This is a genomic window from Variovorax ginsengisoli (assembly GCF_030486595.1).
In the GTDB taxonomy this organism is placed as follows: Bacteria; Pseudomonadota; Gammaproteobacteria; order Burkholderiales; family Burkholderiaceae_C; genus Variovorax; species Variovorax ginsengisoli_B.
In genome coordinates, this window is record NZ_JAUJZH010000002.1 from 1 (window position 1) to 55,374 (window position 55,374).

The 55,374-nt window shown below is 69.5% G+C and carries 53 protein-coding genes (1 of these 53 only partly in view); 22 read left to right on the forward strand and 31 right to left on the reverse strand.

All coding sequences use genetic code 11. The features are described 5' to 3' along the window. Nucleotides 1-108 precede the first annotated feature (108 nt). The 4 genes from QZH52_RS02585 to QZH52_RS02600 are packed head-to-tail and all read right to left on the reverse strand — an operon-like array spanning nt 109 to nt 3,145. On the reverse strand, nt 109-867 hold the full coding sequence (locus QZH52_RS02585; protein WP_301803370.1) for a uracil-DNA glycosylase family protein: 759 nt from the start codon (nt 865-867) through the stop codon (nt 109-111). Beyond that, nucleotides 864-1,445, reverse strand: coding sequence for a ribosomal protein S18-alanine N-acetyltransferase (gene rimI, locus QZH52_RS02590; RefSeq protein ID WP_301803372.1), 582 nt, complete (start codon nt 1,443-1,445; stop codon nt 864-866). Before rimI ends, QZH52_RS02585 begins: the two co-directional genes overlap by 4 nt. Nucleotides 1,446-1,458: 13 nt before the next feature. Next, entirely contained in the window at nt 1,459-2,136 is a 678-nt protein-coding gene (gene tsaB / locus QZH52_RS02595) for a tRNA (adenosine(37)-N6)-threonylcarbamoyltransferase complex dimerization subunit type 1 TsaB (RefSeq protein ID WP_301803374.1), read from the reverse strand. Further along, complete coding sequence (locus tag QZH52_RS02600; protein WP_301803375.1) at nt 2,129-3,145, reverse strand: DMT family transporter; 1,017 nt, start codon at nt 3,143-3,145, stop codon at nt 2,129-2,131. Before QZH52_RS02600 ends, tsaB begins: the two co-directional genes overlap by 8 nt. A 78-nt stretch (nt 3,146-3,223) precedes the next feature. Here QZH52_RS02600 and dacB point away from each other — a divergent pair, with 78 nt between their 5' ends. Continuing rightward, nucleotides 3,224-4,663, forward strand: a complete 1,440-nt coding sequence (dacB, locus tag QZH52_RS02605) for a D-alanyl-D-alanine carboxypeptidase/D-alanyl-D-alanine endopeptidase (RefSeq protein ID WP_301803379.1) — start codon at nt 3,224-3,226, stop codon at nt 4,661-4,663. Nucleotides 4,664-4,758: 95 nt separating this feature from the next. Then, nucleotides 4,759-6,306 carry an alpha/beta hydrolase family protein gene (locus QZH52_RS02610; protein ID WP_301803382.1) on the forward strand — a complete coding sequence of 516 codons (1,548 nt, stop codon included), beginning with the start codon at nt 4,759-4,761 and terminating at the stop codon, nt 6,304-6,306. A gap of 57 nt (nt 6,307-6,363) precedes the next feature. Here the strand turns inward: QZH52_RS02610 and QZH52_RS02615 are convergent, their stop codons facing one another. From QZH52_RS02615 to purE, 3 genes are read right to left on the reverse strand one after another with little or no spacing between them, the layout of a single operon-like run. Then, a complete protein-coding gene (locus tag QZH52_RS02615; protein WP_301804582.1) occupies nt 6,364-7,365 on the reverse strand; it encodes an L-threonylcarbamoyladenylate synthase in 1,002 nt (333 codons plus the stop codon). A 14-nt stretch (nt 7,366-7,379) separates the two neighbouring features. Further along, nucleotides 7,380-8,546 (reverse strand): 5-(carboxyamino)imidazole ribonucleotide synthase, encoded by a 1,167-nt coding sequence (locus QZH52_RS02620; protein WP_301803384.1) that lies wholly within the window; start codon nt 8,544-8,546, stop codon nt 7,380-7,382. Between the two features lie 55 nt (nt 8,547-8,601). After that, nucleotides 8,602-9,144 (reverse strand): 5-(carboxyamino)imidazole ribonucleotide mutase, encoded by a 543-nt coding sequence (gene purE / locus QZH52_RS02625; protein ID WP_301803386.1) that lies wholly within the window; start codon nt 9,142-9,144, stop codon nt 8,602-8,604. Between the two features lie 36 nt (nt 9,145-9,180). Here purE and QZH52_RS02630 point away from each other — a divergent pair, with 36 nt between their 5' ends. Continuing rightward, complete coding sequence (locus QZH52_RS02630) at nt 9,181-10,104, forward strand: tetratricopeptide repeat protein (RefSeq protein WP_301803388.1); 924 nt, start codon at nt 9,181-9,183, stop codon at nt 10,102-10,104. Nucleotides 10,105-10,253: 149 nt separating this feature from the next. Further along, complete coding sequence (locus QZH52_RS02635; RefSeq protein ID WP_301803391.1) at nt 10,254-10,703, forward strand: META domain-containing protein; 450 nt, start codon at nt 10,254-10,256, stop codon at nt 10,701-10,703. A 12-nt stretch (nt 10,704-10,715) separates the two neighbouring features. Here the strand turns inward: QZH52_RS02635 and QZH52_RS02640 are convergent, their stop codons facing one another. The 7 genes from QZH52_RS02640 to QZH52_RS02670 form a co-directional block, all read right to left on the reverse strand. Then, on the reverse strand, nt 10,716-11,363 hold the full coding sequence (locus QZH52_RS02640) for a Crp/Fnr family transcriptional regulator (RefSeq protein ID WP_286533481.1): 648 nt from the start codon (nt 11,361-11,363) through the stop codon (nt 10,716-10,718). A 40-nt stretch (nt 11,364-11,403) separates the two neighbouring features. Next, nucleotides 11,404-12,072, reverse strand: coding sequence for a helix-turn-helix transcriptional regulator (locus QZH52_RS02645; protein ID WP_301803399.1), 669 nt, complete (start codon nt 12,070-12,072; stop codon nt 11,404-11,406). A 119-nt stretch (nt 12,073-12,191) separates the two neighbouring features. Further along, on the reverse strand, nt 12,192-13,097 hold the full coding sequence (locus tag QZH52_RS02650; RefSeq protein WP_301803402.1) for a phosphoribosylaminoimidazolesuccinocarboxamide synthase: 906 nt from the start codon (nt 13,095-13,097) through the stop codon (nt 12,192-12,194). 106 nt (nt 13,098-13,203) lie between these two features. Beyond that, the gene (gene fba / locus QZH52_RS02655; RefSeq protein ID WP_286371721.1) at nt 13,204-14,268 is read right to left on the reverse strand and encodes a class II fructose-bisphosphate aldolase; all 1,065 of its coding nucleotides are present in this window, start codon (nt 14,266-14,268) and stop codon (nt 13,204-13,206) included. A 106-nt stretch (nt 14,269-14,374) separates the two neighbouring features. Next, the gene (gene pyk, locus QZH52_RS02660; RefSeq protein WP_301803411.1) at nt 14,375-15,823 is read right to left on the reverse strand and encodes a pyruvate kinase; all 1,449 of its coding nucleotides are present in this window, start codon (nt 15,821-15,823) and stop codon (nt 14,375-14,377) included. Nucleotides 15,824-15,941: 118 nt separating this feature from the next. Next, nucleotides 15,942-17,138, reverse strand: a complete 1,197-nt coding sequence (locus QZH52_RS02665) for a phosphoglycerate kinase (RefSeq protein ID WP_301803414.1) — start codon at nt 17,136-17,138, stop codon at nt 15,942-15,944. 58 nt (nt 17,139-17,196) lie between these two features. Then, nucleotides 17,197-18,108 carry a LysR family transcriptional regulator gene (locus QZH52_RS02670; protein WP_301803417.1) on the reverse strand — a complete coding sequence of 304 codons (912 nt, stop codon included), beginning with the start codon at nt 18,106-18,108 and terminating at the stop codon, nt 17,197-17,199. A 159-nt stretch (nt 18,109-18,267) separates the two neighbouring features. Here QZH52_RS02670 and QZH52_RS02675 point away from each other — a divergent pair, with 159 nt between their 5' ends. The 6 genes from QZH52_RS02675 to QZH52_RS02700 all read left to right on the forward strand — a co-directional run bounded on the left by QZH52_RS02675 (nt 18,268) and on the right by QZH52_RS02700 (nt 23,837). Continuing rightward, entirely contained in the window at nt 18,268-18,822 is a 555-nt protein-coding gene (locus QZH52_RS02675; RefSeq protein WP_301803419.1) for a VOC family protein, read from the forward strand. After that, on the forward strand, nt 18,815-19,936 hold the full coding sequence (locus QZH52_RS02680; protein WP_301803421.1) for an alpha/beta hydrolase family protein: 1,122 nt from the start codon (nt 18,815-18,817) through the stop codon (nt 19,934-19,936). The genes QZH52_RS02675 and QZH52_RS02680 overlap by 8 nt, the downstream gene beginning before the upstream one ends. Before the next feature lie 70 nt (nt 19,937-20,006). Next, nucleotides 20,007-21,647, forward strand: coding sequence for an FAD-dependent oxidoreductase (locus tag QZH52_RS02685; protein WP_301804585.1), 1,641 nt, complete (start codon nt 20,007-20,009; stop codon nt 21,645-21,647). Nucleotides 21,648-21,659: 12 nt separating this feature from the next. Further along, nucleotides 21,660-21,878 carry a DUF2783 domain-containing protein gene (locus QZH52_RS02690; RefSeq protein WP_301803423.1) on the forward strand — a complete coding sequence of 73 codons (219 nt, stop codon included), beginning with the start codon at nt 21,660-21,662 and terminating at the stop codon, nt 21,876-21,878. Continuing rightward, complete coding sequence (locus QZH52_RS02695) at nt 21,875-22,834, forward strand: MBL fold metallo-hydrolase (protein WP_301803425.1); 960 nt, start codon at nt 21,875-21,877, stop codon at nt 22,832-22,834. The genes QZH52_RS02690 and QZH52_RS02695 overlap by 4 nt, the downstream gene beginning before the upstream one ends. Nucleotides 22,835-22,865: 31 nt before the next feature. Beyond that, nucleotides 22,866-23,837, forward strand: coding sequence for a Bug family tripartite tricarboxylate transporter substrate binding protein (locus QZH52_RS02700; protein ID WP_301803428.1), 972 nt, complete (start codon nt 22,866-22,868; stop codon nt 23,835-23,837). Between the two features lie 12 nt (nt 23,838-23,849). On the opposite strand, the gene QZH52_RS02705 is transcribed toward QZH52_RS02700, so the two are convergent. Genes QZH52_RS02705 through def form a run of 5 tightly spaced genes read right to left on the reverse strand, consistent with a single transcriptional unit; the run spans nt 23,850 to nt 26,914 of the window. Then, nucleotides 23,850-24,197: an AzlD domain-containing protein gene (locus QZH52_RS02705; protein ID WP_301803430.1), complete on the reverse strand. Its 348-nt coding sequence runs from the start codon at nt 24,195-24,197 to the stop codon at nt 23,850-23,852. Next, entirely contained in the window at nt 24,194-24,934 is a 741-nt protein-coding gene (locus QZH52_RS02710) for an AzlC family ABC transporter permease (protein ID WP_301803432.1), read from the reverse strand. The genes QZH52_RS02705 and QZH52_RS02710 overlap by 4 nt, the downstream gene beginning before the upstream one ends. Next, nucleotides 24,934-25,893, reverse strand: coding sequence for a methionyl-tRNA formyltransferase (gene fmt / locus QZH52_RS02715; RefSeq protein WP_301803435.1), 960 nt, complete (start codon nt 25,891-25,893; stop codon nt 24,934-24,936). The genes QZH52_RS02710 and fmt overlap by 1 nt, the downstream gene beginning before the upstream one ends. Next, a complete protein-coding gene (locus QZH52_RS02720; protein WP_301803438.1) occupies nt 25,890-26,378 on the reverse strand; it encodes a hypothetical protein in 489 nt (162 codons plus the stop codon). The genes fmt and QZH52_RS02720 overlap by 4 nt, the downstream gene beginning before the upstream one ends. A 2-nt stretch (nt 26,379-26,380) precedes the next feature. Beyond that, on the reverse strand, nt 26,381-26,914 hold the full coding sequence (def, locus tag QZH52_RS02725; RefSeq protein ID WP_301803441.1) for a peptide deformylase: 534 nt from the start codon (nt 26,912-26,914) through the stop codon (nt 26,381-26,383). A gap of 160 nt (nt 26,915-27,074) precedes the next feature. Here def and QZH52_RS02730 point away from each other — a divergent pair, with 160 nt between their 5' ends. From QZH52_RS02730 to QZH52_RS02740, 3 genes are all read left to right on the forward strand, one after another. Continuing rightward, nucleotides 27,075-28,295, forward strand: coding sequence for a LysM peptidoglycan-binding domain-containing protein (locus QZH52_RS02730; RefSeq protein ID WP_301803443.1), 1,221 nt, complete (start codon nt 27,075-27,077; stop codon nt 28,293-28,295). Between the two features lie 18 nt (nt 28,296-28,313). Continuing rightward, nucleotides 28,314-29,441 carry a DNA-processing protein DprA gene (dprA, locus tag QZH52_RS02735; protein WP_301803445.1) on the forward strand — a complete coding sequence of 376 codons (1,128 nt, stop codon included), beginning with the start codon at nt 28,314-28,316 and terminating at the stop codon, nt 29,439-29,441. Nucleotides 29,442-29,508: 67 nt separating this feature from the next. Then, nucleotides 29,509-30,024 (forward strand): Smg family protein, encoded by a 516-nt coding sequence (locus QZH52_RS02740; RefSeq protein WP_301803448.1) that lies wholly within the window; start codon nt 29,509-29,511, stop codon nt 30,022-30,024. 225 nt (nt 30,025-30,249) lie between these two features. Here QZH52_RS02740 and QZH52_RS02745 read toward each other — a convergent pair whose 3' ends face one another. The 5 genes from QZH52_RS02745 to QZH52_RS02765 form a co-directional block, all read right to left on the reverse strand. Beyond that, the gene (locus QZH52_RS02745; protein ID WP_301803451.1) at nt 30,250-32,634 is read right to left on the reverse strand and encodes a DUF1631 family protein; all 2,385 of its coding nucleotides are present in this window, start codon (nt 32,632-32,634) and stop codon (nt 30,250-30,252) included. A gap of 100 nt (nt 32,635-32,734) precedes the next feature. Then, nucleotides 32,735-33,688, reverse strand: coding sequence for a protein translocase subunit SecF (secF, locus tag QZH52_RS02750; RefSeq protein ID WP_286519811.1), 954 nt, complete (start codon nt 33,686-33,688; stop codon nt 32,735-32,737). Nucleotides 33,689-33,700: 12 nt separating this feature from the next. Next, nucleotides 33,701-35,578, reverse strand: coding sequence for a protein translocase subunit SecD (gene secD, locus QZH52_RS02755; protein ID WP_301803456.1), 1,878 nt, complete (start codon nt 35,576-35,578; stop codon nt 33,701-33,703). Between the two features lie 52 nt (nt 35,579-35,630). Further along, on the reverse strand, nt 35,631-35,960 hold the full coding sequence (gene yajC / locus QZH52_RS02760; RefSeq protein ID WP_286509705.1) for a preprotein translocase subunit YajC: 330 nt from the start codon (nt 35,958-35,960) through the stop codon (nt 35,631-35,633). A gap of 201 nt (nt 35,961-36,161) precedes the next feature. Then, nucleotides 36,162-39,770: an indolepyruvate ferredoxin oxidoreductase family protein gene (locus tag QZH52_RS02765; protein ID WP_301803460.1), complete on the reverse strand. Its 3,609-nt coding sequence runs from the start codon at nt 39,768-39,770 to the stop codon at nt 36,162-36,164. A 171-nt stretch (nt 39,771-39,941) separates the two neighbouring features. Between QZH52_RS02765 and QZH52_RS02770 the strand changes: the two genes are divergently transcribed. After that, nucleotides 39,942-40,460 carry an Lrp/AsnC family transcriptional regulator gene (locus QZH52_RS02770; protein WP_286533454.1) on the forward strand — a complete coding sequence of 173 codons (519 nt, stop codon included), beginning with the start codon at nt 39,942-39,944 and terminating at the stop codon, nt 40,458-40,460. 6 nt (nt 40,461-40,466) lie between these two features. Continuing rightward, complete coding sequence (locus QZH52_RS02775) at nt 40,467-42,092, forward strand: MFS transporter (RefSeq protein ID WP_301803464.1); 1,626 nt, start codon at nt 40,467-40,469, stop codon at nt 42,090-42,092. Nucleotides 42,093-42,113: 21 nt separating this feature from the next. Here the strand turns inward: QZH52_RS02775 and QZH52_RS02780 are convergent, their stop codons facing one another. From QZH52_RS02780 to QZH52_RS02810, 7 genes are all read right to left on the reverse strand, one after another. Continuing rightward, nucleotides 42,114-42,431: a cytochrome C oxidase subunit IV family protein gene (locus QZH52_RS02780; protein WP_286533452.1), complete on the reverse strand. Its 318-nt coding sequence runs from the start codon at nt 42,429-42,431 to the stop codon at nt 42,114-42,116. Between the two features lie 8 nt (nt 42,432-42,439). Further along, nucleotides 42,440-43,138 (reverse strand): heme-copper oxidase subunit III family protein, encoded by a 699-nt coding sequence (locus QZH52_RS02785; protein WP_301803467.1) that lies wholly within the window; start codon nt 43,136-43,138, stop codon nt 42,440-42,442. A gap of 13 nt (nt 43,139-43,151) precedes the next feature. After that, a complete protein-coding gene (locus QZH52_RS02790; RefSeq protein WP_301803470.1) occupies nt 43,152-43,778 on the reverse strand; it encodes a cytochrome c oxidase subunit 3 family protein in 627 nt (208 codons plus the stop codon). Between the two features lie 56 nt (nt 43,779-43,834). Further along, on the reverse strand, nt 43,835-45,586 hold the full coding sequence (gene ctaD, locus QZH52_RS02795) for a cytochrome c oxidase subunit I (protein ID WP_301803473.1): 1,752 nt from the start codon (nt 45,584-45,586) through the stop codon (nt 43,835-43,837). After that, complete coding sequence (locus QZH52_RS02800) at nt 45,583-46,731, reverse strand: cytochrome c oxidase subunit II (protein ID WP_301803474.1); 1,149 nt, start codon at nt 46,729-46,731, stop codon at nt 45,583-45,585. The genes ctaD and QZH52_RS02800 overlap by 4 nt, the downstream gene beginning before the upstream one ends. A gap of 48 nt (nt 46,732-46,779) precedes the next feature. Next, on the reverse strand, nt 46,780-47,295 hold the full coding sequence (locus QZH52_RS02805; protein WP_301803475.1) for a DUF1269 domain-containing protein: 516 nt from the start codon (nt 47,293-47,295) through the stop codon (nt 46,780-46,782). 70 nt (nt 47,296-47,365) lie between these two features. After that, complete coding sequence (locus tag QZH52_RS02810; protein WP_301803478.1) at nt 47,366-48,604, reverse strand: NAD(P)/FAD-dependent oxidoreductase; 1,239 nt, start codon at nt 48,602-48,604, stop codon at nt 47,366-47,368. Nucleotides 48,605-48,791: 187 nt separating this feature from the next. On the opposite strand from QZH52_RS02810, the gene QZH52_RS02815 reads away from it, so the two are divergent. The 7 genes in view from QZH52_RS02815 to QZH52_RS02845 are tightly spaced (at most 37 nt apart) and all read left to right on the forward strand, a layout consistent with a single transcriptional unit that may run on beyond the window. Beyond that, nucleotides 48,792-49,613 carry a creatininase family protein gene (locus QZH52_RS02815; protein WP_301803480.1) on the forward strand — a complete coding sequence of 274 codons (822 nt, stop codon included), beginning with the start codon at nt 48,792-48,794 and terminating at the stop codon, nt 49,611-49,613. Nucleotides 49,614-49,615: 2 nt separating this feature from the next. Then, nucleotides 49,616-50,410 carry an ABC transporter ATP-binding protein gene (locus tag QZH52_RS02820; RefSeq protein WP_301803483.1) on the forward strand — a complete coding sequence of 265 codons (795 nt, stop codon included), beginning with the start codon at nt 49,616-49,618 and terminating at the stop codon, nt 50,408-50,410. Continuing rightward, nucleotides 50,388-51,269, forward strand: a complete 882-nt coding sequence (locus tag QZH52_RS02825; RefSeq protein WP_301803486.1) for an ABC transporter permease — start codon at nt 50,388-50,390, stop codon at nt 51,267-51,269. The genes QZH52_RS02820 and QZH52_RS02825 overlap by 23 nt, the downstream gene beginning before the upstream one ends. Further along, nucleotides 51,266-52,657, forward strand: coding sequence for an FAD-binding oxidoreductase (locus QZH52_RS02830; protein WP_301803489.1), 1,392 nt, complete (start codon nt 51,266-51,268; stop codon nt 52,655-52,657). Before QZH52_RS02825 ends, QZH52_RS02830 begins: the two co-directional genes overlap by 4 nt. Nucleotides 52,658-52,694: 37 nt before the next feature. Further along, nucleotides 52,695-53,714, forward strand: a complete 1,020-nt coding sequence (locus QZH52_RS02835; protein WP_286519792.1) for an ABC transporter substrate-binding protein — start codon at nt 52,695-52,697, stop codon at nt 53,712-53,714. 10 nt (nt 53,715-53,724) lie between these two features. Beyond that, the gene (locus tag QZH52_RS02840; protein ID WP_301803494.1) at nt 53,725-54,693 is read left to right on the forward strand and encodes a PDR/VanB family oxidoreductase; all 969 of its coding nucleotides are present in this window, start codon (nt 53,725-53,727) and stop codon (nt 54,691-54,693) included. Nucleotides 54,694-54,721: 28 nt separating this feature from the next. After that, nucleotides 54,722-55,374, forward strand: the 5' portion of a protein-coding gene (locus QZH52_RS02845) for a TetR family transcriptional regulator C-terminal domain-containing protein (protein ID WP_286519790.1). The gene runs 13 nt beyond the window's last position; 653 of the gene's 666 nt are visible here — the first part of the coding sequence; the start codon lies at nt 54,722-54,724; the stop codon falls past the right edge of the window.

Sequence of the window (55,374 nt, forward strand, 5' to 3'; positions counted from 1 at the left end):
ACACGCTGTCCGCCCTTCGGGGTGCAGCGTTGTGGCTCGGCGCACCCACGGTGCGCAACCCACGGTAGTCCCGGAGACGGGCCGCCTCAACGGCTCAAGCCATTCTGTCTACACCTGTTCCGCAGCCAGGCACAGGTCGGCCCAGGCGCGGGCCTTGTCGGCCGGGTTGCGCAGCAGGTAGGCGGGGTGGTAGCTCGCGACCACCGGCAGCGCCGGCAGGCCCGGCAGGTCCATTGGCACCACGCGGCCGCGCAGCTTGCCGAGCGGCTCGCTGGTCTGCATCAGGCTCTGGGCCGCCAGCGGCCCCATGGCGAGCACCACGCTCGGCGCCAGCGCCGCGGCGCCCTCCGCCAGCGCTTCGTCGATCGGCCGCGGGCTGCCGGGCTGGCCCGAGGCGACGCCGCGGTGGGTGCGCATCAGGTGCACCGGCAGCGCGCCGCCATGCAGTTGCAGCGCGTTCAGCATGTTGTGGAGCAGCCGGCCGGCATCGCCGTCGAACGGATCGCCATGACGGCCATCCAGCGCCGGCGGCATGTCGGCCACGATCAGCCAGCCTCCCTGGGCCGCGGCCGGATCGCCGGCGAGGCGACGTGGCGCCTCGGCCAGCACGGCGGCTCCGTGCCCCGCCGCCGCGGGTGCGCGCTGGACGACGGGCGCCGGTGCGGCGACGGCCGGTGCCGCTCGCGCGGGCGCCGCGGCGGGGAGCGCCGGTGCCTCGGCCTCGATCGCGGGCGCCGTCCGGGCCGCGGGGGCTTCCGGCACCGGCGCTTCGACCGCTTCCGGCTGGCGCCACCAGAAGAGCTTGATGCCCATTTCGTCGAGCATGGCGCGCTGGCGCGCATCGAGTGTCAAAGCTTCGGAAGTCATTTCAGTCCGCCCCAGGCGCTCGTTGATTCGTGCAGGCGCAGGCTCATCACGACCGCATCCTCGCGGGCGCTGCCTTGCGCCGGGTAGTAGCCCTTGCGCATGCCCACGCGCCGGAAGCCGTTGCGCTCGTAGACCGCCAGCGCGCGCAGGTTGCTGGCCCGCACCTCGAGCCACAGCCACTGCGCGTTCTGGCCGCGCGACCAGCCGGCCAGGGCCTCCAGCATCAGCGGCGCCCAGCCCTGGCCCTGGAAGGCCGGCGCGACGGTGATGTTGAGCAGATGCACTTCGTCGACGCCCTTCATGGCGACGAAATAGCCGATCAGCGTCTCGCCGGGCTCGCGCGCCACCACCCGGTGCCAGAGGGCGCGAGCGCCCCGCGGGGCCTCGGCGGGATCGCTCTCGGCCGGCGGCGCCACCAGGCACTGGCAGTGGTAGCCGGCGGCCAGCGAATCGGTGAAGTTGGCCGGTGTCCAGGGATGGGTGAAGGCGCTGCGTTCGATCGCGCAGACGGCCGGCACCCGTTCGAGCGTGATCGGCTCGAGGCGCGCCTCGCGCGGCGACGACAAGACGGCGCTCATCCGGCAACCTCGCTCATGCAGCCCCCTTCAGCGCCGCGCGCTCTTCGGTCGTCTGCGCCACCTTGTCGCGCACGTACAGCGGCCAGGCCTCGGCCGGCGCCACCGTCCGGCCGGCGGCCAGCAGCGCCGGCGCCAGCCGCAGCATCGCGGCCGCGGTGGGCAGCACCTCGTGGCGCGCCACCGCGCGCGGCAGGCGCTCACCATAGGCGGCGAAGGCATTGCCGGCGAGCGCCCAGCCCTCCGGCACCACGACGCCTTCGGGTGCCATCAGTTCGGCCTCGCTGGCGACCCACTCGACCCCGAAGTCGTAGCTGGCCGCATAGACCTGGTCCATGCGCGCATCGAGCACCGCGACCACGCGGGTGGCGCCGAAGCGGTCGTGGGCCTCCTCGGCCACGGCGTGCAGGGTGTCGATCGGCAGCAGCCGGACGCCGGCGCCGTAGCCGAGCCCCTGCGCCACCGAGCAGGCCGTGCGCAGGCCGGTGAACGAGCCCGGCCCGCGGCCGAAGGCGATGGCGTCGAGTTCGCGCAAGCTCAGCCCGGCGGCCCCGAGCAGCTGCTGGATCAGGGGAATCAGGCTGGCCGACGACTGCGCACCGCCGGTCCCGCTGTGCTCCAGCAGCAGGTCGCCGTGGCGCACCGCGATCGACAGCGCCTCGGTGCTGGTGTCGAAGGCGAGCAGCCTAGCCATCGGCACGCCCTCCGGCCGCGGCCGCCACGGCCCCCGCGGGAATCGGCCGCACACCCGGCGCCCGGCTGCGCTGGACGCCGAACAGGATGCCGGCGGTCACCAGCATGAGGCCCGCGAACAGGCTCCAGCTCAGCGGTTCGCCGAGGAAGATCACGGCGCCGAACGCGGACAGCCCCGGCACCAGCGCCGTGATCATGGTGGAGCGCACCGGCCCGAAGTACTGGATCATCCGCGTGAAGGCGATGCCCGAGATCACCACCGAACCGAGGCCCTGGAAAGCCATCTGGAACAGGATCTCGCCGACCGGCGCGCTGGCCAGGTGGCTGCGGACGAGGCCGGCCGCGGTCAGCAGCGCATAGGCCGGCACGAAGGCCGCGAAGGCGAACACGGTGATGGCGATGGTGGCGCGCACCGCCTCGAGCCCGTGGCGCCGGACGACGATGCTGTAGCAGGCCCAGCTGAAGGCCGCGCTCATGAAGAGCAGGTCGCCCTTCCAGATCTGGCCGCCTTCGAGCGCGTGCAGCAGGCTGGCGCCGCCGACGAACAGGTCGCCGAGGACGATCAGCGCCAGCCCGAGCGCGCGCAGCGGCGTGATGCGGTCGCGCAGGATCAGGGCCGCCAGCAGCGTGGTCCACAGAGGAAGGCTGCCGGGCATCAGCACCGAGGCGTGGCTGGCCGGCGCGAAGAAGAACCCGGTATAGGCCAGGAGCGCGTAGGCCAGGCCGCCGCAGACGCCGGCCAGCGCGGTCAGTCGCAGCGGCAGCGGCGAGAGGCCGAAGAAGGAGTCGCGGGCCGAGCCTTCGGCGCGGGCGCGCATGACCAGCCAGGCGCCCCAGGGCAGCAGCACCAGGCTGGCGCCGCAGATGCGGGCGAAGGCGAGGTCGAAGGGCGTCAGCGAGCGCCCGGCGGAAGCGCGCGCGATGACGATGAACGCGGTCCAGACCCCCACCGTGACGACGGCCGCGCCGATGCCGATGGTGCGGGCTGAGAAACGGGGGGCTGCGGGCATCGGGGGATTATCCAGGGTGGGCGGCCGGCCTGCAGCCGCCGGCCGCGAGAGCCGGCGCCGGCCCGGGATAATCCCGGCATGACCGTCGCCCCGCCGTCCGAGCACCGCCGCTCGCGCCTTGCCCGCCCCCTGGCTTTCGTCCTTGCACTCGCCGCCGCCGCGGCGCCGGTCCTGGCCCAGGGTCTGCCGAACGAGGTCGAGGCGGCGCTGGCCCGCGCCAAGGTGCCGCGCGACGCGGTCACGATGCTGGTGGTGGATGCCGAGGGCGTACAGCCGCCGCGGCTCGCCTGGCGCTCCCAGGTGCCGGTCAACCCGGCGTCGATCATGAAGCTGGTCACCACCTATGCGGCGCTCGACCTGCTGGGCCCGGCCTTCACCTGGCAGACGCCGGTGTACGTCGACGGCCCGGTGCGCAATGGCGTGCTCGAGGGCAATCTCTACATCCAGGGCCAGGGCGACCCGAAGCTGGTGATCGAACGGCTGTGGCTGCTGCTGCGCCGGGTGAAGGGGCTCGGCATCCAGGCCGTGCAGGGCGACATCGTGCTCGATCGCAGCGCCTTCGAGGTGGCCGACAGCGATCCGAATGCCTTCGACGGCGAGGGCCAGCGCCCCTACAACGCCGCCCCGGACGCCCTGCTGGTCAACTTCAAGTCGGTGGTCATGACCTTCGTGCCCGACCGCGGCGCGCAGACCGCGCGGGTGAGCTACGAACCCCCGCTGGCCGGCGTCGCGATGCAGGCCGCGGTGCCGCTGGCGACCGGCGAATGCGGCGACTGGCGCAGCGCCCTGGGCAGCGACTTCGCCGATCCGGCGCGGCTCGGATTCGCCGGCAGCTTTCCGGCCGCCTGCGGCGAAAAGACCTGGGCCGTGGCCTATGCCGATCCGCGCAGCTACGCCGAGCGCGCGGTCGGCGGCCTCTGGGCCGAGATCGGCGGCCGGCTCCAGGGCCAGGTGCGCGACGGCCGGGTCCCCGCCGGGTTGCGGCCGGCGTTCGAGGCGGCATCGCCGCCGCTGGCCGAAGTGATCCGGGACATCAACAAGTACAGCAACAACGTGATGGCGCAGCAGCTCTTCCTGACGCTCGGGCTGCAGCAGAAGAAGCGCGGCACGCTCGACGCCTCGCGCGCCACGCTGCGCCAGTGGTGGAACGAGCGCATCGGCACCGGCGAGGGCCAGCCGGTGATCGACAACGGCTCGGGTCTGTCGCGCGACGAGCGCATCAGCGCCGCCGCGCTGGGCAGGATGCTGCAGGTGGCCTGGCGCTCGCCGCTGATGCCGGAGCTGGCGTCCTCGCTGCCGGCCTCCGGCGTCGACGGCACCCTGCGCAAGCGGGCGCTGCGTTCGGGCGGCGCCGCGCACCTGAAGACCGGCACCTTGCGCGATGCCGCCGGCGTGGCCGGCTACGTGCATGGGACCAGCGGCCGGCGCTGGGTGGTGGTCGCGATCGCCAACCACGCCAATGCGGTCGCGGCGCGTCCGGCCTTCGACGCCCTGGTCGACTGGGCCGCCCAGGACTGACCCCGCGCTCGCCGTGTAGGCGGCGGCCGCTTGCGCATGGGGCGGGCGGTGACCAGAATCGGTTGCCGGTCGAAACCCCGCAGGAGACGCATCCCATGAACAGACTCCCAGCCCTCGCCCTCTCGGGCGTCGCCCTGATGATCCTCGCTGGCTGTGGAGGCGGCGGCAACGACGGCTTCGCCGTCAACGTGCCGGCGGACACCGGGCGCGGCTCGGTCGTGACCCAGCCGCCGGAGCGGGTGCAGCGGCTCACGACCGACCAGTTCACGGCGTTGCTGCAGGTCACTGCGCAGGGCCGTTCGCTGCAGACCATCGCCGGCACGCCGAAGTGCGGCGTCGATTTGCGCTACCTCGAATACCGCACCATCGGCGGCCAGGGCGAGGCCACCAATGCGACCGCCGCGATCATGGTGCCGGCCGGAACCGACCCGGCCTGCAACGGTCCCCGCCCGGTGGTGCTGTACGCGCACGGCACCGCCGTGGAACGCAGCTACAACATCGCCCGCTGGACCGACACCAGCCAGCCAGCGGCGGCCGAAGGGGTGATCGTGGCGGCGATGTTCGCGGCCCAGGGCTTCATCGTGGTGGCGCCGAACTACGCCGGCTACGACAAGTCGACCCTCACCTACCACCCCTACCTCAACGGCAACCAGCAGGGCAAGGACATGGTCGATGCGCTGACCGCGGCGCGCAAGACCTTTCCCTTCATCGACGCCAGCGACGCCGGCGCGCTGTTCGTGACGGGCTATTCGCAGGGCGGCTACGTCGCCCTGGCGGCGCACCGCGAGCTGCAGGCCATCGGCGCGAAGGTGGCGGCGTCGGCGCCGCTGTCTGCGCCGTCCGCCATCAGCCTGCTGACCGACTACACCTTCAGCGGCTGGCCGGCGCTGGGCAGCACGCTGTTCACGCCGCTGCTGTCGACCAGCTGGCAGAAGCAGTTCGGCTACGTCTACAACAACACCGCCGACATCTACGAAGCCCAGTACGCCGCCGGCATCGACACCCTGCTGCCGAGCCTCGTGCCGAGCAACACGCTCTACACCACCGGCAAGCTGCCGCCGCTGGCGCTTTTTGCGCCGAACGCGGTGCCGGGCCCGGTCGATCCCTCGCTGGCCGTGTTCTATGCGCCCAACAACCTGGTTCGCCAGACTTACCTGACGCAGGCCGCCACCGACATCCAAGTCAACCCCTGCCCGGGCAATGCGCTGCCGGCGACGCCGGCCTCGCTCAACAATGCGGCGCCGCTGGGCTGCCGGCCACTGCTCGGCTTCCGCAGGGCGGCGCTGGCGAACGACCTGCGCAACTGGCTGCCGACGCGCCCGGTGCTGATGTGCGGCGGCGCCAACGACCCGACCGTGAACTTCCTGAGCACGCGGGCCACGGCCGGCTACTTCCGCGCCAGCGGCATGCCGGCAACGGCGCTGACCGTAGTCGACCTCGAGGACATCAACGCCACCGACGCCTTCTCGGCGGCGCGGGCCGGCTTCGCGCAGGCCAAGATCGGCACCGCGACCAGCGCCGGCGGCACGACTGCGGACCAGCAGCAGGCGGTGGTGCAGGCTTATCACGGGACGCTGGTGCCGCCGTTCTGCGTGGCGGCGGCGCGGGGGTTCTTTGTGGGGGTGCTGGCAGCGGGACTCTGATCAGTTGAGGACAGAACAAGAACCGCTGCGCGGTTTCTTGGTCTGTCCCGCAAGGTCTCAGGAAGCCGCTGCCCGCGTCAACCTGTCCCGCACGCCTTCCCACTCGGGGCCGGGCGGCGGGGTCTCGACCCAGATCAGCTTGACGCCCTCGGCGTCGAAGGCGCGCAGCACCGCGAAAAGCTGCTGCGCGGCGGCGCTTGCGTCGTCGGGCATGCGCCGCTGCAGCAGGCGCTGCGAGCGGCTGTTCAACACGGTCCGCGACCAGACCGCCATGTTGGCGGCGTTCGCCCCCAGAACGTCGAGACCGGCCTGCAACGCCTTGGCGTCCATCAAGCGCACCTTGGCGCTCGGCGCGTAGTGCGCTTCGAGGGTTCCGGAGGCACGCGGGTCGGGCGCCCCGAGCGAGTCCTTGTCGCGCAGCGGCTCGCCGCCGGCGGCCTCGATCTGCGTGCGCGTGATCGCGCCGGGACGCAGCAGCACCGGCGCGCCGCGGCTGCAGTCGACGATGGTCGATTCGATGCCGACCTCGCACGGTCCGCCGTCGACCACCAGCAGCGTGTCGCCGAACTCCTGCTGCACGTGCAGCGCGGTGGTCGGACTGACGCGGCCGAAACGATTGGCGCTCGGCCCGGCGACGCCCAGCACGCCCTGTTCGGCACAGGCGGCCAGCAGGGCCTGCGCCACCGGATGCGCCGGGCAACGCAGGCCGATGGTGTCCTGGCCGCCGGCTGCCGCGGCGCCGACGCCAGGCTGGCGTTCGACGATCAGCGTCAGCGGGCCGGGCCAGAAGGCGCGCACCAGCTTCTGGGCGAAGGCCGGCAGGGGCCGGGCGAAATGCGCCAGCGCCTCGGTGCCCCGGGCGCCCGCCGCCACGTGGACGATCAGCGGGTGGTCGCTGGGCCGGCCCTTGGCCGCGAAAATGCCCGCGACCGCGGCATCGCTGCCGGCGTCGGCGCCCAGTCCGTAGACGGTTTCGGTCGGAAAGGCGACCAGGCCGCCGGCGCGCAGGACCTGCGCCGCCTCGGCAATCGCCTCGGGCAGGCGGCCATCGCGGATCATCCCGGCGCCCCCGCTCATTCGGACAACGGGATCGCCAGCCCCAGCAAGGCCGCCGCGAAGTCGGCGGTGCTGCGGACCGTCTCGATTCCGTCGCCGGTGATGTTGAGGTGGCCCATCTTGCGGCCGCGGCGCGCCTCGGTCTTGCCGTAGAGGTGCAGGTGGGTGCCGGGCAGGGCCAGCACGTCGGCCCAGCGCGGCTCCTGCGGCGTCTCGCCGTCGACGAACCACAGGTCACCCAGCAGGTTCAGCATGATCGCCACGCTGTGCTGGCGCGGCGGATTGAGCGGCAGGCCGGCCAGCGTGCGCACCTGCAGTTCGAACTGCGAGACATCGCTGGCGTCCACCGTCCAGTGGCCGCTGTTGTGGGGGCGCGGCGCCATCTCGTTGACCACCAGCCGGCCGTCGCCGAGCACGAAGAACTCGACGCACAGCACCCCGACGTACGCCAGCCCGTCGGCGATCGAGCGGGCCGCGGCCACGGCGCGGCGGGCGGTCGACTCGGGCATGTTGTGGGGATGGACCTCGGTGACGGCCAGGATGCCGTCGCGGTGCAGGTTGCGCTGCACCGGGAAATTCACCATCTGCCCGTCCTCGCCTCGAGCGACGATCACCGAGCATTCGAAGTCGAGGGGCAGCAGCTGCTCGAGCACGCAAGGCACGTCGCCGGCGTCGTGCCAGGCGGCCTGCAGCTCGGCCCGGGTCGCCACCCGGCGCTGGCCCTTGCCGTCGTAGCCGAGCCGCGCGGTCTTGAGGATGCCGGGCAGCAGTTCGTCCGCCACGGCCGCCAGCTGCTCGTCGGTCTCGATCACGGCGTAAGGCGCGCATTCGACGCCGCAGCGCACGAAGTGGCTTTTTTCGCGGATCCGGTCCTGGGCGATCGCCACCGCGTCGGCGCCCGGCGACACCGGCCGGGCCGTCGCCAGGTGCGCGAGCGAGGGCGCCGGCACGTTCTCGAACTCGGTCGTCACGGCGTCGGCCAGGCCGGCCAGCCGCGCCAGGCCGTCGACGTCGGTGTAGTCGGTGTGGATGTGGTGGTGGCTCACCCGCCCGGCCGGGCTGTCGGCGTCGGGGTCGAGCACCGCGGTGAAATAGCCCATGGTCTGGGCCGCGTGCACGAACATCCGCCCCAGCTGGCCGCCCCCGAGCACCCCGAGCGTGGCGCCCGGCAACACGACGCTCATTTCGACACCTCCGCGCTGCGCGCTGCGGTGTTCGCCTTGGGAGCGGCCCGGCGGCTCACAATGCCCCCCCGCCCTGCGGCGAGAACGGCGACACCGGCTCGGCATCGCCCGGCGGCAAGGTCATGGCCTGCGCGGCCTCGGTCTGCCGCAGCCGGAAGGCGTCGAGTTGCGCCCGCAGCGCCGGATCCCCGACCGCCAGCATGGCGACCGCGAACAGCGCCGCGTTGGCCGCCCCGGCATTGCCGATCGCGAAGGTCGCCACCGGCACGCCCTTGGGCATCTGGACGATGCTGTAGAGCGAATCGACGCCCTGCAGGTGCCGGCTGGCGACCGGCACGCCGAGCACCGGCACCGTGGTCTTGGCCGCCAGCATGCCCGGCAGGTGGGCGGCCCCTCCGGCGCCGGCGATGATCGCCGCCAGCCCGCGCGGCGCGGCGCTTTCGGCGTAGGCGAACAATTCGTCGGGCATCCGGTGGGCCGAGACCACCCGGGCTTCGTGGGCGATGCCGAATTGCTGGAGAATCTCGACCGCGTTGCGCATCGTCTCCCAGTCGGAGTTCGAGCCCATCACCACGCCGACCTGAATTGCTTGCTTCATGGTTCCAATTTTACGTTTCACCCCCACCTTCCCGCGATGATCGACATCACCCTCGAAAATTTCCAGTCCGAGCTGATCGACGGCTCGATGACCACGCCGGTCCTGCTCGACATCTGGGCCGAATGGTGCGGGCCCTGCAAACAGCTCGGGCCGGTGCTCGAAAAGCTCGAAGTCGAGTACGCCGGCCGTTTCACGCTGGCCAAGCTCGATGCCGACAAGGTGCCGCAGATCTCCGAGCAGCTGAGCCAGATGTTCGGCGTGCGCAGCATCCCGTTCTGCGTCATGTTCAAGGACGGCCAGCCGGTCGACGGCTTCGTCGGCGCGATCCCGGCCGACCAGATCCGCACCTTCCTCGACAAACACGTGCCGCCGGGCGACGAGGACGCGCCGCCGCTCGACGAAGAAGTCTCGGCCCAGCAGGCGCTGGCCGAGGGCGACACCCAGGGCGCGCTCGAGAAGCTGCAGCACGCGGTCGCCACCGACCCGGCCAACGACGACGTCCGCTTCGACTACGTCAAGCTGCTGCTGCAGGAAGGCCGCACCGACGACGCCAAGGTCGCGTTCGCCCCGGTGATCGCCAAGACCTCGCTGGTGCGCCGCTTCGATTCGCTGCAGCGCTGGATGGACGCGATCGACTTCGCGGCCCCGGCCACGGGGGCAGCACCCGCGCTGGCCGACCTGGACGGCCGCATCACCGCCAACAAGCGCGACTTCGACGCCCGTTTCGACCGCGCCCGCCTGCTGATGGCCGCTCGGCGCTGGACCGACGCCATGGACGAGCTGCTCGACATCCTGATGCGCGACAAGAGCTGGAACGAGGACCTGGCGCGCAAGACCTACATCGCGGTGCTCGACATCATCGAACCGCCGAAGGTCAAGGTCGCCGACGGCCAGATTCCGCCGGACGACCCGACCGTGGCCAGCTACCGGCGTCGACTGAGCAGCGTGGTGCTCAGCTGAGACCTCGCGGGACAGATCAAGAAACTGCGCAGCAGTTTTTGCTCTGTCCTCGACTGATTGGATGGAGCGCCCCCGAACGCGCTGCGATTGAGTGCGCAGGCCGTGTCGAATACCATGCAGCGAATATGTTGCACAAGGACACACAGCCCATGCGCTCCCGCCCTGCCGCCATCCCCCTTTTCACGGCCGCCCTGCTGGCAGCGATGCTGACGGCCGGCTGCGGCAGCGCCATCCCGCTCGACGAACCGATCGAAGGCCCGGTCTGGCGCCTCGACCAGCTCGGCGGCGAGCCGGTGGCCGCCGGCAGCGATCCGCGGCGCGATCCGCAGGTGGTGTTCAACCGCAGCAACGGACGCGTGAGCGGCTCGGGCGGCTGCAACCAGCTGTCGGGCACCTTCGAGCGCAGCGGCAGCGCGCTCAAGCTGAGCCAGCTGGCCTCGACCCGGATGGCCTGCGCCGACCCGGCGCTCGGCACCAAGGAGCAACAATTCTTTGCCGCCCTGCAGGCCACCGCCAGCTACCGGCTGCAGAGCCCGACCCGGCTGGCCTTGCTCGATGCGAGCGGGCGCACCGTGGCGACGCTGAGCGCGGCGCGCTGAGATCCCCCCCGGCTACCAGCGCGCCGGCAACTCCCGCAGCAGCGTCAGCTGGCGCTGCGCGACCGCCACGTAGCCCCCCTGCTCGAGGTCCTTGAGCAGCCGGCTCACCATTTCCCGCGAACAGCCGATCTCGCTGGCGATCGCCTGGTGCGTCAGCCGCTCGGCGATCGGCCGGCTGCCGTCCGCCGCCGGCGCCGACGCGCGTTCCTCAAGCAGGCGCTTCAGGCGCGCGTAGACGTCGAGCAACGCCATGCTGCGCGCGCTCTCGGTGGCCAGCCGGGCGCGGCGGATCAGCCGCACGATCAGCGCCAGCGCGAAATCGGGATGGTCGGCAATGTGCTGCAACATGGTTTCACGGGTGACGACCGCGCAGACGGTCGGCTCGACCGCTTCCACGCTGGCGGAACGCGGGCCGCCGTCGAGCGACATCTCGCCGACATATTCGCCCGCCCCGTGCAGGCCCAGCGTGATCTCGCGGCCGCGCGCGTCCGAAAGAAAGGCCCGCAGCCGCCCCGACAGCACGATGTAGATCGAGCCGCCCTGCTCGCCCTCCTCGATCAGCCGCGCCCGCGTTCGGTAGCGGCGCTGGATGCCGCGTTGGGCGAGTTGCAGCAGGGCGGGCGGGAGTGGGACGTTTTCGACACCGGAGGCAGCGGGCATCCGTCGAATATAAGGTCAGCGGGGCCGCCCCCGCCGGCCGTCACTCGCCGAATCTCAGCGCCGACACGATCTGCGGCATCCGCGAGACGCGGTGCACCACCTCGCGGATGCTGCTGCTGCCGGTCTTCTGCCGGACATTCTTGATGTGGGTGCGCACCGTGGACATCCGGATGCCTTCGAGGCAGGCGATTTCCTCGGCGCCATGTCCGGCGCAGAGCCGGGCCAGCACGTTCTGCTCGGCCCGGGTCAGGTGCCGGGCGCGGGCGAACATCTGCATCGTCAGCGTCTCGCAGCCGGGACGGCGGCTGCACATCACGAGCACCGTGTCGACGGTGCCGCTGCCGTGCACCGCGGCCAGCGGAATGAAGGCCACCGACAGCGAATCCTCGCCGTCTTCGAGCTCGACGATGCTGCGGCAGTCGCGCTCGGCATCCTTGAGGGCCTGGCGGATCTTCGCCTGGGAAGCGACGTTGCCGGCGCAGAGCATGCCCTCTCCGTTGCGCAGCGCGCGCGCCGCGGCCAGTTCGCGCCGGGCCGGGAAATTGGCATGCAGGATGCGGCCGGTCAGGTCCAGAAGCAGCAGGCCATGGTCGATTTCGTCGAGGACCCGGGCCAGCATGCCGGGCTGCAGCGCGTCCGGCGGCGCGGCGGTGACGTCGCGGCCAAAGCGCTCCAGGTAGTTGATCTCGAAATCTGCTGCGGTTTCCATGGTGCTCTCCTCATCTGGGGGGATGAAAAGAGTTTGGAAGACTGCGAGGCTGGCGTGCGGTGAGTATTGCCGCGGATTTTGTGATCTATTTACATTTCGCGGCCCCGATCAGGCAGCAGTCAGCCGGTGAGCCGCTGCAGGGCTTCGCAGTACTTCGCCGCCGTCTTCTCGATCACCTCGGCCGGCAGCCGCGGCGCCGGCGGCGTCTTGTCCCAGGGCTTGCCGTTGATCTTCGTGGCCTCGAGCCAGTCGCGCACGAACTGCTTGTCGTAGCTCGGCGGGTTGGTGCCAGCGGCCAGCGCGGCCTCGTAGCCTTCGACTGGCCAGTAGCGCGAGCTGTCGGGCGTCAGCACCTCGTCCATCAGCACCAGCGTGCCGGCCTCGTCGAGGCCGAACTCGAACTTGGTGTCGGCGATGATCATGCCCTTGGTCAGCGCGATCGCGGCCGCGGCCTCGTAGATCGCGATGCTGGTCTCGCGGATCTGCTGGGCCAGCTTCGGGCCGACCACCTCGACCACCTTGTCGTAGCTGATGTTCTCGTCGTGCGCGCCGGCCGCCGCCTTGGCGGCCGGCGTGAAGATCGGCCGCGGCAGCTTGCTGGCGTTGGTCAGCCCCTCGGGCAGCGGGACGCCGCAGACGGCGCGGTTCTCCTGGTATTCCTTCCAGCCGCTGCCGGCCAGGTAGCCGCGCACCACGGCCTCGACCGGGATCGGCGTCAGGCGCTTGACCAGCATCGAGCGGCCTTCGACCTGCGCGACCTCCTCGGGCGTCACGACGCTTTCGGGCGCGTCGCCGGTCAGATGGTTCGGGCACAGGTGGCCGAGCCGGTCGAACCACCACAGCGCCATCTGCGTCAGGATCACGCCCTTGCCAGGGATGGGCTCGCCCATGATCACGTCGAAGGCCGACAGGCGGTCGCTCGCGACCATCAGGATGCGGTCGCTGCCGACCGCATAGTTGTCGCGCACCTTGCCGCGCGCCAGCAGCGGAAGGCTTTTGATGGAGGAGGTATGGACGGTGGTCATGGCGAAATGGATGAAGCAGGGCGGGTGACGCCGGAGATTGTGCGCGCGCTGCGGCCGGCGCAGAAAAAAGCCACCGCGAAGGTGGCTTTCAGGCGCAAGCGAAGGGTCAGACGACTTGTTGCGCGAGCTCGCCCTTGGCGTACTTGGCGGCGACCACCTGCAGGGTGTCGCCCTTGATCTTCGGGCCCTGGCCTTCGCAGCCGAACTCGAGGTAGCGCTGCTTGCAGATCAGGCGGGCGGCTTCGCGCGCCGGCTTGAGCCATTCGCGGGCGTCGAACTTCTCGGGGTTCTCGGCCAGGAACTTGCGCACCGCGCCGGTCATCGCCAGGCGGATGTCGGTGTCGATGTTGATCTTGCGCACGCCGTGCTTGATGGCCTCCTGGATTTCCTTGACCGGAACGCCGTAGGTTTCCTTCATGTTGCCGCCGTACTGGCGGATGATCGCCAGCAGCTCCTGCGGCACGCTCGACGAGCCGTGCATCACCAGGTGGGTGTTCGGGATGCGGCGGTGGATTTCCTTGATGCGGTCGATCGCCAGGATGTCGCCGGTAGGCTCGCGGGTGAACTTGTAGGCGCCGTGGCTGGTGCCGATCGCGATCGCCAGGGCATCGATCTGGGTGCGCTTGACGAAGTCGGCGGCCTGCTCGGGGTCGGTCAGCAACTGCTCGCGGGTCATGGTGTCGTCGGTGCCGTGGCCGTCTTCCTTGTCGCCCTTCATGGTCTCCAGCGAGCCCAGGCAGCCGAGTTCGCCTTCGACCGTGACGCCGACCTTGTGCGCCATGTCGGCCACCTTGCGGGTGACGTCGACGTTGTAGTCGTAGCTGGCGATGGTCTTGCCGTCGGCTTCGAGCGAGCCGTCCATCATGACCGAGCTGAAGCCGAGGTCGATGGCGCCGCGGCAGACGTCGGGGCTCTGGCCGTGGTCCTGGTGCATCACCAGCGGGACCGTGGGGTAGGCCTCGATGGCCGCCTGGATCAGGTGCTTGATGAAGGCTTCGCCCGCGTACTTGCGGGCGCCGGCGCTGGCTTGCAGGATGACGGGGGCGCCGACTTCCTTGGCGGCCTCCATCACGGCCTGCACCTGTTCGAGGTTGTTGACGTTGAAAGCCGGAATGCCGTAGCCGTTGGCGGCGGCATGGTCGAGCAGTTCGCGCATCGAGACGAGTGCCATGGAAATACCTCGCGGGAATCTAGGGATGAAGACAAAAGAACTCCCGGGATTCTACCGAGGGCCCTTGTAGGACGGCTCCGATGGCCCGTGCAACCGCGGGGACGCGCTAGCCGACCCGGCAGATCTTCAGCATGTTGGTGCCGCCGGGCGCGCCCATCGGCTCGCCGCAGGTGATCGCGTAGACATCGCCGGTCTGCACGATGCCGCGCTTTTTCAGATGCGCCTCGGCCTGCTCCAGCGCCGTGTCCCGATCGCTCTCCGAATCCATCAGCAACGGCCGCACGTTGCGGTACAGCGCCATCTTGCGCTGGGTCGAGAGCCGCGAGGTCAGGGCGTACATCGGGATGTGCGCCCGGTGGCGGCTCATCCAGAGCGGCGTGGAGCCCGACTCGGTCAGCGCCACGATTGCCTTGGCGCCCAGGTGGTGCGCCGTGAACAGCGCCCCCATCGCGATAGACTGGTCGATGCGGGCGTAGTTCTTGCCGCTGAAGTCGGCGTCGAGCTGCAGGTCCTCGGCGGCCTCGGCGGCCTCGCAGATCTTGCTCATCTCCTGCACGGTCTCGAGCGGGTAGCGACCCGAGGCGGTCTCGGCCGAGAGCATCACGGCGTCGGTGCCGTCGAGCACCGCGTTGGCGACGTCGCTGACCTCGGCCCGCGTCGGCACCGGGTTGGTGATCATCGACTCCATCATCTGGGTCGCGGTGATGACCACCCGGTCCATCTCGCGCGCCATGCGGATCATCTTCTTCTGCAGCGCCGGCACGGCCGCGTTGCCGACCTCGACGGCCAGGTCGCCGCGCGCCACCATGATGCCGTCGCTGGCGCGCAGGATCTCCTCGAGCTTGGGGATCGCCTCGGCGCGCTCGATCTTGGCGATCATGCCGGGCTTGTGGCCGAACTCGGCCGCCGCCACGTTGCACAGCTGGCGCGCCATCTCCATGTCGGTCGCGTTCTTGGGAAAGCTCACCGCCACGTAGTCGGCCTGGAAGCTCATCGCTGTCTTGATGTCCTCCATGTCCTTGGCGGTCAGCGCCGGCGCGGTGAGCCCGCCGCCCTGCTTGTTGATGCCCTTGTTGTTGGACAGCTCGCCGCCCAGGCGCACCGTGGTGTGGACCGCATCCCCCTTGACCGCGTCGACCGTCAGCACGATCAGGCCGTCGTTCAGCAGCAGGCTGTCGCCCGACTTGACGTCGCGCGGCAGGTCCTTGTAGTCGAGGCCGACGGCGTCGACGTCGCCCGGCTCGGTGCGCGAGGCATCGAGAATGAACTTGGCGCCGGGCTCGAGCCAGACCTTGCCCTCGGCGAATTTGCCGACCCGGATCTTCGGGCCCTGCAGGTCGGCCATGATCGCCACCTCGCGGCCGCTGCGCCGGGCCGCTTCCCGCACCATCGCGGCGCGGTTGATGTGGTCTTGCGCCGTGCCGTGGCTGAAGTTGAGCCGCACCACGCTGACCTTGTAGTGGATCATCTGCTCGAGCAGCTCGAGCGTGTTCGACGCGGGGCCGAGGGTCGCGACGATCTTGGTGGCGTGGCGGGGCAGGCGGGGCGTGCTCATCGTTGTCTCCTTTATTCGGTTGAGGACAGAGCAAGAACTGCTGCGCAGCTTCTTGGCCTGTCCCGCAAAGTGTTTGTATGCCGTACTGTATACACTTTATAGGAGCACCGGAAGAGGTTTATCCACCCGCTGCGCGCTTGGCAAGGATCTCGAAGGCCGGCAGCGTCTTGCCTTCGAGGATTTCCAGGAAGGCGCCGCCGCCGGTCGAGATGTAGCCGATCTTGTCCTCGATGCCGTACTTGGCAATGGCCGCCAGCGTGTCGCCGCCGCCGGCGATCGAGAACGCCTTGCTGTCGGCGATGGCGTGGGCGATGGTCTGGGTGCCGTTGGCGAAAGCATCGAACTCGAACACGCCCACCGGACCGTTCCAGACGATCGTGCCGGCCTCGCGCAGCTGGGCGGCCAGCAGTTCGGCGGTCTTCGGGCCGATGTCGAGGATCAGGTCGTCGTCGGCGACGTCGGTGGCGTCCTTGATGGTCGCCGCGGCGTCGGCCGCGAAGGCCTTGGCCGTCACCACGTCGACCGGGATCGGCACCGCCGCGCCGCGCGCGCGCATGGCATCGATCACGGCCTTGGCCTGGTCGATCAGGTCGGGCTCGGCCAGCGACTTGCCGATCTTCAACCCGGCGGCCAGCATGAAGGTGTTGGCGATGCCACCGCCGACGATCAGCTGGTCGACCTTCTCGGCCAGGCTCTTGAGGATGGTCAGCTTGGTGCTGACCTTGGAGCCGGCGACGATCGCCACCAGCGGCCGCTGGGGCTGCGCCAGCGCCTTGGTGATGGCATCGATCTCGGCCGCCAGCAGCGGGCCGGCCGAGGCAACCTTGGCGAACTGGGCGATGCCGTAGGTGGTGGCCTCGGCCCGGTGCGCGGTGCCGAAGGCATCGTTGACGTAGATGTCGGTCAGCGCGGCCAGCTTGCGCGCCAGCGCCTCGTCGTTCTTCTTCTCGCCCTTGTTCAGGCGGCAGTTCTCGAGCAGCACGACCTGGCCCGGCGCGACCTGCACGCCGTCGACCCAGTCCGACACCAGCGGCACCTCGCGGCCGAGCAGTTCGCCCAGGCGGGCGGCGACCGGCGCCAGCGAATCCTCGGGTTTGAACTGGCCTTCGGTGGGCCGGCCCAGGTGCGAGGTCACCATCACGGCAGCGCCGGCGTCGAGCGCCGCGCGGATGCAGGGCACCGAGGCGCGGATGCGGGTGTCCTCGGTGATGCGGCCGGTGTCGTCCTGCGGCACGTTGAGATCGGCTCGGATGAAGACGCGCTGGCCGGCGACTTTGCCTTGCGCACAGAGATCGGTGAATCGAAGGACGTTCATGGGTGGCAATCTGAAAGCGGATGGAGGGGGCCACGACGGGCAGCGCCCATTGTAGGTTTCAGCCCGCCAGCCCCGGCTCGCGCGCGACCTGCTGGAGCAATTCGACGAAGCTGGCGGCCGCCGGCGACAGCGAGCGTTTCGCCGCCCCGTAGACGCAGACCTCGCGGTGGAAGTCGGGCTGGTCGAGCCGCACCATCTGCAGCCCGTGGGCCCGCACCAGCGAGGCCGAATAGGTGGGGCACACCGTGAGCCCGAGCCCCGAAGCGACCATGCCGAGCGCGGTCGTCATGTACGACACCTCCTGGGTCGTGGCGCGCAGCATGAGCTCGCGCGCATCGGCGGCGAGCTCGGGCAGCACGCGCTGGCGGAAGTCGCGCGTCGGCGCGATGAAGACGTAGGGGCCGAGTTCGCTCCAGCGGACCTGGCGGCGGCGCGCGAAGGCATGGCCCGGCGGGCAGATCAGCCAGTGCCGGTCGCGAAACAGCGTCCGGCGCTCGACCAGCGCGGCGTCCACCGCCACATCCTGGCCGACCGCCAGCTCGACCTCGCCCGACAGCAGGCCGTCGAGCAGGTGCTCGGGCAGCGTGTCGGCCAGCCGGACGTCGACGTCGGGATGCCGCTCGCGGTAGGCCGCGATCACGCGCGGCATCAGCGTGCAAGCCATGAGCTGCGGCGCCGCCAGCCGCAGCACGCCCTTCTTCTTGTCGCGCAGGTCGGTGACGCCGGCCACCGCGCCCGCCAGGTCGGCCAGCAGGCGCTGGACCGAGGGCTGGAATTCGCGCCCGGCCTCGGACAGCAGCACGCGCCGGGTGTGGCGGTCGAACAGCTGCACCCCCATTTCGCGTTCGAGCTCGCGCACCAGCACGCTGAGCGCCGACTGGGTCAGGTGCAGGGTGGCGGCGGCAGCGGTGAAGCTGCCGGTCTCGGCCACGGCGGCGAAGGCGCGCAGTTGGCGCAGGGTCAGATTCATGGTCTCGCTTCATCAATCGATGAATTTATTTCGATTGAATCATAAGAAGAATGGCGGCCCAATCGCTCCGACCCTGCAAGCCTGAGACCTTGCGGGACAGACCAACAAACTGCGCAGCAGTTTTTGCTCTGTCCTCAACTGACTAAAGAGAGACGCACCATGCCCCACCCTCCACCCCCCCCCGTGCCCGTACGCGGCCTGCACCACTTCGCCTGGCGCTGCCGCGACAGCGAGGAGACCCGCCGCTTCTACGAGGACCTGCTGGGCCTTCCGCTGGTGCACGTCATCAAGAGCGACCACGTGCCGAGCACCGGCGAGTACTGCCCCTACGTCCACATCTTCTTCCAGATGCGCGATGGCTCGTACATCGCCTTCTTCGACCTCGGCGACGACATCGCGGCGCTGCCTTCGCCGAACACGCCGGCCTGGGTCAACCACATTGCGCTGCGGGTCGATTCGCAGGTTGAACTGCGTGCCGCCAAGGCCCGCCTCGAAGCCGCCGGCATCGAGGTGCTGGGCCCGACCGACCACCACATCATCGAATCGATCTATTTCTTCGATCCGAACGGCATCCGCGTCGAGCTGACGACGCCGACCGTGCCGCAGGCCGAGATGGACGCCCACGCGCTGCACGCGCGCGCCGACCTCGACGCCTGGACGCAGCGCAAGGCCGGGCTGCGCGCGGCCGCCGCCGGAAAGGCTGCGCATGCCTGAGCTGCAACTCGCCGTCATCGACGTCAAGCCCGGCGCCTCGCTCGAAAGCCAGTCCGGCCTGCAGATGCTGCGCCCGCGCATCTATGGCGCCTACCAGGCGCCGGCCGGCCCGAAGAAGGTCGCCGCGATCGTGATGCATCCCACGAGCAACTTCATGGGCCACTATCTGATCGGCCCACTGGCCGCGCGCGGCGTCTGCTGCATGGGACTGAACTCGCGCTACATGGGCAACGACACGGTGCTGCTGATGGAGCGCGCGATCCAGGACCTCGGCGCCGGCGTGCAGTTCCTGCGCGCGGCCGGCTACGAGAAGGTCGTCTTGATCGGCAACTCGGGCGGCGCCGCGCTGGCCAGCTTCTACCAGGCGCAGGCCGAGCAGCTCACGGCCCACCACTTCGCCGACGGCGACCCCACCCACCTGCACCCGGACGATCTGCCGCCGGTGGACGGCCTCGCCCTCTGTGCGGCGCACCAGGGCCGCTCGAAGCTGATGCGCGACTGGATCGATCCCTCGGTGACCGACGAACACGACCCGCTGTCGGTCGATCCGGAACTCGACATGTACGACCGCCGCCACGCGGTGCCGTACAGCAACGAATTCCTGGCCCGCTTCAGTGCCGCCCAGCAGGCGCGGCTCGAGCGCATCGAGCGCTGGGCGCTCGAACGGCTTCGCCAGCTGCGCAGCACCGCGGGCGCGCCGCGCGACCAGGCCTTCATCGTCTACCGCACCCATGCCGATCCGCGCTGCGTCGACCTGTCGATCGACGCCAACGACCGCGCGCCGGGCAGCGTCTGGGGCGATGCGCGGCAGGTCAACTATTCGGCCAACGCGATGGGGCGCACCACCTCGCTGACCGCGTTTCTCTCGCAGTGGTCGTCGCGCTCGCAGGCCGACGGCCCGTCGAACCTGGCGCGCACCACGGTGCCCACGCTGCTGCTGACCTACACCGGCGACCAGTCGACCTTCCCGAGCACCCGCGATGCCTGGCTGGCCGCCGGCGGTGCGCGCATCCGCAACGTCGACATCGTCGGCGGCAACCACTACCTGGCGGGCCAGCCGCAGCTGGTGCAGGAAGCCGCCGATGCGATCGCCGAATGGGCGCACGCGCTGTGAGCGCCGCCCGGCCGCCCGAAGGCGCTCGCACCGCAGTGCGCAGCACGGAGGTTTCCTCATGAACACCGCCATGGAAAGCTACAAGTTCGCCCCCGCCTACGAACTGCCGAGCTGGCCCTTCGTGGCGCCGCCCGAACTCGGCAGCGACAGCGTCGTGCGCCACCCGATCGTGATCGTCGGCGCCGGCCCGGCGGGACTCACGCTGGCCTGCGATCTCGCCCGCCGCGGCGTGCGCGCCGTGCTGCTCGACGAGGACGACACGGTCGGCGTGCGCGGCGCCTCGTCGCGCGGCATCTGCTATGCGCAGAAGAGCCTGGAAATCTTCGCCCGGCTGGGCATCTACGAGCGCGTCGCGCAGAAGGGCATCACCTGGTCCTTCGGCCGCACCTTCTCGGACCAGCAGGAGGTCTACAACTTCAACCTGAAGACCGACAGCGTCTCGGCGCAGCCGCCTTTCATCAACCTGCAGCAGTTCTACGTCGAGTGGTTCCTGGTCGAGCGCACCCTCGAACTCGGCCTGACCGACCTGCGCTGGAAGAACCACGTGGTCGACGTGACGCCGCTCGCCGACGGCGTGCGCATCGAGGTCGAAACGCCCGCCGGCCGCTACACGATCGAAGCCGACCACCTGATCGACGCCACCGGCGCCAACAGCCCGATCCGCACCCAGCTCGGCATCGACGCGCACCCGTCGCGCAGCACCGACCGCTGGTGCATCAGCGATGTGCGCTTCAAGAAGCCGCTGCCGACCGAGCGCTGGACCTGGGTCGATGCGCCCTTCAACGAGGGCCGCGCCGTGTGGCAGCACCTGATGGGCGACGGCGTCTGGCGCATCGACTACCAGATGCCCGAGGACTGCGACACGGCCCATATCAGCCAGCCCGAAGTGGCCGGCGCGCGCTTGCGCGAGCAGCTCGGCCCCGGCGTCGAATTCGAGTTCGTCTGGATCGGCCCGTACGGCTACCGCGATCATCTGCTCGACAACTTCCGGCACGGGCGCATCCTGTTCATCGGCGATTCGGCCCACGTCGTGAGCCCCTTCGGCGCCCGCGGCGGCAACAGCGGCATCCAGGATGCGGCCAACCTCGGATGGAAGCTGGCGCTGGTCGCGCAGGGCCTCGCTGGCGATGCGCTGCTCGACACCTACGACGCCGAACGCCGACCGGCCGCGGTCGAGAACCTCCGCGTCACCAGCCGTTCGGCACGCTTCCTCGCACCGCGGACGCCGGCCGAGCACACGCTCCGCCGGGCCGTGGTCGCGCTCGCCTCGCGCCATGCCTTCGCCCGCGCACTGGTGAACACGGGCCGCATGTCGGTCGCCAACGACTACCCTGCGGCACCTCACTTGCCCGAGGGCGGACGCAGCGTGCAGAACCTGCCGCTGCGCCACCTCGACGGCACGCCGACCACGCTGATGGAACTGCTGGCCGACGGCACCCGCTGCCTGGGCCTGTGGTTCGCGCCGACGCGCGCGCAGGCGGAAGCCGCGGCCGATGTCGCGGCCTCGCTGCCGCTGCGGCTGGTCGCGGTGGGCGGCGACAGCGACCTGGCCACGTTGCAGCCCGACGAGGCACTGGCGCGCCACCTCGGCAACGCGACGCCCGGCAGCCTGTGCCTGGTGCGTCCCGACGCCTATCGCGCCACGCTGCTGGACAACCCCACGCCGGCGTCGATCTCGTCCGCTGTCCACGCCGCGCTGGCGCACCGTTGAAGGTCTCAAGACATGATCACCGAACCCCACATCCCCGATCCCGACGGCTTCTACGCGGCCTGGGTCAGCGCCCATGAAGGACTGACCGAGGCCCAGAGCGCCGATTTCAATGCCCGCCTCGTGCTGCTGCTGGCCAACCAGTGCGGCGACCAGGCCGTGCTGCTGGCCTGCATCGATGCCGCGCGAGAAGCCGGCATGGCATCCGAAACCCCACAACGAAACCCCGCATGACCGCCTCCGTTTCCTTCGCCTCCGCCTCCGACACCCGCGAGCAGAAGCCGCAGCTGCGCGAACTCGCGCCCAACGTGTACGGCTACATCAGCGACTTCGATCCCAACTGCGGCTTCATCGTCGGCGATGCGCATGTGGTGCTGATCGACACCCGGCCGACGCCACGCATGGCGCGCGACTTCCTGGCCGACATCCGCGCGGTCACCGACAAGCCGATCAAGTTCATCGTGCTCACGCACTACCACGCCGTGCGCGTGATGGGCGCCAGCGCCTTCGACGAGGTGCAGGCCATCATCGCCAGCCAGGGCACGCTCGACTGGGTGCGCGAGCGCGGGCAGGCCGATTTCGATTCCGAGGTCGGGCGCTTTCCGCGCCTCTTTGCCGGCGTCGAGGAGATCCCCGGGCTCACGGTGCCGACGATGAGCTTCGAGCGCGAGATGAGCCTGTGGCTCGGCCCGCGCGAAGTGCGCTTGATGTGCCTGGGCCGTGGCCACTCGGGCGGCGACACGGTCGCCTGGCTGCCCGACTGCGGCGTGCTGTTCTCGGGCGACGTGGTCGAGAACCGCTGCGGCGTGTATGCCGGCGACGCCTACATCCAGGACTGGGCCGGCACGCTCGATGCCGTCGCCGCACTGAAACCCGAGGTGCTGGTGCCGGGTCGCGGCGCGGTGGTGAAAGGCGCGGCGGGCTGCGCCGAGGCCATCGAACTCACGAAGGCCTTCCTGTCGACGCTGCTGGCCAGCGTGCGCGCGGGCATCGATGCGGGCGACAGCCTGCGAGGCTGCTTCGAGCGCGCCGAGCAGGCGATGAAGCCGCGCTTCGGCGACTGGCCGGTGTTCCAGCACGTGCTGCCATTCGATGTGTCGCGCGCCTATGACGAGTTGCGCGGCATCGAGCATCCGGTGGTCTGGACCGCGGAGCGCGACCGCGAACTGTGGCAGACGCTGCGCGGCTGATTCACGAGATTCAACCCCGGAGACAAAGACGATGAAGCGATTCCTGCAACTGCTGGCCGCGGGCCTCATGCTCGCGTTCGGCAGCCATGCGCCGGCCCAGACCGCCTACCCCAGCCAGCCCGTGCGCTGGATCGTTCCCTACGTGGCCGGCGGCGGCACCGACAACCTGGCGCGTGCGCTGGCCGAGGCGATGCAGCCCTCGCTGGGCCAGCCCCTGATCATCGACAACCGGCCCGGCGCCTCGACCAATATCGGCGTCTCGGTGCTGATGCAGTCCAAGCCCGACGGCTACACAATCATGCAGGCCGAGAACGCAGCGCTGCTGTTCAACGAGTACATGTTCGCCAAGCTGCCCTACAAGCCGGCGAGCGACTTCACCTACATCGGCGCCATCGGCCGCTTCCCGGTCGCGCTGGTGGTCCATCCCGACTTCCCGGCAAAGACCGTGGCCGAATTCGTGAGCTACGTGAAGGCCCATCCCGACAAGGTCAGCTACGCCTCGCCCGGCAATGGCTCACCGCACCACATGGCGATGGAGCTCTTCAAGCAGAAGGCCGGCATCAATGTCCAGCACGTGCCCTACAAGGGCGCCGCGCCGGCGATGACCGACGTCATGGGCGGCCAGGTGCCGACCATGATGCTGGACCTGGCCTCAGGGCTGCCGATCATCAAGTCGGGCAAGGTGCGCGTGCTGGCGATCGCCCTGCCGCAGCGCGCCGGCGCGCTGCCCGAGGTGCCGACCTTTGCCGAACTCGGCTTCAAGGACGTCAATGCCTATGCCTTCCACGGCCTGATCGGCCCGTCGGGCATGCCGCCCGAGGCGGTGGCCCGCATCAACGCCGAACTCAACAAGGCCATGCAGGCGCCGAAGGTGGTCAAGCTGTTCTCGGAGTTCGGTTTCGAGGCGCTGCCGGGAACGCCGCAGGATTTCTACAAGCTCTCGCGCGCCGAGAGCGAGCGCTGGGGCCGCATCATCAAGACGGCGGGCGTCCAGCTGGACTGACTGGCTCGGAGCCTACCAGCCCAGCCCGAGATGCAGCGGCAGGTAAACCGCCATCCCCGCCAGCATCGTCCCCAGCACGCCGCGCCGCCAGAAGAAATAGGCGGTGCCGGCGACGGCCCCGTAGAGCCGGGCGTCGTGCAGGGTCGAGACCAGGTGGCCCTGCGTCATGACGATCTCGGGCGCGATCACCGCCGCCAGCGCGGCCGCCGGCGCGTAGTGCAGCGCCCGGTGCGCCCACTCCGGCAGGCCCCAGGGCCGGTCGAGAATGAAGAAGAAGCAGCGCGTGAGCAAGGTGACGCCGGCCAGGCCGAGGATCACCCCAAGGGTCCAGAAATCCGTCCCGCCGAATACTGCGCTCACTTGTCATCCTCCGCATCGACATCCAGCCCGAACCGCTTCTCGAGCCAGAAGCAGGCCAGCACCGCGACGCCGATGGCGGCCACGATGTTGAGCTTGAGCGGCAGCGCATAGGCCGCCACCGCGGTGGCCGACGCGATCAGCACCGCCAGCAGCCGAAGCCGCGTGGTCGCCATCGAGCAGACGATCGCCACCAGGCTCAGCACGCCGGCGAAGCCCAGGCCCCAGCTCTGCGGAATCATGTTGGCCAGCACGATGCCGAGCAGGCTCATGCTCATCCAGGCGCACCAGGTCACGCAGTAGTTGCCGGTGAGGTAGGCCTCCTGGGCCTGCTCCTCGGCGCGGGTGCGCGGCGGTTGCGCGTACTTGCGGGTGAACAGCGCATAGCTCATGTCGGCCGTGAGATAGCCGTGGGTGATGCGGCGCCAGCGCGGCATGTGCATCAGATAGGGCCGCAGGTGCAGGCTGAAGACCACGAAGCGCAGGTTGACGCAGAAGCCCGTGGCCAGGATGACCCAGGCCGGCGCGCCCGCCATCAGCAACGGGATGGCGGCCAGCTGCGAACTGCCCGCGTAGACCAGCAGCGTCATCGCCACCGACTCGAACACGCTCATGCCCGACTTGAGCATCGCCACGCCGGTCATCAGGCCCCAGGCGCCGATGCCCATGGCGACCGTGGACATGTCTCTCACGCCCTGGCGGAATTCCGGCTGGCGCCGGATCGCGGAGGAGAGAAACATCAGTGGAAGCGCTGGCCGGGCTTGACGTCGAATCCACGCAGGAAGTCGGCGACCGCCAGGCGTTTGCCGCCGGCGCGCTGCAGTTCGGTGACCCGCAGCACGGAGTCCTTCGCCGCGACGGCGATGCCCGAAGGCGTCACGGCCAGCACCGTGCCGGGCGCCTCGACGGGCCCGCCCGGCTCGGCCTCGGCGGCCCACAGCTTGATCGTCTCGCCGTCGAGCAGGCTGCTGGCGCCGGGGAAGGGGTCGAAGGCGCGCACCCGGCGCGCGATCGCCGCGGCGTCCAGCGACCAGTCGATCTGGGCCTCGGCCTTCTCGACCTTGTGGGCGTAGGTCACGCCTTCGGTCGGCTGCGGCTCGGCCTTCAGCGTGCCGGCCGCCGCCTGCCTCAAGGCATCGACGATCAACCGGCCGCCCATTCCGGCCAGCCGGTCGTGCAGCCGTGCGGTGCTGTCGGCGCCGATGTCGAGCGCTTCGCGAAGCAGCATGTCGCCGGTGTCGAGGCCGGCGTCCATCTGCATGATCGTGACGCCGGTCTGCGCGTCGCCGGCCTCGATGGCCCGGTGGATCGGCGCCGCGCCGCGCCAGCGCGGCAGCAGGCTGGCATGGATGTTCAGGCAGCCGAGCCGCGGCGCATCCAGCACCCACTGCGGCAGGAACAGGCCGTAGGCGGCGACCACCATCACGTCGGCCCGCGCGGCCGCGATGGCCTCGCACGCGGCGGCCGCGTCGTCCGGGAACTTGCCGTCGAGCCGCAGGCTGCGCGGCTGCGCCACCGGCCAGCCTCGGCCGACCGCGAACTGCTTCACCGGCGAAGCCTGCAGCTTCATGCCGCGGCCGGCGGGACGGTCCGGCTGGGTCAGCACCAGGACGATGTCGAATCCGGCCGCCGCGATCGCCTCGAGGGCGACCCGGGCGAACTCGGGCGTGCCCGCGAACGCGACTTTCAGTGAGTTCATTGGTCCGTCATCAGCTGGCGCAGGTCGTCAGCCGTGTGGTAGTGGTCGACCACGCCGTCCAGGTCGATGTAGATATAGAGCAGCCGCGGGTTGTTCTGCGACTTGTAGCGCCAGGCCCAGACATCGCCGTCGAAAGGCCGCACCTGCGAAATCTCGAAGGGCCGGCCATAGCTGCGCAGGACGTCGTCGACCCGCCAGACACCGGGCTTTATCATGATGTCGAACATGCCGTCTTCGAGCTCCTGGCGGATCGAGACCACCCGGCCGCCGGCGTCGAGGTCTACGTTGTTGACCGCGAAGCCCGATGGCGCACGCGAATACTGGAGCCGCTCGCCGCCGCCCGGCATCGCATAGGTGGTGGTCGGCTGGCCGAGCTTCTGGAGCGTCTCGGCACGGGTGCTGCCGAGCGGCAGGCGCGTCGGGTCGAGCGCGCAACCGGACAGCGCCACCAGCAGCGCCGCCGCCGCCGGCCACAGGCCCCGCATGGTCAACGCCGCCCTTCGCGCTGTTCCGATTTCTGGTCTTCGCGCTGCTGCTTGAGCAGCTTGCTCTTGATCCGGTTGCGCTTCAATGGCGACAGGTATTCGACGAACACCTTGCCCAGCAGATGGTCGAGTTCGTGCTGGATGCAGACCGCGAGCAGGCCCTCGGCCTCGATCGTCTGCGGTTCGCCGTCGGCATCGAGCGCGGTCACGCGCACCGAGGTCGAGCGCTCGACGCCGTCGTAGATGCCCGGCACCGACAGGCAGCCTTCTTCATTGAGCACCTTCTCGTCGCTGGCCCAGACGATCTCGGGATTGATCAGGACGATCGGCTTGTCGCGTCCTTCCGAGATGTCGATCACCACCAGCCGCTCGTGGACGTCGACCTGGGTCGCCGCCAGGCCGATGCCGCTGGCGTCGTACATGGTCTCGAGCATGTCGGCGACCAGCGTCTTGATGCGCGCATCGACGCCCTGGACCGGCTTGGCCACCGTGTGCAGACGGGGATCCGGGTAACTCAAAATGGTTCTTTTTGCCATGAAAGCGAGGAGAAGTTGTCGCTATTTTCGCCATTTCCGCGACGCCCTGCCGGCCAACGGCCCGAATACGTTGCCCTATCAAGGGCTTCAGCGCAAAATTCGTAGCAAATTGTGAGGATTCGTACATCCTGCGTGGCGTAGTGTGTGCACACCATAAACCATGACCAAACTCCGAATCAACGAAAGCCTGCGTCCCAGCCTTCTGGCCACCCTGGCGGCCGTCGCCCTCGGGGCCGCTGGCGCCACGACCGCTTTCGCGCAGAACTATCCGGTCACGCCACAACAGCGGGCGGTGGCCCAGCAGACCTCGCAGGCCGGCATCCCGATCAGCGAGCTGGCGCCCAACGCACCTGACGAATACACGGTCAAGCCCGGCGACACGCTGTGGGCCATCTCCCGCCTGTTCCTGCGCAGCCCCTGGCGCTGGCCCGAGCTCTGGGGCATGAACATCAAGGAAATCTCGAACCCGCACCGCATCTACCCGGGCCAGGTGCTCTTCCTGGACAAGAGTGGCGGCCGGGCCCGCCTCAGCACTCGCCGCGGCGGCGCCTCCGACGGCACCATCAAGCTGTCGCCGCGCGCCCGCTACGAGTCGCTGTCGGGGATGGCGCTGCCGACCCTCAACCCGAGCCTGATCGAGCCTTTCCTGAGCGAGCCGATCATCGTCGACGAGGACACCCTCAAGGCCGCGCCCCACATCGTGGCCGGCAACGACAGCCGTGTGCTGCTGGCCCGCGGCGACCGCGCCTACGCGCTGGGCCAGGCCGACGAACAACTGATCGAGACCGCCGGCCCGATCAAGACCTACCGCATCTTCCGCAACGCGACGCCGCTGAAGGACCCCGCCACCGGCGAGCTGCTCGGCTACGAAGCGGCCTACCTCGGCAAGGCCCAGCTCAAGCGCAGCCAGACCGTCGCCACCCAACTGGTCGAGGGCAAGGACGTGGTCAACGTGGTCCCCGCGACCATCGACATCGTGGCCGCGCGCGAGGAGATGCGCGCCGGCGACCGCCTGCTGCCCGAGCCGACGCGCCAGCTGCTCAGCTATGCGCCGCGCGCGCCCGAGCAGATCATCGACGGGCGGATCGTCTCGGTCTACGGCAACGCGGTGCAGTTCGCGGCCCAGAACCAGGTGGTGGTCATCAACAAGGGAACCCGCGACGGCATCGAGTCCGGCCACGTGCTGGCCATCCTGAAGAACGGCGACACCATCGTCGACCGCGCCGGCGCGCCCAACGACACCGGCAAGGAAGTGCTCAAGCTGCCGAACGAGCGCATCGGCCTGCTGATGGTGTTCCGGCCGTTCGAAAAGGCGTCCTACGCGCTGGTGCTCGAGATCAACGACACCCCGCGGGTCGGTGACCTGCTGGTCAACCCCTGATGCGAGCGCGACCTTGGGGTGGCACGCGATGAACTCTCGGACTGGCTGCGCCTTGCGCTGACGCCCGGGATCGGCAACGTCGCTGCGCGCGCGCTGCTCGCCGCCTTTGGCCTGCCGGCCGGCATCTTCTCGCAGACGCGGCAGGCACTGTCGCAGGTTGCCAGCCAGGCACAGGCCGAGGCGCTCCAGCGGGTGCCGGCCGAACTTCCGGCATTGCTCGACCGCACCGTCGAATGGCTCGAGGGCATCGAGGCCGGGGGCGCCACACGCCACATCGTGACGCTCGGCGATCCGGGCTACCCCGCGGCGCTGCTCGAAACCGCCGATCCACCGCTGATGCTCTACCTGATCGGCGCTCCGGGCTTGGAGCTGGCGCATCTGGCGCGCAGCATCGCGATGGTCGGCAGCCGCAATCCCACCGCACAGGGCGCCCAGAACGCGCGGGCCTTCGCGCGGGCCTTCGGTGAAGCGGGTCTGCCCGTGGTCTCGGGCCTGGCGCTCGGCATCGATGGCGCGGCCCACGAAGGCGCGCTCGAGGCCGCCCGGCCGGGGCAGCTGGCCACGGTGGCGGTGGTGGGCACCGGCCTCGATCGCGTCTACCCGGCCCGCCATCGCGAACTGGCGCACCGGATCGCGGCACAAGGGCTGATCGTGAGCGAATACCCGCTGGGTACGCCGCCCCTGAACCAGAACTTCCCGAAGCGCAATCGCATCATCGCCGGACTCGCGCGCGGCACGCTGGTGGTCGAGGCTGCGCTTCGCTCCGGCTCGCTGATCACGGCGCGGCTGGCGGCCGAGGAGGGGCGGGAGGTGTTCGCGATCCCGGGCTCGATCCATTCGCCGCAGTCGCGCGGCTGCCACGCCTTGATCCGGCAAGGCGCCAAGCTGGTCGAATCGGTGGCCGACGTGCTGGAGGAGTTGCGTTTCACGCAGCCTCCCCCGCCGCCATCGCCCGCCGCCGACGACGATGCCGCCGAGCCCGCCTTGCTGGGCGCACTCGGATTCGATCCGGTCAGTCTGGATGCCCTGTGCGACCGCACCGGATTCAGCCCGGCCATGCTGCAGTCGCAGCTGCTCGAACTCGAGCTGGCGGGCCGCGTCGCCCGCCTGCCGGGGGGCCTGTTCCAGCGCATCGCGCTCGGTTGAGCCGCCGACAGCGTCGTGTCGGCGCAACTTTCGACGGCCGGCGCTTCCAGTGGGCTATATTGAACCAATGTTCGAAGTGCTCGTGTATGTCTACGAAAACTACTGGCGCGGCGACGCCTGCCCCGAACCCGAGCAGCTGGGGCGCAAGCTCAGCGCGCAAGGCTTCGATGCGGACGAAATCCGCGAGGCGCTGCACTGGCTCGACGGCCTGAGCCTGGCGACCCGGGGCGTCCAGCTCGAGCGCCATGCCGACGGCAGCAGCGCCACCGTGCTGCCGGGGATCGCGGCCGATGCCGCGCTGCCCCAGTCGGCCGATGCGATGCGCGTCTACTCCAGTGCCGAACAGGAGCACATCGGTGCCGAATGCCTGGGCTTCATCAGCTTCCTCGAATCCGCGAGCGTGCTGCCGGGCGGCATGCGCGAGATCGTGGTCGAGCGCGCCATGGCCACGCCGGGCGAGCCGCTGGCGCTCGACGAACTCAAGATCATCGTGCTGATGGTGCACTGGAGCACCGGCGTCGAACCCGACGCCCTGGTGCTGGACGAGCTCTGCGACGCTTCGAGCGACCGCATCGCGCACTGAGCTCGCCCCCAGGTTGCCCGGCACTTCGTGTCCGGGCGCCTCGAGTCGCTGCCAGAGGCAGCGGCCCTTCGGAGTCGTCCAAGCCTGCGCAGGCAGGCTTGGAGCCGCGGCTCCTCAGCCCCCTGCCGGGGGCAACACCAGCGGCCTGGCAAAGCCAGTTCCGCGGTGTTTCACCAACGGGCCTGGCTGCGCCGGCCGACTGAAGAGAGCCCAACCTAGGGCGAGCTAATTCAGCAGTCGCTCGGGGTTGGCGTCCAGTTTTGCCAGCGCTTCGCGCGTGGCCCGTACCGTCAGCGTTTCTTCTTCGGCCGGCACCAGCAGGCCGGCCTGCAGGTAGGACGCCAGGCGGCCGACCTGGATCAGGAAGCTGCGGCCGTCGCTGGACGCGAACAGGTGCAGCTGCTTGCGGTCGCTGCGCCAGACGAACTGGACCTGGCTCACGCGGTCGTTGTGGTCGAGCATGAACCAGGTGCCGACCTGCAGCTCGTGCGCCCAGGCCAGCATGTCCTCGCTGACCTTGGTGCCGGTGTCGGGCACGACCTCGATCGAGGCGGCATCGACGCCGAGCAGCAGCTCGATGCTCGCAGCATCCAGCGGCAGGTCGGTAGTGCCCTCGTCGGAGACGAAATCCTCGAGGTTGGCCAGGCGCTTGGCCATGGCCTCGATCTTGGCCGGCGGGATCGCCTCGGTCTTCGACAGGAAGGCATCGGACAGGGTCGCGCCGATGGTCTTGATGTGCGCTTCCTGCGGTTCGCCCACGATGCCCAGCAGCGTCATGCCCTGGCGCAGCCGCTGCAGCAGCTTGGGCAGATCCTGGATGACACGGGTGCGGTCGTTGCGGTTCGGCTTGGCGCTGGCCGCCCAGACCAGGTCGGAGGCAACCCGCTTCAGCGTCACGGTCTGCTCGTCCTGGGCGCCGTAGCGCAGGGCGGCGATCGCCAGCACCTCGGCCCAGACCTTGAACAGGAACTCGCGGATCTCCTCGCGCACCGGCATGTCGTTGAGCATCTTGCGCAACTCGATGGTGTACTGGATCGCCATCGTCTCCTTCTGCTCGACCTGCTGCGCCACGCTCATCACCCGCTGGGTGGTGTCGCTCTGCGTCAGGTACTTGTTGAGGAAGGCGACGAATTCGTCGAACACCAGCTTGAACACCCGCTGGCCGGTTTCCGGGTATTGCTCGATCACCTGGACCACGCGGCGGATCTCGCCCTCGAGCGCACTGCCCGAGATGGCGGCGGCATCGAAGCCCATCACGCAGGAGCCCATGCGGTCGATCAGCATGCGCGCAGGATGCTGCAAGGTGCCGAAGAATTCGGGCTCGGCGATGGCCACGCGCAGCACCGGCATCTGCAGTCGCGCGAACCAGACGCGGGCCGAGAACGGGATCCGCTCCTCGGCCAGGATGGCCTGGAACATCAGCGCCACGATCTCGACCGTGGCCTTGTCGGCGGTCGTGGGCGCCTTCTTCTTGAGTTCGCTGGTGCGCCGGCGCAGTTCGGCCGATGCGTTGTGGATGGCCGTGGCCTCTTCACCGACCACGTACTGCGAGGCCGCGACCTGGTAGGCCGCCTCGGCGTCGGCGATCGCGGCGACGAAGGCCGGAGAGGCGGCGCCGCCGGCTCCGCCCGCCATCTCGCCGCCGCCCTGGCCGCGCGGCAGCGTGATGTCGCCGCCGATGCGCGCGGTCACGAAGCGCTTGAGATTGAGCAGCACCCCCTGGGCCCGCTGGCGCGCCATCAGCAGCGGCGAGCCGCCGGTGGCCACCAGCGTGTCGCCACCCGCCTGCTGGCCCATGCCGGCCTGACCGCGGCCGACGCCGATCGCCGCCGGCGCGAAGCTGCCGGCCGGCGCGCCGAAGCCGCCCGGCACCATCCGCGTCTGGCCGATGCCCATCGAAGCGCTGGCGCTCGCGCCGCCCGCGAAGCTGCCACCCAGCGGCGCGCTGCCGGAGCCGACCGATCCGGTGCGGCGCACGAAGCTCTTGAGATCGATCTCGGGCATCACGTCCTTGCCGACCAGGAAGGCGTTGGCGTCCTTGTAGGCCTTGACCACCGGCTCGACCATGTGCTGCTGGACCTGCTCCTGGACCTTGGTCCAGAGGCCGCGGCTCAGGCCGGTCGCCAGCCACTGGTCGACCAGGACCTTGGCCAGTGCCTCGGGCTTCAGGATGTCCCTTGTGTCCAGTTCATGGGTGCCCTCGAGATGCTGGATGCGCAGCCGCAGGTCGTTGAGCTCGAAGCTGGCCTTGTCCTGGATCGCCTGCGCGAGCCGCGATGACAGGATGCCGGTCTCGACCACCTCGTCGCCGATCAGCTCGAGGCGCGACAGCGAGTTGGAGGACGACCCTTCGATCGCGCTGCTGGCCAGCGCCTTGCGCCAGGCCGCCTGCGACTGCGCCACCCAGTTCGCGCCGTGGGTCTGGAAGGCCAGGAAACCGTCGCGGTTCTCCTGCATCTCGCGCGCATTGCCGGTCTGGGAGGCCAGGGCCGTCAGCCGTTCGGCGATGGCCCGGGCGACCGGTGCGATCAGCGGCTCGGTGGCGGCGACAAAACGCTCGCGCGTCTCTCGGGAGAGTTGAAGGGAGGCTGCATGGGACCGCTGGATCATGGATGGTCAGGACGGCAATGGATTCGATTCGACGACAAGGACGAGCTTGCATCGGGAAGCGTAACCGCACAAGGGCTCTCCATGCTCGGCAACCCCAAGATCAGACGGTGGCGCCGGCGTTCGGGTCGTCCGGGTCGCCCTCCCGCTTGGTCGGCGTCTTGACCAGGTCCTCGCGCTTGACGCCCAGCCACATCGCGATCGATGCCGCCACGAAAGCCGAGGAGTAGATGCCGAAGCAGATGCCGATGGTCAGGGCCAGCGCGAAGTAGTGCAGGGTCGGGCCGCCGAAGAAGAACATCGACAGCACCACCAGCTGGGTCGAGCCGTGGGTGATGATGGTCCGGCTGATGGTCGAGGTGATGGCGCTGTCGATCACCTCGGGGGTGCTCAGCTTGCGGAAGCGGCGGAAGTTCTCGCGCACGCGGTCGAAGATCACGACCGACTCGTTGACCGAGTAGCCCAGCACCGCCAGCACCGCCGCCAGCACCGCCAGCGAGAACTCCCACTGGAAGAAGGCGAAGAAGCCCAGGATGATCACGACGTCGTGCAGGTTGGCCAGCACGGTCGCCAGCGCGAACTTCCATTCGAAGCGGAAGGCCAGGTAGATCATGATGCCGACCACCACCATGCCGAGGGCCTTGAGGCCGTTGGTGGTGAGCTCCTCGCCGACCTGCGGGCCGACGAACTCGTTGCCGCGCAGGATGGCGGTCGGGTCGACCGCCTTCAGCGCGGCCATGACCTGCTCGCTCTGCTGGGCCGAGGTCTGGCCCTTCTGCACCGGCAGGCGGATCTGGACGTCGCGCGAGGTGCCGAAGTTCTGCACCTGCACGTCCTGGTAGCCCAGCTTGGCGATGGTCTCGCGCACCCGGCCGACGTCGACCGACTGCTGGGAGGCGACCTCCATCACCGTGCCGCCGGTGAACTCGACCGACAGGTGGAGCCCGCGATGGAACAGGAAGAACACCGCCAGGGCGAAGGTGACGAAGGACACCGCGTTCAGCACCAGCGCGTGGCGCATGAACGGGATGGTCCTGTGGATCCGGAAGAATTCCATTTGTCGTGTCCCTTATTTCGCGTTGGCCACGGCGGTGGTGTCGGGCTTCCAGACGGTGCCGATCGACACCGTCTTGAGCTTCTTCTTGCTGCCGTACCAGAAGTTCACCAGCCCGCGCGAGAAGAACACGGCCGAGAACATCGAGGTCACGATGCCGATGCAGTGCACCACCGCGAAGCCCCGGATCGGGCCGGAGCCGAAGGCCAGCAGCGCGACGCCCGCGATCAGCGTGGTGACGTTGGAGTCGAGGATGGTGCCCCAGGCGCGCTCGTAGCCGGCGTGGATCGCCGCCTGCGGCGAGGCGCCGTTGCGCAATTCCTCGCGGATGCGCTCGTTGATCAGCACGTTGGAGTCGATCGCGACGCCGATGGCCAGCGCCATGGCGGCGATTCCGGGCAGGGTCAGCGTGGCCTGCAGCATCGAGAGGATCGCCACCAGCAGCAGCAGGTTGACCGCCAGCGCGATCGACGAGAAGACGCCGAACAGCGCGTAGTACAGGCACATGAACACCATGATCGCGGCGAAGCCGTACATCACGCTGTCGAAGCCCTTCTTGATGTTGTCGGCACCCAGGCTCGGACCGATGGTGCGTTCCTGGATGATCTCCATCGGCGCCGCCAGCGAGCCGGCCCGCAGCAGCAGCGCCAGGTCGTTGGCCTCGACCACGCTCATCGAGCCCGAGATCTGGAAGCGGTTGCCGAGCTCGCCGTTGATCGACGGCGCGGTCAGCACCTCGCCCTTGCCCTTCTCGAAGATCAGCATCGCCATGCGCTTCCTGAAGTTCTCGCGGCTGACGTCGCGCATGATGCGCCCGCCCTTGGCGTCCATGGTCAGGTCAACCTTGGGCTGCTGGGTCTGGGAGTCGAAGCCGGGCTGGGCGTCGGTAAGGTTTTCGCCGGTGACCAGCACCTGCTTCTTGACGATCACCGGGCGGCCCTGGCGGTCGAGGAACTTCTCGGAGCCGAAGGGGACCGGACCGGTGCCCAGCTCGGCCGCGCGGCCCTCGGCGCTCTCGTCGACCAGGCGCATCTCGAGGGTGGCGGTGCGGCCCAGGATGTCCTTGGCCTTGGCCGTGTCCTGGACGCCGGGCAGCTGGACGACGATGCGGTCCAGGCCCTGCTGCTGGATCACGGGCTCGGCCACGCCGAGTTCGTTGATCCGGTTGTGCAAGGTCGTGATGTTCTGCTTCAGGGCCGCGTCCTGCAGCCGGCGAACGGCCTCGGGCTTGATCGAGGCGACCAGCTTGAAGTCGGTGCCTTCCTGGCTTTCGACCGCCGTGAGGTCGGGGAACTGGTCTTGCAGCAGGCGCTTGGCGGCATCCAGGCCGGCGGCATCGCGGAAGCGCATCTCGATGGTCTGGCCGTTGCGGCTGACCGCGCTGCCGCGCACGCTCTTGTCGCGCAGGCCGGTGCGCAGGTCGCTGGCGAAGGATTCGGCCCGCTTGTCGATGGCGCCCTTCATGTCGACCTGCAGCAGGAAGTCGACGCCGCCGCGCAGGTCGAGGCCCAGGTACATCGGGAAGGCATGCAGCGCGGTGAGCCAGCTCGGCGAGCGAGACACCAGGTTGAGCGCCACCGTGTAGGGCGGGTCGCTCGGGTCGGGCACCAGGGCGTGCTGCAGGGTGTCGCGCGCCTTCAGCTGGTCATCGGTGGAGGCGAAGCGGGCCCGCACCGAGGTGGCGTCGAGCGTCAGCAGGTCGGGCACCAGCCCGGCGACCTTCAGCGCCTCGGCCACGCGGGCCTGGGTGCCGGCGTCGACCTTGACGGTCGACTTGGCCGACGACACCTGCACCGCAGGCGCCTCGCCGAAGAAATTGGGCAGGGCATAGACGAGCCCCACGAGCAGCACGATCACGATGATCGCGTACTTCCAGACCGGGTAACGGTTCATCGATTCAACCTTCAGGGGCGCGCGGTGTCCGGCGCCCGCGTTGTGGCTCTACTTACTTGATCGCGCCTTTGGGCAAGACCTGGATCACGGCGCTGCGCTGGATCTGGACTTCGACGCCCTTGGCGATTTCGACGGTCAGGTATTGCTCGCCGAGCTGGGTGATCTTGCCGAGCATGCCGCCAGAGGTGGCGACCTCGTCGCCCTTGGCCAGGGCCTCGATCATGGCGCGCGCTTCTTTCTGGCGCTTCATTTGCGGGCGGATCATGACGAAGTACAGGACCACGAACATCAGCACCAGCGGCAGCATGCTGCCGAGCGAGGACATCATGTCGCCACCACCGGCGGCGGGTGCGGCCTGGGCGAAAGCAGAAGAAATGAACAAGGGAGTCTCCAACAGAGGGAAAGAAGAGGAGCGCCGGCCCTCCGGATGGGAAAGGACCGGTGCATCCGCGGCCGCACCCAGCGGCCACGCAGCGCGGAACCTGGCCGCGCACAGCACCGGGCATTGTATAGAGGGCAGACGACCCTATTCCGGGGCCGTGCTTGGGGTTTTCGGGGCTTTGCGGCCCCGGGCGCCGGTGCTTCAGGCGGCGGCGCGGGCGGCGGCCTCGGGGTGGCGCCACTTGGCCATCAGCTCGGCCCAGCGCACCCGGGCCGCGGCCAGGTTGCGCTCCTTGACGTGGCCATAGCCCCGGATCTGCTCGGGCAGCGCGGCGATTTCCAGCGCCGTGGCGTGGTTCGCGGCCGTCAGGCCGGTCATCACTTCCTCGATGCTGGCGCGGTATTCGCCGATCAGCGCGCGCTCGGTCTTGCGCTCCTCGGTGCGCCCGAAGATGTCGAGCGCAGTCCCGCGCAGGCCCTTGAGCTTCGCCAGCAGCCTGAAGCCGGTCAGCATCGCCGGGCCGAACTTCTGCTTCTGCAGCTCGCCCTTGGCGTTCTTCTTCGCGATGATCGGCGGCGCCAGGTGGTAGTTGAGCTTGAAGTCGCCCTCGAACATGCCCTCGACCCGGTCGAGGAAGCTGCGGTCGGCGTGCAGCCGCGCCACCTCGTATTCGTCCTTGTAGGCCATCAGCTTGAACAGGTAGCGGGCCACGGCCTCGGCCAGGCTGCTCTTGCCGAGCGCCGATTCGGCCTGCTGCACCCGGGCGACGAAGGCCTTGTACTGGTCGGCGTAGGCGGCGTTCTGGTAGCCGGAGAGGAACTCGGCGCGGCGGGCCACCAGGGCCTCGACGGTCTCGCGCCGCTTGAACTCGATGACCTGCCCCGGCTGCACCCGCTTTTGCAGCTCCGCCGGGCGTTCGGCCGCCTGGCGGCCCCACTCGAAGGCCAGCTTGTTGTTGTCGACGGCCACGGCATTGAGCTCGATCGCCCGCATCAGCGACGCGTGGTCGAGCGGAATCCAGCCCTTCTGCCAGGCGAAGCCCAGCAGCATCGGGTTGGCGTACAGGCTGTCGCCCATCAGCGCGGTGGCGGCGGCATCGGCGTCGAAGGCGCCGACCGCATCGGCGCCGACCACCCGCGCGATCTCGCTGGCGCAATCCTGCTGCGGGTTGACCCAGTCGGCGTTGCGCACGAAAGCGGCGGTCGGCGTGCTGTGGCTGTTGAGCGCGACCCGCGTGCGGCCTTCGCGCATGCGCGCCGTGGTTTCGGCATTGACCGCCACCAGCGGGTCGGCCGCCAGCACCAGGTCGGCCGCGGCGGTGCCGACGCGGGTGGTGCGGATCGCGTCCTGGGTCTCGCCGATCAGCACGTGGCTCCAGGTGGCGCCGCCCTTCTGCGCCAGGCCGGCCGCGTCCTGGGTGACGATGCCCTTGCCCTCGATGTGTGTCGCCATGCCGAGCAGCTGGCCGATGGTGATGACACCGGTGCCGCCGACGCCGGCCACCACCACGCCCCAGACCTGGCCCTCGCCGAGCACCGGAATCTCGGGGTCGGGCAGCGCACCCAGCTCGGCCGGCGAGGCGCCCTTGCTCTTCGATTTCTTCTTGAGCTGGCCGCCCTCGACCGTCACGAAGCTGGGGCAGAAGCCCTTCAGGCAGCTCATGTCCTTGTTGCAGGTGCTCTGGTTGATGGTGCGCTTGCGGCCGAACTCGGTCTCCAGCGGCTCCACCGACAGGCAGTTGCTCTTGACGCTGCAATCGCCGCAGCCTTCGCAGACCAGCTCGTTGATGACCACCCGCACCGCCGGATCGACCGCCGTGCCCCGCTTGCGGCGGCGCCGCTTCTCGGTGGCGCAGGTCTGGTCGTAGATGATGGCGGTGGTGCCCTTGATCTCGCGGAATTCGCGCTGGATCTCGTCGAGCTCGTCGCGGTGGCGCACCTTGACGTTCTCGCCCGGCACGTTGACGCCCTGGTACTTCTCGGGTTCGTCGGTTACCACCACCACCTTGACCGCGCCTTCGGCATGCAGGCTCTCGGCGATCTGCAGCACCGAATGGCCCTCGGGCCGCTCGCCCACCTGCTGGCCGCCGGTCATGGCGACCGCGTCGTTGTAGAGGATCTTGTAGGTGATGTTGACGCCGGCCGCGATGCTCTGGCGGATCGCCAGCAGGCCGCTGTGGAAGTAGGTGCCGTCGCCGAGGTTGGCGAAGATGTGCTGGTCGGTCGTGAAGGGCTGCTGGCCGACCCACGGCACGCCCTCGCCGCCCATCTGCGTGAAGCCGATGGTCGAGCGATCCATCCAGGTCGCCATGAAGTGGCAGCCGATGCCGCCCATCGCGCGCGAGCCTTCGGGCACCACGGTGCTGGTGTTGTGCGGGCAGCCCGAGCAGAACCAGGGCTGGCGCGTGGCGTCGGCGGCGCCGAGTGACTTGGGCGCGGCCATCGCGCGCTCCTTGGCCTCGAGGATCGCCAGCTGGGCGTCGATGCGGGCCGCCATGTCGGCGCCGGCCGCGGCCAGCAGGCCGGTCTTCCTGAGGCGCTGGGCGATCGCCTTGGCGATCAGCGCCGGGTTCAGGTCGGCGTTGGCGCGCAGCAGCGTGTGCGCGGTCGGGTTCGGCATCGACCATTCGCCGCCCGAATAGCCCTCGGCCTCGTGCACCTCGCCCTCGTCGAACTTGCCGACCACGTTGGGCCGGACGTCGCCGCGCCAGTTGTAGAGCTCTTCCTTGAGCTGGTATTCGATGACCTGGCGCTTCTCCTCGACCACCAGGATCTCCTGCAGGCCGGTGGCGAATTCGCGCGTGAGCTGCGCCTCGAGCGGCCACACCACGGCCACCTTGTGCAGCCGGATGCCGAGCTGGCGGCAGGCGGCGTCGTCGAGGCCGAGGTCGATCAGGGCCTGGCGCGTGTCGTTGAAGGCCTTGCCGCTGGCCATGATGCCGAAGCGGTCGTTCGGGCCTTCGATCACGTTGTGGTTGAGCCGGTTGGCGCGGATGTAGGCGAGGGCGGCGTACCACTTGTAGTGCATCAGCCGCGCTTCCTGCTCGAGCGCATGGTCGGGCCAGCGGATGTGCAGCCCGCCGGGCGGCATCTGGAAGTCGGTCGGGATGACGATGTCGACCCGCTCGGGGTCGATCATCGCGGTGGCGCTCGACTCGACGATCTCCTGGATCGTCTTCATGCCCGACCAGATCCCGGCGAAGCGGCTCATCGCGAAGGCGTGGATGCCGAGGTCGAGGATTTCCTGCACGTTGGCCGGGAAGAACACCGGCGTGCCGCAGGCCTTGAAGATGTGGTCGCTCTGGTGCGCCGCGGTCGAGCTCTTCGAGATGTGGTCGTCGCCCGCCACCGCGATGACGCCGCCGAACTCGGTGGTGCCGGCCATGTTGGCGTGCTTGAAGACGTCCGAGCAACGGTCCACGCCCGGGCCCTTGCCATACCAGATGCCGAAGACGCCGTCGAACTTGTTGGTGCCGGCCGGCGAGAAGCCCAGTTGCTGCGTGCCCCATAGCGCGGTGGCGGCCAGCTCTTCGTTGACGCCGGGCTGGAAGACGATGTTCTGCTCTTTCAGGAACTTGCTGGCCTTCCACAGCGCCTGGTCGTAGCCGCCCAGCGGCGAGCCGCGGTAGCCGCTGATGAAGCCGGCCGTGTTCTTGCCCTGCTGCTGGTCACGCAGGCGCTGCAGCATCGGCAGCTTGACCAGCGCCTGGACGCCGCTCATGAAGGCGCGGCCGTAGTCGAGCGAGTACTTGTCGTCGAGCGTGACCGTTTCGAGGGCGCGGCGGATGTGCTCGGGCAGGGGGGCGTTCATCGTGTCTGTCTCCAGGGCTGGGCCTTGTGGGCGTGGCTTTGCGGGGCAGCCGGGTCGGCTGCCCCTCGGCCATCATGACGCAAAGTGTATGCCTGCTGTCTCGACAGGTGTTTGCGTTTTGTACCCATTCAAGCCACCTTCTTGAAAGACTCTTGCTTAAAATGGCGGCAAATGGAAGGCATCGACAAGTTTGACCTCGCGATCCTGCAAGAACTGCAGGCCGACGGCCGCCTGACGAATGCCGAGCTGTCGCAGCGCGTGGGCCTGTCGGCGGCCCCCTGCTGGCGCCGGGTGCGCGCCCTCGAGGAAGCCGGCTACATCAAGGGCTACCACGCCGAGATCGACCGCCACAAGATCGGGCTCGGCGTGCTCGCTTTCGTGCGCGTCGACACCGAGCGGGTCACGGTCGACGCCACGCGCAAGCTCGAGGACGCCATCCGCAGGCTGCCCGAGGTGACCAGCTGCCACTACATCAGCGGCACCGGCACCTTCGAGCTGCAGGTGGTGTCGCAGGACCTCGACAGCTTCTCGCGCTTCGCGCTGCAGCACCTGATGAGCCTGCCCAACGTGAAGGACCTGCACACCAGCTTCTCGCTCGGCGAGGTCAAGGCCAGCCGGGCCCTGCCGCTCGAGCATCTGGCGCCCGGGCGCCCGGCCGATACGCCGGCGCGGCCGGGCCGAAGACAATAGGCCGCGATGCCGCCGATCTCGCCCCAGGAAACCCCCGTCACGCCGCCCGTCCCAGCCTCCCGGGTCGGCCCGCTGGAGCCGCTGCGGATCCCGGTGTTCCGCATGCTCTGGAGCACCTGGCTGATCGCCAACGTCAGCATGTGGATGAACGACGTCGCGGCGGCCTGGATGATGACCTCGCTCACCACCTCGCCGATCTGGGTCGCGCTGGTGCAGTCGGCCTCGACCCTGCCGGTGTTCCTGCTCGGGCTGCCGAGCGGCGCGCTGGCCGACATCCTCGACCGCCGGCGCTGGCTGGTCGCCACCCAGTTCTGGCTCGCCGGCTCGGCCGTGGTGCTGTGCGCAGCGGTGGTCTTCGACCTCATGAGTGCGCCGCTGCTGCTGGCCCTGACCTTCGCCAACGGCATCGGGCTGGCGCTGCGCTGGCCGGTGTTCTCGGCCATCGTGCCCGAGCTGGTGCCGCGCAGCCACCTGCCGGCCGCGCTCGGACTCAACGGCATCTCGATGAACGCCTCGCGCATCATCGGCCCGCTGGTCGCCGGCACGCTGATCGCGAGCGCCGGCACGGTCTGGGTGTTCGCGCTCAACGCCGTGCTGTGCGTGGCCTCGGGCTTCGTGGTGCTGCACTGGCGGCGCGAGCACACGCCCAACCCGCTGGGCCGCGAGCGGCTGATCAGCGCGATGCGGGTCGGCGTGCAGTTCGTGCGGCAGTCGCCGCGCATGCGCGCCGTGCTGACGCGGATCTCGATCTTCTTCCTGCACTCGACCGCCGTGCTGGCCCTGCTGCCGCTGCTGGCGCGCAACCTCCAGGGCGGCGGCGCCGGCACCTTCACGCTGCTGCTGGCCGCCATGGGTTCGGGCGCCATCGTGGCCGTGCTGTTCCTGCCGCGGCTGCGCCAGGCCCTGGTGCGCGACCAGCTGGTGATGCGGGGCACCTTGCTGCAATCCGGCGCCACCGCGGTGATGGCGGTCGCGCCCAACGCCTGGGTGGCGGTGCCGGCGATGTTCCTCGGGGGCATGGCCTGGATCACGGTCGCCAACACGCTCTCGGTGTCGGCCCAGCTGGCGCTGCCGGACTGGGTGCGCGCCCGCGGCATGTCGATGTACCAGATGGCGATCATGGGCGCCAGCGCCCTGGGTGCGGCGCTCTGGGGCCAGGTGGCCGAGCTCAGCTCGATCTACGCCAGCCTGGGCATCGCCGCGACCACCGGCGTCCTGTGCATGTGGCTGGCCCTGCGCTACGTGACCGACGGCGTCGGCGAGGACGACGACACCCGCCCGGCGCAGCACGGCTGGGCCGCCGGACCGCCGGCCAGCGCGCCGGACGAGGCCGGCCGGGTGGTCGTCACCGTCGAGTACCTGATCGACCCGGCCCGCGCCGCCGCCTTTCACCTGGTGATGCACCAGACCCGGCGCGCGCGGCTGAGCCAGGGCGCGATCGGCTGGGAACTGCTGCACGACATCGCGGAACCGGGCCGCTACCTGGAGCAGATCGTCGACGAGACCTGGACCGAGCACCTGCGTCGCTTCCATCGCGCCACCGCGGCCGACATGGCGCTGCGCGAGCGGCGGCTGGCGTTCCACGTGGGCGAGACGCTGCCGGTGGTGACGCGCTACATCGTGCACCGCTGAGCGCGTCGGGCCAGCGCCTTCCTAATGGAAGAACAGCAGCCGCGTCAGCAAAGTGTGGCCGGCCTCGGCGAACATCAGTCCCACCAGCACCAGCAGGCATAGCGGCGGCAGCAAGATTGCGTAGACCAGCGCCAGCCGCTCCCAGGCCATGTGCATGAAGACCGAGACGATCAGGCCCGCCTTCAGCAGCATGAAGAGGATGATCAGGCCCCAGCGCAGATAGCCCTGGAAGTGGAAGTAGTCGACCAGGTACGACAGCGTGCTGAGCACGAACAGCAGCCCCCAGATCTTGAGGTAGAGGCTGATCGGATGTTGTTGCTGGGCCGTGCCGGGATTCATGGTCGACCTCACCAGAGATAGAACAGCGCGAAGATGAAAACCCACACCAGGTCGACGAAGTGCCAGTACAGGCCGGCGATCTCGACGATCTGGTAGTTGCCGGTCTTCTCGTAGTCGCCGCGGACCAGCTTGAAGGCGACGATGAACAGGAACACCACGCCGGCCGACACATGCAGCCCGTGGAAGCCCGTGATCATGAAGAAGGTCGAGCCGAACTGCGCCGCCCCCATCGGGTTGCCCCAGGGCCGCACGCCCTCCTCGAGGATCAGCTTGGACCATTCGAAGGCCTGCATGCCGACGAAGAGCTCGCCGAAGGTGGCGGTCACGAGCATGAGCGTGGCGGCGTTCACGCGGTCGCGGCGGTAGGCGAAATTGACCGCCATCGCCATCGTGCCGCTGCTGCTGATGAGCACGAAGGTCATGATCGCGATCAGCAGCAGCGGAATGTCGGCGCCGCCCACATGCAGCGCGAACACCTCGCTCGGGTTCGGCCACGGCACGGTGGTCGAGACCCGCACCGTCATGTAGCCGGTGAGGAAGCAGCTGAAGACGAAGGTGTCGCTCAACAGGAAGATCCACATCATCGCCTTGCCCCACGAGACGTGGAAGGCCTGGCGGTCGGACGACCAGTCGGCGATCAGCCCGCGCCATCCGGTAGCCGGCGTGGCAGCACTCGGCATCCGTGGTGCGATCGACACGGCGTTCATCGCGGCCTCCTCCTCACGGCGTGCCGCAGATGGCACGCGCCACCTCCGGCGTCACCCAGCCCAAGAGGGCGAACAGCACCCCCCACACCGCCAGCAGGAAATGCCAGTAGCGCGCGCACAGCGCGATCCGCCAGGCGGCCGCGGCGGGGTCGGGCCAGGCGGCGTGCACCGTCCAGGCCCATGCGGCCAGCCCGCCCATCACGTGCAGACCGTGCATGGCGGTGAGCAGGTAGAAAAACGCGGCGCCCGGATTGCCGGCCGGCGTCACCTGCGTGCTCGTCAGCGCCTGCCAGGCCCAGAGCTGCACCGCCAGGAAGGCCAGCGCGCAGAGGCCGCCGGCCCACAGCAGGCGGCGGGCCCGCGCCGGTTCGGCGCCGCGCGCCGCCGTGGTGGCCCGCTGCAGCGCGACGCTGCCGATGGCCAGCAGCGCCGAGCTGAGCCAGAGCTGCCAGGGCAGCGGGATCGCGACCGCATCGCTGCCGTTCATGCGCATCACGTAGGCCGTGACGAACAGCGAGAACAAGGCCGTGGCCACGCCCATGAACACCCACAGCCCGATGCCGGCCGCGCTGGCCCGCGTGTCGGGCGGCCGGCCGCCGCGGCGGGCGACGCCGGCGCGCAAGGCGGCGCTGGCGTTCATTGGCATACCTCCGCGCAGCAGCGCTACGGTATTCGCCTTGGGAGCGGCCCGGCGGCTCATGCCGGCGCTCCCCGGGCCTCACCCTCGCCCCGGGCGCGCGCCTCGGGCTCCAGCCCCCCGGCCTCGGGCGGTGCGTTCTGGGCGATGTAGTCCTCCCCCTGGCCCGGCACGCCGTAGGCGTAGGCCCAGCGGTAAACCACCGGCAGCTGCGGCCCCCAGTTGCCATGGCCCGGCGGCGTCGTCGGGGTCTGCCATTCGAGCGACGCGGCGCGCCAGGGATTGGCCGTGGCCGGCCGGCCGCGCCAGGCGCTCCAGGCGAGGTTGGCGACGAACAGCAGCTGGGCCGCGCCAACGACCAGGGCGATCACCGTGATGAAGGCGTTGAGGCTGAAGGCCGACGCCGGGATGAACTGGTAGCCCTCGAAGCTGTAGTAGCGCCGCGGCATGCCCAGCACGCCCAGGTAGTGCATCGGGAAATAGATGGCGTAGGTGCCGAGGAAGGTGATCCAGAAGTGGAGCTTGCCGAGCCGGTCGTCCAGCATGCGGCCGGTGATCTTCGGGAACCAGTGGTAGATGCCGCCGAACACCACCAGCAGCGGCGCCACGCCCATCACCATGTGGAAGTGCGCGACCACGAAGTAAGTGCCCGACAGCGGAATGTCCACGCTCACGTTGCCCAGGAACAGGCCGGTCAGGCCGCCGATCGCGAAGGTGCAGACGAAGGCCAGTGCGAACAGCATCGGCACCGACAGGTGGATGTCGCCATGCCACAGGGTCAGCACCCAGTTGTAGACCTTGATGGCCGTGGGCACCGCGATGATCAGCGTGGTGGTCGCGAAGAAGAAGCCGAAGTACGGGTTCATGCCGCTCACGAACATGTGGTGCGCCCACACCACCACGCTGAGGCCGCCGATCGCCACGATCGCCCAGACCATCATGCGGTAGCCGAAGATGCTCTTGCGGGCGTGCACGCTGATCAGGTCGGAGACGATGCCGAAGGCCGGCAGCGCCACGATGTACACCTCCGGGTGGCCGAAGAACCAGAACAGGTGCTGGAACAGCAGCGGGCTGCCGCCCTTGTAGCCACTCGCCTGACCCATCGACACCAGGGCCGGCATGAAGAAGCTGGTGCCCAGCGTGCGGTCGAGCAGCAGCATGACGCCGCTCACGAAAAGCGCCGGGAAGCCGAGCAGCGCCAGGATGGTGGCGACGAAGATGCCCCAGACGGTCAGCGGCATGCGCAGCAGCGTCATGCCTTCGCAGCGCGCCTGCAGCACGGTCGTCACGTAGTTGAGGCCGCCCATCGTGGTCGCCACGATGAAGATCACCAGCGACACCAGCATCAGCACGATGCCGCCCGCATGGCCGGGCGTGCCGGGCAGGATCGACTGCGGCGGGTACAGGGTCCAGCCCGCGCCCGTGGGACCGCCCTCGACGAAGAAGCTCGCCAGCAGGACCACCACCGACAGCAGGTAGACCCAGAAGCTCAGCATGTTGAGGTAGGGAAAGACCATGTCCCGGGCGCCGACCATCAGCGGAATCAGGTAGTTGCCGAAGCCGCCGAGGAACAGCGCCGTGAGCAGGTAGATCACCATGATCATCCCGTGCATGGTCACGAACTGGTAGTAGCGCTCGGGGTTGATGAACTCGAACTGGCCCGGAAAGCCGAGCTGCAGGCGCATCAGGTTGGACAGCACCACGCCCACCAGCCCGACCGCGATGGCGGTGCAGGCGTACTGGATCGCGATCACCTTGTGGTCCTGGCTCCAGACATAGTGCGTCAGGAACTTCTTGGTCGCGGGCTTCATCGCTGCACCCCCTTGTCGGTGGCGGCCTGCGTCGGCGGATTGCCGAGGCTCTGGATGTAGGTCACCAGCGCCGCCAGCTCCTCGTCGCTCAGGTCGATCTTCGGCATGACCGGCGCGAAGCCCTTCACCTGGCGGGCCTGCGGATCGCGGATGAAGGCGCGCAGGTAGGCTTCGTCGACCAGCGCCCTGGAGCCGTCCGCCATGGTCTCGGTCTTGCCGTACAACCCCTTCCAGGTCGGCCCCACGCGCGGACTGCCGTCGATCGTGTGGCAGGCCGTGCAGCCCTTCGCGTCGGCCAGGGCGCGGCCCTGCTCGACGCCCGAGCCCGCCGCCGCGCCGGCCGGGGCGGCGGCCTTGGCCAGGGTGCTGGCGAAGGTCGGCAGCGCGGCCTGCCAGGCATTGAAGGCGGCCACGTCCTGCACCAGCACGAAGCCGCGCATGTTGGGATGGCCGACGCCGCAAAGCTGGGCGCACAGGGCTTCGTAGCGCCCGGCGACGGTCGGCGTGAACCAGAAGCGGCTGACCTGGCCCGGCACCGTGTTCATGCGGGCGCGGAACGACGGCACGAAGAAGTCGTGCAGCACGTCGTGCGAGCGCGTCAGGACCAGCACCGGCCGGCCCAGCGGCAGGTGCACCTCGTCGGCCGCGACCAGCAGGTCGTCCTGCCCGGCGGGGTCGGCCGGGTCGAGGCCGAAGGGATTGGCGGCGCCGACGAAGCGCGCATCGCTCGCCCCCAGCTTGCCGTCCGCACCCGGGAAGCGGAAGCGCCATTGCCATTGCTGGCTCACGACCTCGAGCACCAGCGCGTCGTGCGGCGCCCGCACGTAGTTGGCATAGACCACCAGCCCGGGTGCCAGCAGCGCCATGATGCCGACGGTCGTGCCGCCGATCAGCCAGCGCTCGAGCCGCTTGCTCTCGGGCTGCTCGGTCGCCCGGCGGCCCTCGCGATGACGAAAGCGCACCAGCGCATAGACGACGAACAGGTTGATCGCGACGAAGAAGGCGCCGGTGATCACCAGCGTGATGGTCAGCGTGTCGTCCATCTGCTGCCAGTTCGAGGCCAGCGGGGTCGTCCACCACGGATTGAAGACGTGGAACAGCACCGAGGCGACCACGATCAGCAGCAGCGCGACGGCCATGGTCATGTGCGTTCCCCGGGGGTCGGCATCGACGCTTCGGCGCGCGGGCGCGCCTCAGCGGAATGCCGGGACCTGCCCTTCCTCGCCCTCGAACCGGGCCTCGGGATGCGCGGTCTGCAGCAGGTCCTCGATCTCGCGCACGCGCATCGCCGGCAAGTCCACCATCAACAGGATCTGGCCCTGCGCGATGGCGCCCTCGAAGCGCTGCAGTCGTGGGCTCGGGATGGAGATGCCGACCATGCTGGCCGACCAGGCGCCGACCACGCCACCCAGGACCCCGACCAGCGCGGCGAATCCCCATTCGGGCTCTTCGCCGACCAGCGGGAACAGCAGCGCGGCCACCAGGCCGGCGGCGATGCCGCAGGCGGTGCCCAGCGTCCACCCGGTCTTGGCCGCATGGACGACGTCCGAGGTCTGCCACACGTTGGCCGTGTGCAGGCCGGTCATGTCCATGCCTTCCGGCCCGGCGAAATGGATATGCGCGACCTCGACGCGGGCCTGCAGCAGGTCGCGCATGGCACGCCTGGCGCTGGCCAGGTCCGGCATCAGCCAGTAGATGCGTCTCTTCACGGCACCCTCCTTTTCGTCTTGCGACGAGCCAGGAACCATGAACGACTTATAGGCTCAAGGCTGGCCCTAATCAAGAGGAGCCGCCGAGCGGCAGCAGCAGTTGCAGCAGGCCCCCGGCGCTCCCGAGCGGGCCTGGGCTGCGGCTTTCCTCGAGCACTTCGCCGAGCTGACGCACCAGGCGCCGGCTGTGGCGCGCCCGCCAGATCACGAGATCGGCCAGCCACGGGTGCTCGTTGATGCGGTTGGCCTGCTCGTAGGCGGCGAAGCGCGGCTTCAGCGCGTGCAGGCCGGCTTCGTAGCGCGCGCGCACCGCGCTATCGGGCGCCCGCGCCTGCCGCCCGTCGGCGATGGCCTGCGCCGCCAGCAGGCCGGCCTCCAGCGCCTTGCCGATGCCTTCGCCGGTCAGCAGGTAGGTGCTGCCTGCCGCCTCGCCCGCGACCAGCAGCCCGGGCCGCGACCAGCGTGCCCCCTCGAGCGAGCAGCGCAGCGGCGCGCCCTTCAAGGGCCCCAGGGACTGGCCGGTCGCCATCAGCTCGCGCGCGGTCGGATGCAGGCGCACGAAGGCGTCGAACAGCTCGCGCAGGTTGGCCTCGGGCGGCGCGGCAGCGGCGCCCCGGCCCCGCGTCAGTCCGACGCCGATGTTGAAGACCCCGTCCCGGCACGGAAAGATCCAGCCGTAGCCACGCCGCAGCGCCCGGTGCCACACCACCTCGAGCCCTGCGACGCGCCCGGCCAGCGCCTCGCTGCGCACGTAGCCACGCAGGGCAATGCCGCTGGGCAGGCGGCGCTCGCAGACGCCGGCCGCCAGCAGCGGCCCGGCGGCCGCGCCGGTCGCGAGCACCGTCCAGCGGGCCCGCAGGGCCCGCGAGCTGCCGTCCGGCAAGGCCAGCCTGGCGCCCCCCACCCGGCCGTCGGCATCGAACAGCGGCGCCTCGAAGCGCGCCGGTGCGAGCCAGCGGGCGCCGTGCGCCACGGCCTCCCGCCGCAGCAGCTCGTCGAGCTCGCGGCGCGGCAGCACCGCCAGCCGCGCCGCCAGCTCGACCCGGCCGCCGCTCGGGCCGACGCAGCCCACGTGCGTCGCGACGCGGGCGCGCGCAAGCACCTCGTCGAGCAGGCCGAGCCGCGAGAGCGCCCGCTGCGCATCCGGTATCAGGCCGTCACCGCAGGTCTTGTCGCGCGGAAAGGCGTGCTGGTCGACCAGCACCACATCGAGGCCGGCCCCCGCGAGCGCCTGGGCGCAGGCGCTGCCGGCGGGGCCGGCGCCGATCACCAGCACTTCGCATGTGTTCGAGGCAGCCGAGAGGGTCACGGGCACTCCTGGGGAGCACCGATGTTAAATCGACGCCTGCGTGGTGTTTTCATTTGACCGATCGGTCGAATCCAGGCCCCGGATTGCAGCCTGTTGCAATGTCCTGATGCTTCTTTCGGGTAAACGATAGGCCGTCTTTTTTTACCGAATGGATAATTTAGCCTACTCCACGATGCAGGAAGCACCCATGCCCTCCCTCCGCCCGCGCAGCCGCTACTGGTCCGACCTGACCAGCGAAGAGTTTTCCCGCCTGGACCGGGCCAACCTGATCGCGGTGCTGCCCGTCGGCGCCACCGAGCAGCACGGCCCGCACCTGCCGATGTCGACCGACACCGCGACCATCGACGGCATGGTGCGCGCGACCCTCCCGCACCTGCCCGACGACCTGCCGGTGCTGTTCCTGCCCACGGTGGCCTACGGCAAGAGCAACGAGCATTCGCGCTACCCCGGCACGCTCACCGTGTCGGCCTCGACCTTGATCGCGCAGTGGAAGGACATCGGCGCCTGCGTGGCCCGCGCGGGCGTGCGCAAGCTGGTGCTCTACAACAGCCATGGCGGCCAGATGTCGATCATGGACATCGTCGCGCGGGACCTGCGCGAGTCGCACGACATGATGGTGGTGGCGGCCAACTGGTACACGCTGGGGCTGCCGGAAGGGCTCTTCACGGCGCACGAAGGCAAGCACGGCGTGCATGCCGGCGACCTCGAGAGCTCGGTGATGCTGCACCTGACGCCCGACCACGTGCGGCCCGAGAACTTCCGCAACTTCCGCTCGCTGACCGAGGACCTGGCGCAGGAGAACCGCTTCCTGTCGATCACGCCGACCGGCAAGCTGGGCTGGCAGATGCACGACATCAACCCGGCCGGCGCGGCGGGCGACGCCACGCGGGCCACGGCTGCCAAGGGCGCGGCCGTGCTCGACCACGTCGGGCGCAACTTCGTGCAGCTGCTGCAGGAAGTGCATCGCTTCCCGATCGAACGGCTGGCCAACGAGCCGGCCTGGAGCTGAACATGGCCGCAGCTTCCACGCCGCCGCTGGTCAGCCTGCGCCAGGTCAGCAAGCGCTTCGCCAACGGCACCCTGGCGCTGCAGGGCATGTCGCTCGACTGCGGCGAGCACGACTTCATCAGCTTCCTCGGCCCCTCGGGCTGCGGCAAGAGCACGGCCTTGCGATTGATCGCCGGCCTGACCCGCAGCAGCTCGGGCGAGATCGCCTGGTCGCGCACGAACAGCGGCGCGTCGACCAGCGACCGCGAGCTCGGCTTCGTGTTCCAGGAGCCCACGCTGATGCCCTGGGCCAAGGTCTTCGACAACGTCTGGCTGCCGCTCAAGCTGGCCGGCATGTCGCGCGATGCGGCCGCGCCGGTGGTCACCCAGGTGCTCGAGATGGTCGGCCTGTCGCGCTTCGCCGACGTCTATCCGCGCGAGCTCTCGGGCGGCATGAAGATGCGGGTGTCGATCGCCCGCGCGCTGGTCACGCGGCCGCGCCTGCTGCTGATGGACGAGCCCTTCGCGGCGCTCGACGAGATGACCCGCATCAAGCTCAACAACGACCTGCTGTCGATCTGGCGCGAGCACCGCTTCTCGGTGATCTTCGTCACCCACAGCGTCTACGAGTCGGTCTACCTGTCGAACCGCATCGTCGTGATGGCGCCGCGGCCGGGCCGCGTGGTCGACGAGATCCGCATCGACGAGCCCTACCCGCGCGGCGAAGCCTTCCGCACCTCCACCCGCTACAACGCGCACTGCACCGCGGTGTCTCAATCCCTGCACGGAGCCCTCCATGGCGTCGACATCGATCACTGACAACCCGGCGCTGGCCGCACTCGGCGACGCGCCCTCGGCAGCCGACCTGCAGCGGCGCGACGAGCGGCTGCGGCGGCGCGAATCGCTGCTGCGCACCGCGGTGCCGATCGCGGTGGTGGTCGGACTGCTGCTGCTGTGGGAGGCGCTCGTGCGCATCAACAACGTGCCGCACTACATCATCCCGGCGCCCTCGCTGATCCTCACGACGCTGGTCGACAACTGGGAGACGCTCTCGAGCGCCCTGTGGTTCACGGTCAAGCTCACGCTGCTCTCGCTGGCCGCGGCCATCGTCGGCGGCGTGCTGCTGGCGATCGCCTTCGCGCTCTTCAAGTGGGTCGAGATCGGCCTCTTCCCGATCGCCGTGATCCTGCAGGTGACGCCGATCATCGCGATCGCGCCGCTGATCCTGATCTACGTGTCGAGCACCACCGCGGCGCTGCTGCTGTGCGCCTGGATCGTGGCCTTCTTCCCGATCCTGTCGAACACCGTGATCGGCCTGAAGAGCGCCGACAGCAACCTGCGCGACCTGTTCCAGCTCTACAAGGCCTCGCCCTGGCAGACCTTCCGCTATCTGCTGGCGCCCAGCGCGCTGCCCTACTTCATGGCGGGCCTGAAGATCGCCGGCGGCCTGAGCCTGGTCGGCGCCGTGGTGGCCGAGTTCACGGCCGGCACCGCGGGCCGCGAGACCGGACTGGCCTCACGCATCCTCGAATCGAGCTTCCGCACCGAGATCCCGATGATGTTCGCGGCGCTGCTGCTGGTGTCCCTGCTGGGCATCGTGATCTTCATCGTCTTCGCCGCGCTGTCGCGGGCGGTGCTCGGCCACTGGCACGAGAGCGAGATGAGGAGGGAAAGATGAGCGCCGTGCTGAAACCACCGGAGCGGCCGGCTGCCATCGACTGGGAGGCCGTGAAACGCGACCTGCACGGCTTGAACGTGATCGCGTCGCCGAACCAGCGCAAGCAGCTGTCGAAGGACTTCTACTGGTACAGCCCGATCCTCACCGAGCGGCTCGCCGGCTGCGTGGCCGACCTGGTGGTCAAGGTCTCGACCGAGGACGACGTCCGCCAGGCCGCCGCCGTGGCCGCCAAGTGGAAGCTGCCGCTCACGGTGCGCGCCGGCGGCACCGGCAACTACGGCCAGTGCGTGCCGCTCGAAGGCGGGCTGGTGCTCGACGTCACGCCGATGAGCCGGGTACTGGAGATCGGCGACGGCCGCGTGCGGGTGCAGGCCGGCGCGCGCATGCACGACATCGAGCTCGCGGTGGCCGAGACCGGCCAGGCGCTGCGCATGTGGCCCTCGACCTGGCACGTGGCCTCGATCGGCGGCTTCATCGCCGGCGGCTTCGGCGGCATCGGCTCGATCCGCCACGGCATCCTGCGCGACCCGGGCAACCTGCTGCGGGCGCGCATCATGACGGTCGAGCGCGAGCCGCGGGTGATCGAGCTGCACGGCGACGAGATTCAGCAGGTGCACCACGCCTACGGCACCAACGGCATCCTGACTGAAGTCGAGGTGGCGCTGAGCCCGGCGGTCGAGTGGGTGCACTGCATCGCGCTGTTCGACAGCTACCGGCGGGTGCTGGATTTCGGCGTGGCGGCCAGCACGCCCGCGCTCGAGCTATTCCTGCTGTCGGCGGTCGACGCCCGCTTCTCGCCCTACTACGCGAACCTCGGCGCGCATTTCCCCCCCGATCGCCATGCGATGTTCGCGATGGTCGCACCAGGGTCGATGCCGTCCTTCCGCGCGCTGGTGGCGGCGCATGGCGGCACGGTCTCGCTGGCGGGCACCGAGGCCGAGCTGCAGGCCGCCGGCCTGCCGCCGGCCTACGAATGCGCCTACAACCACACGACGCTGCAGGCGCTCAAAGTCGACCGCAGCTGGACCTACCTGCAGGTGGCCTATGCGCAGCCCTTCGACCCGGCGGTGGTCGACCGCCACATCGCGGTGTTCGGCGACGACATGCTGCAGCACCACGAGTTCGCGCGCGCCGGCGGCGAGTACGGCACCTTCTCGATCCTGCTGGTGCGCTGGAAGGGCGAGGCCCACCAGTACGAGGTGATTCGCGAGCTCGAATCGCAGGGCGGCTGCCAGGTCTTCAACCCGCATGTCGTGACCATCGAGGACGGCGGCATGAAGACCATCGACACGCAGCAGATCAACTTCAAGAAGCGCAGCGACCCGATGGGCCTCATGAACCCCGGAAAAACACGCGGCTGGCACCCCGACATGGCGCTGGACGCCTGAATCCCCTCTCCACAGAGACACAACCCAAGGAACCACGATGCGACTCGAATCCCGCTTCATCGCCCGCACCCTGCTGGCCAGCCTGCTCGCCGGCACCGCCCTGGCGGCCATCGCGCAAGACAAGGTGACCATTGCCACCAACTGGCGCGCCCAGCCCGGCCACGGCGGGTTCTACCAGGCGCTGGCCGACGGCACCTACAAGAAGTACGGGCTCGACGTCGACATCCAGCAGGGCGGCCCGCAGGTCAACAACCGGCCGATGCTGCCGGCCGGAAAGATCGACTTCCTCATGACCGGCAACATGCTGATGGCCTTCGACAACATCAAGCAGAAGGTGCCGACGGTGGTGGTGGCGGCCTACTTCCAGAAAGACCCGCAGGCCATCATCGCCCACCCGGGCCAGGGCTTCGACAAGTTCGCCGACCTCGCCAAGGCCAAGACCGTGCTGCTCGCCAAGGACGGCCAGATCAGCTACTGGCAATGGATGAAGAAGGCCTACGGCATGCGCGACGAGCAGGTGCGCCCCTACAACTACAGCCTGTCGCAGTTCCTGGCCGACAAGCAGGCGGTGCAGCAGGCCTACGCGACCTCGGAGCCGCTGGCGGTCGAGAAGCAGGCCGGCTTCAAGCCGGTGGTGCTGTCGCTGGCCGATGCCGGCTGGTCGACCTACGGCATGGTCATCGAGACCCGCCAGGACCTGGTCAAGACCAAGCCGGACGTGGTGCGCCGCTTCGTCGAGGCCACCAACATCGGCTACGCCAACTACCTCTACGGCGACCGCAAGGCGGCCGACGAGCTGATCAAGAAGATCAATCCGGACATCGGCGACGACTACATCGAGAAGTCGATCCCGATCCTGCGCGCCCACATCGACGTCGGCGATGCAACCACCAAGGGCATCGGGGCGATGAGCGACGAGCGCATGAAGGACTTTTACGACAAGGCCGTGGCGGCCGGCCTCTACAAGCCCACCGACTTCGACTATCGCGACGCCTACACCACGCAGTTCGTCAACAAGGGCGCCGGCGTCGACATCCGCAAGGCGGCCGCGAAGTGACGGTCCGGCGATGACCGAGCGCAATCTCACCGTGCGGGTGGCGCGCATCGCGCGCCAGACGCCGGAGATCCTCTCCTTCGAGCTGGTGCATCCGACCGGCCGGGCGCTGCCGGGCTACCAGGCGGGCGCGCACATCGACGTCCACATGCCGGGCGGCTTCTCGCGCCAGTATTCACTCGCGTGCGACGCAGGCGGGGACGGCCGCGCCGCCTCGCGCTACCTGATCGGCGTCAAGCGCGAGGCCGCGGGCCGCGGCGGCTCGGCCTCGATGCACGGTCGCGTCCGCGAAGGCGACCTGCTGCCGATCAGCGCGCCGCGCAACAGCTTTCCGGTCCGCGCCGAGGCCCACCGCCACCTGCTGCTGGCCGGCGGCATCGGCATGACGCCGCTGCTCGCCATGGCCGAGTCGCTGGCGCGCGCCGGCGCCGACTTCACGCTCTGCCTGTTCGTGCGCAGCGAGGAGCACCTGGCCTTCACCGAGGCGCTGCGCCAGCCGCTGCTGGCGCCGCACGTGCGCCTGCATTTCGATGCGCCGCAAGCGACGCAGAAGATCGATCTGCGGCAGCTGCTGGCACAACGAGAGGCCGATAGCCAGCTCTACGTGTGCGGGCCCGCCGGCTTCATGCAGGCGGTGCGCGATGCCGCCGCGCACTGGCCCGAGGATGCGGTCCACACCGAATACTTCGCGGCCCCCGCCGATGCGGCGGGCGCCCCGGGCAAGCCCTTCGTGCTGCGCCTCGCGCAGCGCGGCATCCGCGTGCCGGTCGCCGCCGACCAGAGCGCGGTCGATGCGCTGCACGCGGTCGGCATCGACATCCCGGTGTCCTGCGAGCAGGGCCTGTGCGGCACCTGTGTGGTCGGCGGCGAAGGCGATGGCGCGGAGCATCGCGATTTCTGCCTGACGCGCGGCGAGCGGGCGCACAAGGTGGCACTGTGCTGCTCGCGGGCCAAGAGCGAGGAACTGGTAGTGGACCTGTGAGCCGCCACTCTGGCACCATCCGCATCCAATGACCACCGCACCCCTCGGCGACGCCCTGGACGAGCCGCTCGACGCCCCCGCCACGCGCGGCCGTGCGCGCAAGTACACGCAACTGCTGGCCGTGATCCACCGGGCCGCGGTCGAGGTGTTCGCGAGCGACGGCCTGGCCGGCGCGTCGACCCAGGCCATTGCCGACAAGGCCGGCCTGTCGAAGGCGCAGCTGCACTACTACATCGAGAGCAAGGAGGCGCTGTACCGCCAGGTGCTGCAGGGCATCATCGACGACTGGATCGGCGTCTTCGGTTTCAGCGACGAGGCCTTCGGCCCGCGCAAGGTGCTCAGCGACCTGATCCACCGCAAGATGGTGTTCTCGTTCGAGCACCCGCTGCGCTCGCGGATCTTCACGGCCGAGATGATGCGCGGCGCCCCGGTGCTGCGGCCGATGATGGACCACAGCCAGCAGCGCACCGACCAGGCGGCGGCCGTGATCCAGAACTGGATCGACCAGGGTCTGATGGACCCTGTGGACCCGATCCTGTTCCTGTTCCATCTCTGGGCCGTGACCCAGTTCTACGCCGACCACGCGACGCAGGTGGCGCTGTTCAGGAAGGTCGCAGAGAGCGACGAGAAAGACCGCCGCTACCTGATCGAGCAAGTGACGGAATTCCTGCTGAAGGGCGC

Coding starts and splice junctions, on each gene's coding strand:
- QZH52_RS02680 (WP_301803421.1), top strand. CDS start 18,815: ATGCCTGAGCTGCAACTCGCCGTCATCGACGTCAAGCCCGGCGCCTCG.
- QZH52_RS02645 (WP_301803399.1), bottom strand. CDS start 12,072: ATGGAAACCGCAGCAGATTTCGAGATCAACTACCTGGAGCGCTTTGGC.
- QZH52_RS02745 (WP_301803451.1), bottom strand. CDS start 32,634: ATGATCCAGCGGTCCCATGCAGCCTCCCTTCAACTCTCCCGAGAGACG.
- ctaD (WP_301803473.1), bottom strand. CDS start 45,586: ATGAAGCCCGCGACCAAGAAGTTCCTGACGCACTATGTCTGGAGCCAG.
- QZH52_RS02830 (WP_301803489.1), top strand. CDS start 51,266: ATGAGCGCCGTGCTGAAACCACCGGAGCGGCCGGCTGCCATCGACTGG.
- secF (WP_286519811.1), bottom strand. CDS start 33,688: ATGGAATTCTTCCGGATCCACAGGACCATCCCGTTCATGCGCCACGCG.
- tsaB (WP_301803374.1), bottom strand. CDS start 2,136: ATGGCTAGGCTGCTCGCCTTCGACACCAGCACCGAGGCGCTGTCGATC.
- fba (WP_286371721.1), bottom strand. CDS start 14,268: ATGGCACTCGTCTCGATGCGCGAACTGCTCGACCATGCCGCCGCCAAC.
- QZH52_RS02790 (WP_301803470.1), bottom strand. CDS start 43,778: ATGAACGCCAGCGCCGCCTTGCGCGCCGGCGTCGCCCGCCGCGGCGGC.
- QZH52_RS02825 (WP_301803486.1), top strand. CDS start 50,388: ATGGCGTCGACATCGATCACTGACAACCCGGCGCTGGCCGCACTCGGC.
- pyk (WP_301803411.1), bottom strand. CDS start 15,823: ATGAGCACGCCCCGCCTGCCCCGCCACGCCACCAAGATCGTCGCGACC.
- QZH52_RS02770 (WP_286533454.1), top strand. CDS start 39,942: ATGGAAGGCATCGACAAGTTTGACCTCGCGATCCTGCAAGAACTGCAG.
- QZH52_RS02600 (WP_301803375.1), bottom strand. CDS start 3,145: ATGCCCGCAGCCCCCCGTTTCTCAGCCCGCACCATCGGCATCGGCGCG.
- fmt (WP_301803435.1), bottom strand. CDS start 25,893: ATGAACTCACTGAAAGTCGCGTTCGCGGGCACGCCCGAGTTCGCCCGG.
- QZH52_RS02775 (WP_301803464.1), top strand. CDS start 40,467: ATGCCGCCGATCTCGCCCCAGGAAACCCCCGTCACGCCGCCCGTCCCA.
- QZH52_RS02835 (WP_286519792.1), top strand. CDS start 52,695: ATGCGACTCGAATCCCGCTTCATCGCCCGCACCCTGCTGGCCAGCCTG.
- QZH52_RS02800 (WP_301803474.1), bottom strand. CDS start 46,731: ATGACCATGGCCGTCGCGCTGCTGCTGATCGTGGTCGCCTCGGTGCTG.
- QZH52_RS02730 (WP_301803443.1), top strand. CDS start 27,075: ATGACCAAACTCCGAATCAACGAAAGCCTGCGTCCCAGCCTTCTGGCC.
- QZH52_RS02785 (WP_301803467.1), bottom strand. CDS start 43,138: ATGAACGCCGTGTCGATCGCACCACGGATGCCGAGTGCTGCCACGCCG.
- def (WP_301803441.1), bottom strand. CDS start 26,914: ATGGCAAAAAGAACCATTTTGAGTTACCCGGATCCCCGTCTGCACACG.
- QZH52_RS02780 (WP_286533452.1), bottom strand. CDS start 42,431: ATGAATCCCGGCACGGCCCAGCAACAACATCCGATCAGCCTCTACCTC.
- QZH52_RS02710 (WP_301803432.1), bottom strand. CDS start 24,934: ATGTTTCTCTCCTCCGCGATCCGGCGCCAGCCGGAATTCCGCCAGGGC.
- QZH52_RS02650 (WP_301803402.1), bottom strand. CDS start 13,097: ATGACCACCGTCCATACCTCCTCCATCAAAAGCCTTCCGCTGCTGGCG.
- QZH52_RS02740 (WP_301803448.1), top strand. CDS start 29,509: ATGTTCGAAGTGCTCGTGTATGTCTACGAAAACTACTGGCGCGGCGAC.
- QZH52_RS02690 (WP_301803423.1), top strand. CDS start 21,660: ATGATCACCGAACCCCACATCCCCGATCCCGACGGCTTCTACGCGGCC.
- QZH52_RS02620 (WP_301803384.1), bottom strand. CDS start 8,546: ATGAGCGTCGTGTTGCCGGGCGCCACGCTCGGGGTGCTCGGGGGCGGC.
- purE (WP_301803386.1), bottom strand. CDS start 9,144: ATGAAGCAAGCAATTCAGGTCGGCGTGGTGATGGGCTCGAACTCCGAC.
- QZH52_RS02700 (WP_301803428.1), top strand. CDS start 22,866: ATGAAGCGATTCCTGCAACTGCTGGCCGCGGGCCTCATGCTCGCGTTC.
- QZH52_RS02610 (WP_301803382.1), top strand. CDS start 4,759: ATGAACAGACTCCCAGCCCTCGCCCTCTCGGGCGTCGCCCTGATGATC.
- QZH52_RS02630 (WP_301803388.1), top strand. CDS start 9,181: ATGATCGACATCACCCTCGAAAATTTCCAGTCCGAGCTGATCGACGGC.
- QZH52_RS02765 (WP_301803460.1), bottom strand. CDS start 39,770: ATGAACGCCCCCCTGCCCGAGCACATCCGCCGCGCCCTCGAAACGGTC.
- QZH52_RS02670 (WP_301803417.1), bottom strand. CDS start 18,108: ATGAATCTGACCCTGCGCCAACTGCGCGCCTTCGCCGCCGTGGCCGAG.
- QZH52_RS02685 (WP_301804585.1), top strand. CDS start 20,007: ATGGAAAGCTACAAGTTCGCCCCCGCCTACGAACTGCCGAGCTGGCCC.
- dacB (WP_301803379.1), top strand. CDS start 3,224: ATGACCGTCGCCCCGCCGTCCGAGCACCGCCGCTCGCGCCTTGCCCGC.
- QZH52_RS02695 (WP_301803425.1), top strand. CDS start 21,875: ATGACCGCCTCCGTTTCCTTCGCCTCCGCCTCCGACACCCGCGAGCAG.
- QZH52_RS02675 (WP_301803419.1), top strand. CDS start 18,268: ATGCCCCACCCTCCACCCCCCCCCGTGCCCGTACGCGGCCTGCACCAC.
- secD (WP_301803456.1), bottom strand. CDS start 35,578: ATGAACCGTTACCCGGTCTGGAAGTACGCGATCATCGTGATCGTGCTG.
- QZH52_RS02840 (WP_301803494.1), top strand. CDS start 53,725: ATGACCGAGCGCAATCTCACCGTGCGGGTGGCGCGCATCGCGCGCCAG.
- QZH52_RS02665 (WP_301803414.1), bottom strand. CDS start 17,138: ATGAACGTCCTTCGATTCACCGATCTCTGTGCGCAAGGCAAAGTCGCC.
- QZH52_RS02815 (WP_301803480.1), top strand. CDS start 48,792: ATGCCCTCCCTCCGCCCGCGCAGCCGCTACTGGTCCGACCTGACCAGC.
- QZH52_RS02720 (WP_301803438.1), bottom strand. CDS start 26,378: ATGCGGGGCCTGTGGCCGGCGGCGGCGGCGCTGCTGGTGGCGCTGTCC.
- QZH52_RS02820 (WP_301803483.1), top strand. CDS start 49,616: ATGGCCGCAGCTTCCACGCCGCCGCTGGTCAGCCTGCGCCAGGTCAGC.
- QZH52_RS02640 (WP_286533481.1), bottom strand. CDS start 11,363: ATGCCCGCTGCCTCCGGTGTCGAAAACGTCCCACTCCCGCCCGCCCTG.
- QZH52_RS02635 (WP_301803391.1), top strand. CDS start 10,254: ATGCGCTCCCGCCCTGCCGCCATCCCCCTTTTCACGGCCGCCCTGCTG.
- QZH52_RS02615 (WP_301804582.1), bottom strand. CDS start 7,365: ATGATCCGCGATGGCCGCCTGCCCGAGGCGATTGCCGAGGCGGCGCAG.
- QZH52_RS02585 (WP_301803370.1), bottom strand. CDS start 867: ATGACTTCCGAAGCTTTGACACTCGATGCGCGCCAGCGCGCCATGCTC.
- rimI (WP_301803372.1), bottom strand. CDS start 1,445: ATGAGCGCCGTCTTGTCGTCGCCGCGCGAGGCGCGCCTCGAGCCGATC.